Genomic DNA, 55,008 nt, shown 5'->3' on the forward strand with positions numbered 1-55,008 from the left:
GACGGGGTCCTGATCACCCGGGGCACCGGCGCCAAGACCCCCGTCACCCCGCAGGACGTCGCGGGCGCCCTCGGCAAGGCCCTCATCGGCAAGACCGCCGCCGAACGGACCGTCACGATCGACACCAACGCCAACTGACGGCCCGCACCACCCCCGCGAAGCCCCTCCCCGAGCCCCGGGAAGGGGCTTCGCCGCATCCCCGGCACCCCCGCCACCAGGGCTGTCACGTCCCCCGCATGACATCCGTCATACGGGAGTCACGACCCGCGACACTGCCGCCCGCACCCCCGTACGGGCGAACCTCGATGCATGACGACGACGACAGCGGCACACCCCGCCGCCCCGGGCCCCGCGGGCGGATCCGGCGACACCGGCACCGTGGTGTCCTTCCGGAACGTGACCAAGAGCTACGGCAAGGTCCGGGCCGTCGACGGCCTCTCCCTCGCACTCCACCCGGGCGAGACCGTCGCGCTCCTCGGCCCCAACGGCGCCGGCAAGTCCTCCACCCTCGACCTCCTCCTCGGCCTGCGCCCCGCCGACTCCGGCACCGTCAGCCTCTTCGGCACCACCCCCCGCGAGGCCATCGCCGCCGGCCGGGTCGGCGCCATGCTCCAGAGCGGGGGCCTGATGGAGGACGTGACCGTACGCGAACTCGTCACCCTCGGCTGCGCCCTGCACCCGCGCCCGTACCCGGTCGACGAGGTGCTCAGCCGGGCCGGCGTCGAGGAGATCGCCGGCCGGCTCGTCAACAAGCTCTCCGGCGGCCAGGAACAGCGCGTGCGCTTCGCCCTCGCCACCGCCGGCCGGAACGACCTGATCGTCCTCGACGAGCCCACCACCGGCATGGACGTCACCTCCCGCCAGGCCTTCTGGGCCACCATGCGGGAACAGGCCGCCCAGGGCCGCACGGTCCTGTTCGCCACCCACTACCTGGAGGAGGCGGACGCGATCGCCGACCGCGTCCTCGTCCTCAACAAGGGACGGCTGCTCGCCGACGGCACCGCCGCCGAGATCAAGGCCAAGGCCGGCGCCCGCAAGGTCGCCTTCGACCTCGACGGCCCCGTCGACGAGCAGGCCCTGCGCGCACTGCCCGGCCTGACCGCCTTCGACCTCACCGGCCGCTCCGTGCGCCTCCAGTCGCGCGACGCCGACGCCACCGTGCAGGCCGTGTACGCGCTCGGGCTCTACCCCCGCAACCTGGAGGTCGCCGGCCTCGGCCTGGAACAGGCCTTCATCGCCCTCACCGAGGCCGAGGAGGCCACCCGATGACGAGCACCGTCAACACCGGCACCCTGCGGCTGGTCAAGCTGGAGATCTCCCGCGCCCTGCGCAACAAGAAGTACCTGTTCTTCACCGTCATGTACCCGGCCGCGCTCTTCCTGATGCTCGGCGGCACCCTGGACGGCACCACCAAGGTCATGGGCACCGAACTGACCATGCCCGCCTTCTACATGGTCGCCATGGCCTCCTTCGGCGCCCTGACCGCCGTGCTGATGGGCAACAGCGAGCGCATCGCCAAGGAGCGCGAGAAGGGCTGGGTGCGCCAGCTGCGGCTGACCGCCCTGCCCGGACACGGCTACGTCCTCGCCAAGACCGCCAGCGCCGGAGTGCTGTCCCTGCCCTCCATCCTGGTCGTCTTCGCCGTCGCCGCCGGAGCCAAGGGCGTGCGCTTCGACGCCTGGCAGTGGTTCGCCCTCACCGGCGCGATCTGGGCCGGCAGCCTCGTCTTCGCCGCCCTCGGCGTGGCCATCGGCTACCTCGCCAGCGGGGACAACGTCCGCCCCATCACCATGCTGTTCTACTTCGGCCTCTCCATCCTCGGCGGCCTGTGGATGCCCACCGCGAACTTCCCCCAGTGGCTCCGCGACATCTGCGAGTGGCTGCCGACCCGCGCGTACGCCGGCCTCGGCCAGGCCATCGAGCTCGGCGGCGCCCCGCACGCCAAGGACGTGGCGATCCTCGCCGTGTACTTCGTACTGTTCACCGGTGCGGCCGCCTGGCTGTACCGCAAGGACTCACTGAAGGCCTGAGGCAGTGGCGCTGACGCAGGGAACCGACGGTCCGCACCGGATCGGCCAGCCACCGGAGACCACCACCCACAAGGTGGTGAAGAGCCTGTGGATCGGCATCTGGCTCTTCTACCTCAGCGCCCCCGTCACCGACCTGGTCAACGGCGGACACAGCACCGGGGCCCGGCTGCTCGGCGGCCTGGGCCTGCTGGCCTTCACCTGCTGGTACCTGGTGCTGGTCTTCCGCACCGTCAGGATGATGCCCGTGCCCAGGGTGCTGGTCTCCCTGGCGGTGCTCGCCGCACAGGCCACCGTGCTGTCGCTGACCCTGGGCCGCGAATGGCTGGTGCTCTTCGTGTACGTCTCCATCTCCTCCGGCGCCGCCCTCCCCGGCGAGGTGTCCCGCTGGACCGTCCCGGGCGCGACCGCGCTGCTGACGGCGGTGGCCCTCGCGGTCCCGGGCGGCACCGAGTACCTGGCCGGGCTGCTGATCCCGGCGCTGATGGGCGGGTTCGCGATGGTCGGCGTCCGGGCGATGATCCGCACCACGATGGAGCTGCGCCAGGCCCGGGCCACGGTGGCCGAGCTCGCCGCCAACGAGGAGCGCCTGCGGATGGCCCGCGACCTGCACGACCTGCTGGGCCACTCGCTGTCGCTGATCACGCTCAAGAGCGAGCTGGCGGGCCGGATGCTGCCCGAGCACCCCGAGCGGGCCGCCCAGCAGGTGGCGGACATCGAGCGGGTCAGCCGGCAGGCGCTGGTCGACGTACGGGAGGCCGTCAGCGGCTACCGGCGGCCGACCCTGCCCGGCGAACTCGCGGGCGCCCGTACGGCGCTGGCCGCGGCGGGCGTGGCGGCCGACCTCCCGGCGGGCCCCGAGGACACCGCGCTCCCGGAGGAGACGGAGTCCGCACTGGCCTGGTCGCTGCGCGAGGCCGTCACGAACGTGGTCCGGCACAGCGGGGCCCGGCGCTGCACGGTCACCCTGGCCACCCGCCAGACCCTCGCCGGCCCGGTCGTCGAACTGACGGTGACCGACGACGGCACCGGCGGCGGCCCCGCCGTCCCCGGCAACGGCCTGACCGGCCTGACGGAACGCCTGGAGGCGGTCGGCGGCACCCTGTCGGCCGGTCCGGCGGGCAAGTCCGGCTTCCGCCTGGTGGCGCGGGTCCCCCTAGGATCCGGGTCATGAGCGAAGCCGGCACCGCCCCCATCCGGATCCTCCTGGCCGAGGACCAGTCGATGGTCCGGGAGGCCCTCGCGGCCCTCCTCGGCCTGGAGCCCGACATCGAGGTCCTGGCCCAGGTCGCCCGCGGCGACGAGGTGGTCGGGGCGGCCCGCTCCCACGACGTGAACGTGGCCCTCCTCGACATCGAGATGCCGGGCATGACGGGCATCGAGGCCGCCGCGCAGCTGCGGGCCGCCCTGCCCGCCGTCAAGATCGTGGTCCTGACCACCTTCGGCCGCCCCGGCTACCTCCGCGGCGCGATGGAGGCGGGCGCCTCGGCCTTCCTGGTCAAGGACGCCCCCGCGGCCCAGCTCGCCGACGCGGTGCGCAGGGTCCTGGCGGGGGAGCGCGTCATCGACCCCACCCTCGCGGCGGCGGCCCTGGCGGAGGGCGCGAACCCCCTGACGGACCGCGAGCGGGAGGTCCTGCGGGCGGCCGAGTTCGGCGCGACCAACGCCGAACTGGCGGCCCGCCTGAACCTCTCCCCGGGCACGGTCCGCAACTACCTGTCGACGGCCATCCAGAAACTGGCGGCGCGCAACCGCACCGAAGCCGTTCGCGTGGCCCGCGAGAAGGGGTGGCTGTAGGCCGGGGCTGATTCAGCCCCGCCGGCGTTTGAGGCGCGGGCGCGGTGGCGCCGTACGGGGTCAGGGGCGGAGCCCCTGGGAACGGTGGAAGGGCGGGTAGGGGACCCCCTCCGCGCAGCGGCACACCACCCGCACCCGACCACCGGCACCGGCCACCCCACCCGGCCCCGCCCCCGGTCCGACGGCCGGAGGCAGGCGCAGAAGGGGGGTCAGTTCAGGAGGGCGCGAGCCGCCACGGCCTCGCCGCGGATGCGCGCCGCCTCGTCCTTGTCCACCGCGTCCATGACCTCCGCGTACCCCTCCAGTTCCGCCGCGCCCTCCCGGAACGCGCCCCGTTCCACCAGCAGCCGGGCCCGTTCGTAGCGCAGCGCCGCCGGGTGGGAGGGCAGGAGCAGGGACAGGTCCAGGGCCCACAGGGCGACCGCCGAGTGCTCCGGGCGGGAGGAGGCCCAGGCGCGGATGTTGTTCAGGATCCGCAGCACGATGTCCAGGGTGCGGGCCGGGGTCTTGGGGGAGGCCGCCAGTTCCGCCGGGCCCGCGCCCAGCGAGGCGCCGCCGGCGAAGGGGTCCACCACCACCGAGTCCTCCGGGTCCCCGAAGCCCACCACGAAGTGCCCCGGCAGCCCCAGCCCGTACACCGGCGCGCCCGCCCGCCGGGCCACCTCCAGCCACACCACCGAGAGGAGGATCGGCAGGCCCCGCCGCCGCATCAGCACCTCGTGCAGGAGGGAGGACGACAGCCGGTCGTAGTCGTTCGGGGTGCCGTGGAAGCCCAGCCGGCCCCCCAGCAGCTCCGTCACCGCCGAGGCCCACGCACGCGGGTCCCGCAGCCCGTACGGCAGCATCCCCGCGAGCCGGTCCAGCTCGATCTCGGCCCGGTCCATGGCCCGTTCGTCCAGCTCCGGATCCGCCTCCGCGGCCAGCAGCAGGCACAGCCGGGCCAGATCGGGCCGCTCCGCGCGGGCCTCCGCCGCGAACTGCTCCCGCGTGCTCACCGCGCCGCCCGGAAGTGGTGGTAGGCGTGGTGCGCGGCGAAGCCCATGCCGTCGTACAGGGCCCGCGCCGCCGGGTTGTCCGTCTCCACCTGGAGCCAGGCCGCCGACGCGCCCTCCTCCAGCGCCCGCCGGGCCAGCGCCGTCATCACCGCCGTCGCCAGCCCCCGCCGCCGGTCCTCCGGGGCGACGGTCACGGCCGCGAAGCCGGCCCACCGGCCGTCCACCACGCAGCGCCCGATCGCCCGGCCGCCGTCCAGGGAGGCGAACCACACCGACGGGCCCTCCACCAGCATCCGCCGGGCGAGCTCCGGGTCCCGGACCTTCCCGTAGCGGGCGAGCCACGGCTCGTCCGGCTCGCGGGTCAGGCGTACCGCCGCCACGTCCGCGTCCCGGTCGCCCACCGGGGCCAGCGCCCCGACGCGCACCTCCGCCGACACCTCGTTGACCCAGCCGCGCCGCTCCAGCTCCGCGCAGAGCAGCTCCTGCGTCCCGGCGGCGCCCGTGGCGGCCTGCACGTACGCCGGGAGGTCCCGCTCCGCGTACCAGGAGGTCACCCGCGCGAGTGCTTCGTCCAGGGGTATGCCCGGATCGCCGAGCGGGAGCACGGAGTTGGCGCGCCGGGTGAACCCGGCGGAGGCGCGCAGCGTCCACCCGCCGAGCGGCTCGCTCTCCAGCGGCTGCCAGGCCCGCGACGTGACCCGCGCCAGCTCCTCGAAGGAGGCCGCCGGACCCCTGCGGCGGGCCGGTGCGGGGGGCACGACCTTGCCCGCGACCAGCGACGATTCCGGGATGTGGACGGACACGCCGTCCTTGCGTGTGATCGTCAGCACACCCCGGGTCCAGGATGTGAGAACCCCGACCGCGTCCGCGAACACCGGAGCGCCGCTCCCGCCGTCCTCCACCCGTCGTACAGAGACTCGTTTACCCACGTCAGCCGGGGTAATACGGATCTCCAGCAGCCCACCGGCAGTGATTTCCACAGCTCTGTCCGCCCCTCCTGTTCGGATCGTGCCCGGGAACGGAGATACTAGGTGCGGGCATCGACGACGCCGCGCTCCCGCGCGAATGGACAGCCCTACCGAGGAGGAACGAGAGCGTGACCTACGTCATCGCGGAGCCTTGTGTCGACGTCAAGGACAAGGCCTGCATCGAAGAGTGCCCCGTCGACTGCATCTACGAGGGCCAGCGGTCCTTGTACATCCACCCGGACGAGTGCGTCGACTGCGGCGCCTGTGAGCCGGTCTGCCCCGTCGAGGCCATCTTCTACGAGGACGACACCCCGGAGGAGTGGAAGGACTACTACAAGGCGAACGTCGAGTTCTTCGACGAGCTCGGTTCGCCCGGTGGTGCCTCCAAGCTCGGCCTGATCGAGCGCGACCACCCCTTCGTCGCGGCGCTGCCCGCCGACATCAACCCCGGCGAGCACTGACCGTTCACGGCAGATGCGTCCCTCGGTCCCGTACGGCACTGCTGCCGCGCGGGACCGAGCCGTTTCCCGGTACGACCCAGCCCCCGCACCTGACAGAGAGCAGAGAGCACCGTGGCCGCAGTATCCGACCGTCTTCCCGCCTTTCCCTGGGACAAGCTGGAGCCGTACAAGGCCACGGCGGCGGCCCACGCTGACGGCATCGTCGACCTGTCCGTCGGCACCCCCGTCGACCCGGTGCCGGACCTGATCCAGCGCGCCCTGGTCGCCGCCGCCGACTCCCCGGGCTACCCCACCGTGTGGGGGACGCCCGCGCTGCGCGACGCGATCACCGGCTGGGTGCGGGGCCGTCTCGGCGCGAGCGCCGCCGGACACCGCAACGTGCTGCCGGTGGTCGGCTCCAAGGAGCTGGTGGCCTGGCTGCCGACCCAGCTGGGCCTCGGCGCCGGCGACAAGGTCGCCTACCCGCGGCTCGCGTACCCGACGTACGAGGTCGGCGCCCGGCTGTGCGGCGCGGAGGCCGTCGTCTACGACGACCCGATGGAGCTGGACCCGGCGGGCGTGAAGCTGCTGTGGCTCAACTCCCCGTCGAACCCCACCGGGAAGGTCATCCCGAAGGAGGACCTCGTCCGGATCGTCGCCTGGGCGCGCGAGCACGGCATCCTGGTCTTCAGCGACGAGTGCTACCTGGAGCTGGGCTGGGAGGCCGAGCCCGTCTCCGTGCTCCACGACGACGTGTGCGGCGGCTCGTACGAGGGACTCGTGGCCGTCCACTCGCTCTCCAAGCGCTCCAACCTGGCCGGATACCGGGCCGCGTTCATCGCCGGTGACGCGGCCGTCCTCGGCGAGCTGCTGGAGATCCGCAAGCACGGCGGCATGATGACCCCCGCCCCGGTGCAGGCGGCCACGGTGGCGGCCCTCGGCGACGACGCCCACGTCGAGGAGCAGCGCGGCCGCTACGCCGCCCGCCGCGAGGCGCTGCGCACGGCCCTGGAGGCGCACGGCTTCCGCATCGAGCACAGCGAGGCCAGCCTCTACCTGTGGGCGACCCGCGACGAGCCGTGCTGGGACACCGTCGCGCACCTCGCCGAGCTCGGCATCCTGGTCGCGCCGGGCGACTTCTACGGGGTGGCGGGCGCGAACTTCGTCCGGGTGGCCTTCACGGCCACCGACGAGCGCGTCGCCGCCGCGGTCAAGCGCCTCGGCTGACGCACGGCCCGCCTGGAACGGCCCGAGGGGGCCGGGAGCATCGGCTCCCGGCCCCCTCGGGCGTTCAGGCGTGCGGGCGGGATCAGCCCAGCAGGCCGCCCGGCAGGCCGCCGCCGGGAAGGCCGCCGCCCGGCAGGCCCCCGCCCAGGGCCTGCCCGGCGACCGGCAGGCCGCCCAGGGTCTGGCCCGCGCCGCCGGCGCCGCCGACGACCTCCGAGGCGGGACCGGCGACGGGGGCGGCGGCCGGGAGGGCCTCGGTGGCGGTGTGCGCGGCGTCGGTGGCCGCAGCCGTGTCCGGGGCGGTGAGCGTGTTCAGCATCGGCAGGGACTCCAGGCCCACGGCGTCGGCCGCGCTGGCGGCGCCTGCCGCACCGACCACGGGAGCGGTACCGGCTGCGAGGAGAAGCGCGGCGCGGGCGATCCGACGGGTCAGGGGGAGGGACATGATGCTCCTAAGCGGTAGCGGCTGAGTACGCCGTGTACAACCGCTCCCGGGGTGGGGGGAGTTGCGGACCCGCCGGGTAAAGGATCAGTAACGCATCGTTTAATCGGCTTCCGTGACAAGCTCATCGGACCCGCACTGACCTGCGGTTCTGTCCGCCTTCCGGGTGTACGGCCCGAACGCGTGGACACCCCTCCCGGGTGACGGGGCGTACGCGTGACCGTGCCACCGCGGCATCACGGCCGCCCCGCCCGCGCGCCGGGGGCGTACGCGGTCCGGGCCGCCGCCGGGCCCGCGCCGAGGGGGCCCGCAGCGGGCGGGCCCGCACCGACCGGCGGGCGACGGGGTTCAGCGGGCGTGGCCGCGGGACACGAAGATCCGGACCTCGCCCGGAGCCGCGTCGTGCGGATCCCCGGCACCCGCCTTGCGGCCGCTGCCGCCGCTCTTGCCCTGCCACGCGCCGCCGTCCCGGCCGGCCGCCCAGGAGGAGCCGTCGTACGACACCCGGGCGATCCCCAGCTCCTTCGACCGGGCCACCGCCCAGTGGGCCATCGCCCGCCCGCGCCGCGCCTCGGCCGGGCCGCCGCCCTCCTTCAGCCGCAGCCCGACCTCCGGCTCCGGCACGGACCCGCCCGCCGCCGGCCGTCCCGCCGGAGCACCCGCCCGGCCCGCGCCCAGCGCCTCCCGGGCCGGCGCCCCGAAGGCCCGCGCCAGCTCCGCCCGCACCTTCTCCGGATCGCCCGCCGAGGGCGCCGGGCCGGAGCAGGCCAGGGAGGCCGGCGTGCCGTTCTCGCCGAAGGCGGCCGTCAGGACCGTCGCGTCCGGCTCGTGCTTCGCGTACGCCTGCGGGAAACCGCTGAGCTGCACCTTCTGCGCGGCCACCGTCAGCGGCAGCCGGGTGTAGCCCTTGATCTCCGCCAGCCGGTCGTAGAAGATCCCCGCCGAGTACACCGGGTCCATGATCTGCTCCGGCGTCCCCCAGCCCTGCGAGGGCCGCTGCTGGAACAGGCCCAGCGAATCGCGGTCCCCGTGGTCGAGGTTGCGCAGCGCCGACTCCTGCATCGCCGTCGCCAGCGCGATGGTCACCGCCCGGTCCGGCAGCCCCTTGGAGATCCCGACGGCGGCTATCGTCGCCGCGTTCGCCGCCTGCTCCGGCGTCATCTCGTACGTCTGGACGGTCCCCGCGCCCGCGGAACCCGTCCCGGTCGCCGAAGCCGTGCAGAAGGAGGCGCCGTTGTTGGATTCCCGCTGGACGACGAAGTACCCGATCACCCCGAGCAGGACGACCAGGCCCACGGCCTTGCGGAACGGCCGGCGGCGGCGGGGGCGGGAGCGATCGGTCTCGGACACGCGGCCCACCGTACTTGAGGCCGATAAACCGTCCACCGGGCGGACGCTCCCGCTTCCCGCCCATCCCGGGGCGTTAGGGTCAGTTCCATGTCCGAATCCGAGCTGGACCTCACCCTGGACGCTGCCGAGCTGACCGCCCGGCTCGTCGACATCCCTTCCGTGAGCGGCGACGAGAAGGTCCTCGCCGACCTCGTGGAAGACGCGCTGCGCGCCCTCCCGCACCTCACCGTCGACCGCCTCGGCAACAACGTCGTGGCCCGGACGGACCTCGGCCGCGCCGAGCGCGTCGTACTCGCCGGGCACCTCGACACCGTGCCGATCGCCGACAACGTCCCGTCCCGCCTGGACGAGAACGACGTCCTGTGGGGCTGCGGCACGACGGACATGAAGTCCGGGGTCGCCGTACAGCTGAGGATCGCGGCGACCGTCCCCGAGCCCAACCGCGACCTCACCTTCGTCTTCTACGACCAGGAGGAGGTGGCCGCCGACCTCAACGGCCTCGGCAAGGTCGCCGACGCCCACCCCGACTGGCTGGCGGGCGACTTCGCCGTCCTGCTGGAACCCTCCAACGCCGAGGTCGAGGGTGGCTGCCAGGGCACCCTGCGGGTGCTGCTGCGCACCGAGGGCGAGCGGGCCCACTCCGCGCGCAGCTGGATGGGCTCCAACGCCATCCACGCCGCCGGCCCGATCCTGGCGAAGCTGGCCGCGTACGAGCCCCGCAAGCCGGTCATCGACGGCCTGGAGTACCACGAGGGCCTCAACGCGGTCCGCATCGAGGGCGGCGTCGCCAACAACGTGATCCCGGACGCCTGCACGGTCACCGTGAACTTCCGCTACGCCCCCGACCGCAGCGAGGCCGACGCGCTGGCCCACGTCCGGGAGGTCTTCGCGGACTGCGACATCGCCGAGTTCGTGATCGACGACTCCTCCGGCGGCGCCCTGCCGGGCCTGTCCCACCCGGCCGCCGCGGCCTTCATGGAGGCGGTCGGCGGGCGGCCCATGCCCAAGTTCGGCTGGACGGACGTCTCCCGCTTCAGCGCGCTCGGCGTACCGGCCGTCAACTACGGTCCGGGCGACGCGCTGCTGGCCCACAAGGTCGACGAGCGGGTCGAGACGAAGGCCATCCTGCACTGCGAGGAACGACTCCGCGCCTGGCTGACCTCCTGAATTCCCCCTCCCGTCACTTTTGTGCGCCTAACCTGATCCAACGATCAGCAGGAGGGAGCACATCATGGGCAACCCTGAAGGTTCGGCCCGCCGTCGGCCCGAGGAGCAGCAGCTCGGGCCGGTGCTGCGCAGGCGGGGCCAGGTGCAGGCCGGCAGTACGACGGACCAGCGGCTGCTGGACTCGGCCGGGCCCTCCGAGTGGGTGCACACCGACCCGTGGCGGGTCCTGCGCATCCAGTCGGAGTTCATCGAGGGCTTCGGCACCCTGGCGGAGCTGCCGCCCGCGATCAGCGTGTTCGGCTCGGCCCGTACTCCGGTGGACTCGCCGGAGTACGAGGCGGGCGTACGGATCGGCAGCGCACTCGTCGAGGCCGGGTTCGCGGTGATCACCGGCGGCGGTCCGGGCGCGATGGAGGCGGCCAACAAGGGCGCCCGCGAGGCGAACGGCATCTCCGTCGGCCTGGGCATCGAGCTCCCCTTCGAACAGGGGCTCAACCAGCACGTCGACCTCGGGCTGAACTTCCGGTACTTCTTCGTCCGCAAGACGATGTTCGTGAAGTACAGCCAGGGCTTCGTGGTGCTGCCGGGCGGGCTCGGCACCCTGGACGAGATGTTCGAGGCGCTGACCCTGGTCCAGACGCAGAAGATCACCAGGTTCCCCATCGTGCTCTTCGGCACGGAGTACTGGGGCGGCCTGATCGACTGGCTGCGCGACACGGTCATCGCCCAGGGCAAGGCCTCGGAGAAGGACCTCTACCTGTTCCACGTCACGGACGACGTGGACGAGGCGATCGCGCTGGTGACGAAGGAAGTCGGCAAGTAGCGGCTCCGGCCGCGCCGCTCCGGCGGCGCGGCCGGCCCGCCGGGCCTCAGGCCAGGCCGCGGCGGGCGACGGCCGGCGGCCGGTGCCCCTGGATCGAGCGGACCATGTCGAGGACCTGCTTCGTCTCCGCGACCTCGTGGACGCGGTAGACCTGCGCGCCGAGCCAGGCCGAGACGGCCGTGGTGGCCAGGGTGCCCAGCAGGCGCTCCTTGACCGGCTTGTCGAGGGTCTCGCCGACGAAGTCCTTGTTGGACAGGGAGACCAGCACCGGCCAACCGGTTTCGGTCATCTCCGCGAGCCGGCGGGTGGCCTCCAGTGAATGCCGGGTGTTCTTCCCGAAGTCGTGGCCCGGATCGATCATGATCGACTCCCGGGGCACCCCGAGGGCCGCGGCCCGCTCCGCGAGGCCGACGGTGACGCGCAGGATGTCCTCCACCACGTCCTCGTACGAGGTCCGGTGCGGCCGCGTGCGCGGCTCGACCCCGCCCGCATGGGTGCAGACGATGCCCGCACCGTAGCGCGCGGCGACCTCCGCCAGCTTCGGGTCCACCCCGCCCCACGCGTCGTTCAGCACGTCCGCCCCGGCCTCGCAGACCGCCTCGCCGACCTCGTGCCGCCAGGTGTCCACGCTGATCACCACGTCCGGGTGGCGGCGGCGCACCTCGGCGACGAAGCCGACCGTGCGCCGGGCCTCCTCCACCGCGTCCACGTGCTCGCCGGGGCCCGCCTTGACCCCGCCGATGTCGATGATCGCCGCGCCCTCGGCCACGGCCTGCTCCACCCGGTCGAGGGCCGGCTCGTCGCGGAAGGTGGCGCCCTGGTCGTAGAAGGAGTCCGGGGTGCGGTTCACGATGGCCATGATCACCGGCTCGTGGGTGTCGAACTCGCGCCTGCCCAGTCGCAGCATCCTGCTCTTTCCTCCTTCGGCGACCCTCGCGCCTCGTCTGCGACCTTAACCTGAGGGCAGGAGTCTCTCAGGGGAGTTGATCGTGTTCTGGTTCTTGCTGATCGCGCTGGTCGTGGTCGTGGCCGCGGTCACCCTCGCGGTGGTCGGCGGCGGCGCCGAGGCGGTACTGCCCGAGGCCGAGCCGGACCGGGTGGCCGACGCGCTGCCGGAGAGCCGGCCGGTGGTCGGGGCGGACATCGACGCGCTGCGGCTGCCGGTCGCCCCGCGCGGCTACCGGATGTCCGAGGTGGACGACGTACTGGACCGGCTCGCGGCCGAGCTGGCCGAGCGGGACGCGCGGATCGCTGAGCTGACGGCCGCGCGCGCCCAGGCCCCGGCGGACCGGGCCGTCGACCTCACGAAGGACGAGCGGTGAGCGGCACGGGGCTGGTGGCGGGCCCGGACGGCGGGCTGCGCTGTCCCTGGGGGCTGTCCACGGAGGACTACGTCGCCTACCACGACACCGAATGGGGCAAGCCCGTCCACGGCGACGACGCCCTCTACGAGCGGCTGTGCCTGGAGGCCTTCCAGTCCGGGCTGTCGTGGATCACGATCCTGCGCCGCCGCGAGGGCTTCCGGAAGGCCTTCGCGGACTTCGAGATCGCGGCGGTCGCGGAGTTCGGCCCGGCCGACGCCGAGCGGCTCATGGGCGACGAGGGGATCATCCGCAACCGGGCCAAGATCGAGGCCACCCTCGCCAACGCGAAGGTGCTGGCCGGCTGGGAGGCGGGGGAGCTGGACGGGCTGATCTGGTCCCACGCCCCCGAGAAGCCGGGCCGGGCCCCGAGGAGCACCGCCGACGTGCCGGCGGTGACCCCGGAGTCCACGGCCCTGGCCAAGGCCCTGAAGAAGGCGGGCATCCGCTTCGTCGGGCCGACCACGGCCTACGCCCTGATGCAGGCGTGCGGCCTGGTCAACGACCACCTCGCGGGCTGCGTCTCCCGCGAGGGGTGAGGCGTCAGCGGCCCAGGTACTCCGGCGGCTGCTTCGCGAGGAAGGCCTGCACGGCGATGGAGTGGTCCTCGGAGGCCCCCGCGCGGGTCTGGAGCACGTCCTCGCGCTCCAGCGCCTCGGCGAGGGAGTGCGAGGCCCCGTACGCCAGGGACTCCTTGACGGCCGCGTAGGCCACCGTCGGGCCGGAGGCGAGGGTGCGGGCCACCTTCTCGGCCTCCGCGCGCAGCGACTCCGCGGGCACCAGGCGGTTGACGATGCCCAGCTCGTACGCCTCCTGCGCCTTGATCGAGCGGGGGAACAGCAGCAGGTCGGAGGCGCGCGAGGCGCCGATCAGGCGGGGCAGGGTCCAGGACACCCCGGAGTCGGCGGTCAGCGCGACGCCGGCGAAGGAGGTGTTGAAGGACGCGGTCTCGGCGACGACGCGGAAGTCCGCCGCGAGCGCGAACCCGAAGCCGGCGCCGGCGGCGACGCCGTTGACGGCGGCCACGACGGGCTTGGGCATCTCCGTCAGGGCCCGCACGATCGGGTTGTAGTGCTCGGAGACCGTGCTCATCGTGAGCGTCGAGCCGTTCTCGCGGTCCGCGGCGAGGTTGCCGATGTGCTCCTTGAGGTCCTGGCCCACGCAGAAGGCCCGGTCCCCGGCAGCGGTGAGCAGGACCGCCCGTACGGCGGAGTCGGCGGCCGCCGCCAGGACCGCGTCGCGCAGGGCGACCTTGGCCTCCGTGTTCATGGCGTTCATCGCGTCGGGCCGGTTGATCGTGACGGTCGCGAGTCCGTCGGTCACTTCGTAGAGCACGCTGTCGGCCATGGCGGGGGTCCCCCTTCGTCGCGGGCTTGGCTACCGGCCGGTACCGGCCGGTGCAAGGGCCAGCATGGCGGACGGGACGGGGGGCGGGCATGTGATGTGCGTCAAACAAAGCGGAGCCCCACCCCCGGGGGCGGCGGCGAAGTATCGCAGCTCGATCCCCGAAATGAGTGGTTTTGGCCGAGCGCGTTGCGCAAGCGTTCCCTTCCGATGTTGGTCATCGGGTCCTGACATGCGGGATAATGGCCGGGAAGCAATGTGTTCGATGCCGGGTACTAGGCGCCTGAACGGGGCCGTCGGCTGACGATGAGCTGGTTTCAGGAAGGGGAACGAGCATGGCGGCCATGAAGCCGCGGACGGGCGACGGCCCGCTCGAGGTCACCAAGGAGGGGCGAGGCATCGTCATGCGCGTACCGCTCGAAGGCGGCGGTCGGCTCGTTGTCGAGCTGACGCCGGACGAGGCGGACGCCCTGGGTGACGCCCTGAAGAAGGTCGTCGGCTGAGCCTCGGCCACTTGATCTTGCCCCGCCCCCGCCGCCCTGCGGCGGGGGCGGGGTTTTTTCCTGTCGGCACCGCCGGCGTTCGAGGCGCGGGGTCAGGGGCGCAGCCCCCGGGAACGGTGGAAGGGCGGGGCGGGGAGCGGCTCCGCGCGGCGGCGCCCGATCCCGCCCGGCCGGGGCGGCGGCGCCGTCAGCGCCGAACGGCGCAGAGCAACCCGTCCCCCACCGGGAGCAGCGCGGCTTCCAGCGCCGGACTCTCCCGCACGCTGCGCAACAGCTCCCGCACCCGGATCACCTCCACCGGCTGCGCGGCGGAGTCGACCGTGCGCCCGTCGGCGAAGACCCCCTCGAAGCACACCAGCCCCCCGGGCCTCAGCAGCCGCAACGATTCCGCGAGGTAGTCGAGGGACTCGGCCGGGTCGCCGTCGCAGAAGACCAGGTCGTACCCGCCGTCGGCGAGCCGCGGCAGCACGTCCAGCGCCCGCCCCGGGATGAACCGCGCGCGGTTGCCCGCGAAGCCGGCCGCGCGGAAGGCCTGGCGGGCGAAGGCCTGCCGGTCGGGTTCGGGGTCCACCGTGGTCAGGACCCCGTCCGGCCGCATCCCGTGCAGCAGGTGGATCCCCGAGACGCCGGTCCCGGTGCCGATCTCGGCCACGGCCTTGGCGTCCGCGGTCGCGGCGAGCAGGCGCAGCGCGGCCCCGGTGCCGGGGGACACGGACCGCAGGCCCGCTTCCCTGGACCGGTCTCGGGCCCATCGCAGGGCTTCGTCCTCGGCGACAAACGCGTCGGCGAACGCCCAGCTCGTCTGCCGGTTGCCGCTAATGACCCTCTCCTGTCCCCATAGTTGGCGCAACGGTGACTGTATCCGCTGACGTCGGGAACCCGCAGATGGGACCGGCCGTTGGGAGGGTGAGAGGCGGGATAGAGGGGACGGCTGCGGGCAGATCGGCGGTCCGGCCCCCGGGGCCCGTGCAAAGTTACTGCAAAAATGCTTATCCAGAGCTGACGGGAGGGGTGGCTATGGTAGGGGCTCCACTGGACACCACCAGAGCCGACAGGGGAGGTGCGGCTGCGCCCGTGGATCGTGGAGGCGTCCTCAGACGTCTCTTCTGGTCGGCGGGTGAGCCGAAATCCGTGACCTACACTGCTGACCGCTTCCACTCCGCCCACACCGCGACCACCGCGACCTTTGCCGCCGATGCGGGCTCCCAGGCGTGGACCCCTCCCTCATGGGAGGAGATCGTCAGCACGCACAGCGCGCGGGTCTACCGCCTCGCCTACCGCCTGACGGGCAACCAGCACGACGCCGAGGACCTGACCCAGGAGGTCTTCGTCCGCGTCTTCCGCTCGCTGTCCACCTACACCCCGGGCACCTTCGAGGGCTGGCTGCACCGCATCACCACGAACCTGTTCCTGGACATGGTGCGCCGCAAGCAGCGGATCCGCTTCGACGCGCTGGGCGACGACGCCGCCGAGCGGCTGCCGAGCCGCGAGCCGTCCCCCCAGCAGGTCCTGCACGACACCCACTTCGACGCCGACGTGCAGCAGGCGCTGGACACCCTCGCACCCGAGTTCCGCGCCGCCGTGGTGCTCTGCGACATCGAGGGCCTGTCCTACGAGGAGATCGCCGCCACCCTCGGCGTGAAGCTCGGCACCGTCCGCAGCCGCATCCACCGGGGCCGCTCGCACCTGCGCAAGGCGCTCAAGCACCGCTCTCCCGAGGCCCGCGCCGAGCAGCGCGCGCTGGCGGGCGTGGCGGTGGGCGCGCCGGGCGCCGGGGGAGAGGGCGGAGCCGAGTGAGCGGAGCGAGTCCCTCCCCCGCCGAACAGCACCTGGGCGACCGGCTCGCCGCCCTGGTGGACGGGGAGCTGGAGCACGACGCGCGCGAGCGGGTGCTGGCGCACCTGGCGACCTGCGCCAAGTGCAAGGCCGAGGCCGATGCGCAGCGGCGGCTGAAGACCCTGTTCGTGGAGAGCGCACCGCCACCGCTGTCGGCCGGGCTGCTGGCCCGGCTCCAGGGGCTGCCGGGAGCGGGCCCGGAGGGGCCTTCCGGGCCCGCCCGGCCGGGCGGCGGACCGGGGGCACCGCTCGCGCCCCCGGCTCCGGGCGTCGACCCGTTCTCCGCCTTCGGGTACTCCGCCCCGGCCGCCCCGCGCGAGGGCTTCCGCATCCACGAGGTGGGACGTCCCAGACGCCGCTTCGCCTTCGTGGCGGCGGGCGCCGTGTCGCTGGCCGCGATCGCGCTCGGCGGCTCGCTGCCGCTGGACGGGATCGAGCCGAACGCCCGCGGCGAGGCGCCGGCGACCAGGCCCGGACCCGCGGTGCCGCTGACCGACGCCTTCGTGCGCGACCGGGTCCCGACCCCCGGCGTGACGACCGGCCCGATCCCGGTGGGACAGCTGCCGACGGCGTCCGCCTCGGTCCCGGCGACGGCCCAGCCGGTGTCCCTGTCCCGCTGACCCGGGCCCCGGAGGGCCCGGCCACCTGGTTGAATCTGCGGCACACGCGCCGCCCCGCGGTGCGCCAGGCCCGCGGGGGAGCGCCCATGTCCGACAGTCAGCAGAACGGTCCGGCTCCGACGTGGTGGAGCCGGCCCGCCGCCGTGCCGGAGCCGGGCCCGGAGGCGGCCCCCGGCCGGCCCCCGGCCGAGCCCGCTCCCGGCCCGGCCGCAGAAGCCGCTCCGGGGCCCCGCTACGACCCCTGGGCGGCCGGACCCCTCCAGGTCGTCGACCAGGGCGCGGCGGGGCGCGGCGGGCCCGCGCTGTGGCAGCTGGCGGTCGTCGGCGCCGTCATCGCCCTCCTCGCGGGCTGCGTCGGCGGCTACCTCGGCATCCTGGCCGAGCGGCGCACCGGCACCCGTCTGGAGCTCCCGCAGGCGGCCGCCGACAACAAGGGCCGGGCCCCCGACAGCGTGGCGGGCATCGCGGCCACCGCCCTGCCCGGGGTGGTCACCCTGCACGTCAGCGGGGGCGGCGGCAGCGGCACCGGAACCGGCTTCGTGCTGGACGAGCAGGGCCACATCCTGACCAACAACCACGTCGTCGCCGACGCCCGCGACATAACGGTCACCTTCAGCACCGGCGACAGCGTCACCGCCCAGCTGGTGGGCCGCGACACCGGCTACGACCTGGCCGTGGTGAAGGTCAGCGGGGTCCGGGGGCTGCGTCCGCTGGCGCTCGGGAACTCGGAGAACGTCCGCGTCGGCGATCCGGTGGTGGCCATCGGCGCCCCCTTCGACCTCTCCAACACCGTCACCTCGGGCATCATCAGCGCCACCGGCCGCCCCATCACCGCGGGCGGCGGCAAGCGCGACGGCAGCGACATCAGCTACGTCGACGCCCTCCAGACCGACGCCCCCATCAACCCCGGCAACTCCGGCGGCCCCCTCCTCGACTCCCGCGCCCACGTGATCGGCATCAACAGCGCCATCCGGGGCGCCGACAAGGGCGAGGACGGCGACGACCCCACCCGCCAGAGCGGCAGCATCGGCCTCGGCTTCGCCATCCCCGTCAACCAGGGCAAGCGGGTCGCCGAGGAGCTCATCCGCACCGGCCGCGCCACCCACCCGGTCATCGGCGTCACCCTGGACATGGAGTACAAGGGCGACGGAGCCCGGGTCGACGCCAAGGGCGAGGACGGCAAGCCCTCCGTGGTGGCCGACGGGCCCGGCGCCCGCGCCGGCATCCGGCCCGGCGACGTGATCACCAAGGTGGACGGCGTACGCGTCCACGGCGGCGACGAGCTGATCATCAAGATCAGGGCCCACCGCCCCGGCGACCGCCTCGGCCTGACCCTGCTGCGCGACGGCCGGGAACGCACCCTGGACGTGGTCCTCGGCTCGGCGAGCGGCTCCTGAGACGCCGCCCGGGCCGCCCGGACAGCGGGTCCGCGACACGAACACGGGATGACGCCCGGGTGAATCCGTGAACGGTCGCGCACCGGCGTAGGGGAGCGCAAGGAACGCCGGGTACCGTTGACCGGGCCGGATGTGGAGAGAGCCGAGGAGCGGCAACGTGTTCAACGACATAAGCGCACTCGAGCTTGCCGCCATCGCGGTGCTCGCCATCCTCATCTTCGGCCCCGACAAGCTGCCGAAGGTGATCCAGGACGTCTCCGGCTTCATCCGCAAGATCCGCGCGTTCTCCGACAGCGCCAAGCAGGACATCCGCTCCGAACTGGGCCCCGAGTTCAAGGACTTCGAGTTCGAGGACCTGAACCCCAAGACCTTCATCCGCAAGCAGATGACCGAGAACGAGGACCTCAAGGAGCTGCGCAGCAGCTTCGACCTCCGCAAGGAGCTGAACGAGGTCACCGACGCGGTCAACGGCCGGGAGGCGGACCCGGCCCAGGCCTCCCCGGCGCCCTCCGCCACGCCCGCGCCCGGCAACGGACCGGACCTGCTGAAGAAGCCCTCGGCACCGGCCCAGGAGCCCCGCACCCCCTTCGACGCCGACGCCACCTGATCCGCAGCCTGCCCGTCGATCCGGGGTCGGATGGCTATCCTCCATCTGTCCGGACCCGGGCCGCCCGCGGAGGGGGGTCACCCCAGCGCAGCGAGGGGGAGGGCCGTTCCGGACCCCACGGAACGAGAGGCCGCCCATGGAGACGACGAGCAGCAGCCGGGTAGGAGCGCAGCCTGCCGAGGCCCCCGAGGACGCACCGCCCGCGCAGACCGAGCCCCCGGAACATACCGGCGGCCAGGCCGCCCAGGGCCAGCCCCCGGAGGCCGCCGCGCCGGTCCCCGCGGCCCGCCGGGGGGCGGCGGGCTACCTGAGCGCCGAATTCCCCTGGTACGGCCTGGACGGGGCCTTCACCGGCCCCCGCTGGCTCATGCAGGTCGGCACGGGCGCCGACGGCAGCGTGGAGCACGGCTCCACCGGCCACGGCGACGAGCCGTCCGCCCGGGGCGAGATCGCCACCGGGGAGAAGGACCGCTTCGCGGTGGTGATCACCGTGGCCGGCAACCCGCCGCGCCGCAGCGGCGACGGCACCGGCGTCCTGGAGGCCACCTCGGTCTCCTCCGCGGCCTGGCTGGCCGGCTCGGGGCTGCTGTCCTACAGCTGGCCCCCGCTGATGGACCACACCCGGCGGGGCGACTGGCTCGACCAGCAGACCGAGGCCGCCTGGGAGCTCGCCGACGACCTGGCGGGGCCGGACTGGTCGACGCTGTCCCTGCCGGTGGACGGGGAGCCGACGCCGTTCCACTACCGCGAGTCGGAGTTCGGCTGGGTGCTGGCCGGCTCCACCGGGAGCGGGGTGCACCTGGGCGCGTACGGGCGCGGGATGAGCGCGTACGGGCTGGGCTTCTCGGCGATCGACCTCGCGGCGTACGAGTAGGAACGGGAAAGGGCACCGCCTGGCGGCGGTGCCCTTCACGCTGTGCGGACCCTGCGGGCCGCCGTTCCGGTGTGCCCACCCGTTCCGCCCCAGCGGAACGAATGCCCACACCTCCCTTCTAGAACTTGTTCCGCGGCGTGATGCCCAGGCTCATGCCCGAGAGGCCGCGCGCGCGGCCGCCGAGCTTGCCGGCGATGGCGCGCAGGGCCGCGCCCGCGGGGGAGTCCGGGTCGGACAGCACGACCGGCTTGCCGTCGTCGCCGCCCTCGCGCAGCCGGACGTCGATCGGGATCGTGCCGAGCACCGGCACCGTCGCGCCGACCGTCTTGGTCAGGCCGTCGGCGACCTTCTGGCCGCCGCCCGAGCCGAACACGTCCACCATCTCGTCGCAGTGCGGGCACGGCAGGCCCGACATGTTCTCGACGACGCCCACGATCTTCTGGTGCGTCTGCACCGCGATCGAGCCGGCCCGCTCCGCGACCTCGGCCGCGGCCTGCTGCGGGGTGGTCACGACCAGGATCTCCGCGTTCGGCACCAGCTGCGCCACGGAGATCGCGATGTCGCCGGTGCCCGGCGGCAGGTCCAGCAGCAGCACGTCCAGGTCGCCCCAGAACACGTCCGCCAGGAACTGCTGGAGCGCGCGGTGCAGCATCGGGCCGCGCCACACCACCGGGGCGTTGCCCGGGGTGAACATGCCGATGGAGATGACCTTCACGCCGTTCGCGGACGGCGGCATGATCATGTTCTCGACCTGGGTGGGCTTGCCGTCCACACCGAGCATCCGGGGCACGCTGTGCCCGTAGATGTCCGCGTCGACCACGCCGACCTTCAGGCCGTCGGCCGCCATCGCCGCGGCCAGGTTGACCGTGACGGAGGACTTGCCGACGCCGCCCTTGCCGGAGGCGACCGCGTAGACGCGGGTCAGCGAGCCCGGCTTGGCGAAGGGCACCTCGCGCTCGGCGGTGCCGCCGCGCAGGGTGGCCGCCAGGTCCTTGCGCTGCTCGTCGCTCATCACGTCCAGGGAGACGGCGACGGAGGTGACGCCCGCGACCTTCTCGACGGCCTCGGTGACGTTCTTGGTGATGGTCTCGCGCATGGGGCAGCCCGACACCGTGAGGTAGACCGTGACGGCGACGGCGCCGCCCTCGCCGATCTCCACCGATTTGACCATGCCGAGTTCGGTGATCGGCCGGTGGATCTCGGGGTCGTTGACCGTCGCCAGCGCGTCCAGGATCGCGTCCTGCTCCGGCACGGCGGCGGAGGGTGTCTCGGTAGCCATGTCCCCGATGGTACGGCTCGGTAGCAGCCGTCAGGTAAGCCGATCAGCGGTCGCCTTCGTCACTTTCGCCGGGGAACAGCCGCCGCTCGTCCATCTCCTTGATCAGGTCCTGGAACTCCGAGCGGATCCAGTCGCGGGTGGCGACCTCGCCCAGGCCCATCCGCAGGGCCGCGATCTCCCGGGTCAGGTACTCCGTGTCCGCGATGGAGCGCTCGTTCTGCTTGCGGTCCTGCTCGTGCGTGACCCGGTCCCGGTCGTCCTGCCGGTTCTGCGCGAGCAGGATCAGCGGGGCCGCGTACGAGGCCTGCAGCGACAGCATCAGCGTCAGGAAGATGAACGGGTACTGGTCGAAGCGCAGCGGGTCCGGGGCGAAGACGTTCCACAGCACCCACACCACGATGACCAGGGTCATCCAGACGATGAACCGGCCCGTGCCCAGGAACCGCGCCACCCGCTCCGACAGCCGGCCGAAGGCCTCCGGGTCGTACTCGGGCAGCAGCTTGCGGCGGTCCGGGCGCGGCTGGTCCAGTCGTACGCGCGACCGCGTCAGCGCGCTCGCCCCCGAGGGAGCCGTGCTCCTCGCCCGTTCGGCGGAACGTTCCGTCCGCTCGTTGCGGAGCCGCTCGGCGGCCTCCTCCAGCCGCTCCGTGAGCCCCTCCCGGGCCTGCTCGCGCCGCTCCCGGCGCCGCTCGCGCGCCGCATCGCCGCGCCCGCGCTCAGTGCCCACGCAGCGCCTCCTCGGAGTGGAAGTCCGTCTCCCGCCAGTCGTCGGGCAGCAGGTGGTCCAGTACGTCGTCGACGGTGACCGCGCCCAGCAGCGAGCCGCTCTCGTCGACCACGGGCGCCGCGACCATGTTGTACGCGGCCAGGTAGCTGGTCACCGCCGGCAGCGAGGCGTCCGGGCGCAACGGCGGCAGGTCCGCGTCCACCAGCGAGCTGACCAGGGTGAACGGGGGGTCCCGCAGCAGCCGCTGGAAGTGCACCGTCCCCAGGTACTTGCCCGTCGGCGTCTCGTCCGGCGGCCGGCACACGTACACCTGCGCGGCCAGCGCCGGCGACAGGTCCGACTTGCGCACGCGGGCCAGCGCGTCCGCGACGGTGGCGTCCGGGCGCAGCACGATCGGCTCGGTGGTCATCAGACCGCCCGCGGTGTTCTCCTCGTACGACAGCAGGCGCCGCACGTCCGCCGCGTCGTCCGGCTGCATCAGCGTCAGCAGCCGCTCCTTCTCCTCCTCCGGCAGCTCGGAGAGCAGGTCGGCCGCGTCGTCCGGGTCCATCGCCTCCAGGACGTCGGCGGCGCGCTCCTCCTTCAGCTTCCCGAGGATCTCCACCTGGTCGTCCTCGGGCAGCTCCTCCAGGACGTCCGCGAGCCGGTCGTCGTCGAGGGCGTTGGCCACCTCGGCGCGCCGCTTCGGCGTCAGGTGGTGCAGGACGTTCGCCAGGTCCGCCGGGCGCATCTGCTCGAAGGTCGCGACCAGGCTCTCGGCGCCCTGGCCCTCCTCCTCCAGGGAGAAACCGGTGACCGCCGACCACTCCACGGTCAGCGTCTCCCCGCGGCGGCGCAGCGCACCGCCCTTGCCCTTGCGCACGAAGATCCGGTCGATCTCCCAGTCCCGGCGGGCCGGCAGCTGCTGGATGGCCACGTCCAGGACGGTGACCTCCTCGCCGCCGTCCACCAGGCGCACCCGCCGGTCCAGCAGTTCGCCGAGGACCAGCCGCTCGGTGGGGCGCTGCTCGAAGCGCCGCATGTTGACGACGCCGGTGGTGATGACCTGGCCGGACTCCACGCCCGTCACCCGGGTCATCGGAAGGAAGATGCGGCGCCGGCTGACGACCTCGACCACCAGGCCCAGCAGCCGCGGCGGGCGGCCGCCCACCCGCAGCATCGCCACGAGGTCGCGGACGCGGCCGACCTGGTCGCCATTGGGGTCGAAGACGGGCACACCCGACAGATGCGACACGAAGATCCGCGGGGCGCCTGCAGCCATCCGTGCGCCTCCTAGAGCGTCCATCAACAGTCGTGCCGTGCCTCAGGCTAGCCCGTGGCGGCGGAAGGCGTCCTGGTGGGGCCGTCCGGCCGGGGTGTGTCCGGGGGTCCGCCGGGGCCGCGTCCCCGGACGGGTACGCTGCCTGCTGCCGCAGACCCCGACGGAAGGCACCCGCCCGTGACCGCCCACACCCCCGCCGTACGGCTGCGCCGGGCCGCCTTCATCGGTGCCCTCTGCGCGGGCCTCGCCGTCGCCGGGACGGGATGCGCGGAGAAGAAGGACCCCGACAAGGGCACGAACGGCGTCGGCAAGCTCACCGCCGACAAGATCGAGGGCCAGGCGAAGGCCGCCGCGACCGCCGCGAACTCCGTCCACCTGGCGGGCACGCTCGTCACCGGCGGCAAGACCTTCACCCTCGACATGAAGCTGAAGTCGGACGGCGGCTCCGGCGAGGTCAAGTCCGCCGAGGACACCTTCCAGCTGCTGCGGGTCGGCGAACAGCTGTACCTGAAGGCCAGCGCCGCCTTCTGGGGGAAGTCCGACTCGGCGGGCAAGCTCGGCGACAAGTACGTGAAGGTCCCCGAGGGCGACCCCTCCTACAAGCAGTTCCGCGGGTTCACGGACATGCACGTCCTGCTCGACGGCCTGCTCGGCCTCCAGGGCACGCTCACCAAGGGCGCCTACACCACCGTCGGGCACACCAAGGCGGTCCCCGTCTCGGCGGACGCCGGCAAGGGCGGCAAGCTGTCGGTGTCCCTGGAGGGCACCCCGTACCCGCTGCTGATGGAACGCGCGGGCGGCGCCGGCCGGGTGGAACTGTCCGAGTGGGGCAAGCCCTTCCCGCTGGAGGCACCCGCCCAGGACCAGACCGTGGACTACGGCAGCCAGCTCCCGACCACCAAGGACGGCAAGGGCGGCCCCGCCCCCACCGGCACCCCGGTGCCGTCGAAGTCCTCCGGCCAGGGCTCGGACCCCGGCACGGGCACCGGCACCCCCTAGCCCCGGGCCTTCTCCTAGTCCCGGGCCTTCTTCTTCCGCTTCAGCAGCAGCTTCGGCAGGCCCGCCGGGACCGGCCTGCGGGTCACGGCCGGGGAGCCCACCGGCCGCGCCGCCAGCGAACCGGTCGGCAGCCCGTCGGCCACCGCCACCGGCTCCAGGCGCAGCAGCCGGCACTCGCGCGCCCAGCGCTCCGTCATCTGCTCCGAGTCGGGCGCGTTCAGCCGCTTGCCCTTCAGCTCGGCGACGGCGGCCTCCCAGGACTCGCTGCCGGGCACGAGCTCCCGTACGGCCGCGGTCCACGCCACGAGCCGGCCGCCCTTGTCCTTGCTGCGCACGGTCACCTCAGCCGAGGCGCCGTCGGTGAGCCCGGGGAAGGGCTGCTCGCCGGGGCCGTCGCCGAGGACGTGCGCGGCGCCGTCCACCCAGGCGTGCCACAGGGCCCGGTCCGCACCGGTGCCGCGGACCCAGATCAGGCCGGACTTCTTGGAGGCCTCCTCGACGAGGGCCAGGTCGAGCGCGCTGAGAGTCATGCGCACAGCGTAGGCGGTGCGCTCCCGGCGGCTACAGCCAGCCGCTACAGCCAGCCGTTGCGCCGCAGCGTGCGGTGGATGGCGAAACAGCTGCCGACGATCGCGGCCATCACCAGGGGGTAGCCGTACTTCCAGTGCAGCTCCGGCATGTGGTCGAAGTTCATCCCGTACACGCCGCAGATCATCGTCGGCACGGCGATGATCGCCGCCCAGGAGGTGATCTTGCGCATGTCCTCGTTCTGCGCGACGGAGGCCTGCGCCAGGTTCGCCTGGAGGATGGAGTTCAGCAGCTCGTCGAAACCGATCACCTGCTCGTGCACCCGGGCCAGGTGGTCGGCCACGTCCCGGAAGTACTTCTGGATGTCCGGGTCCACCAGCCGCATCGGCCGCTCGCTCAGCAGCTCCATCGGCCGCAGCAGCGGCGACACCGCCCGCTTGAACTCCAGCACCTCGCGCTTCAGCTGGTAGATCCGGCCCGCGTCACCTCCCCGGGCCACCCCCTTCGCCGGGGCGGCGAACACCGCGCTCTCCACCTCGTCGATGTCGTCCTGCACGGCCGCCGCCACCGCGATGTACCCGTCGACCACGTGGTCGGCGATCGAGTGCAGCACCGCCGAGGGGCCCCGCGACAGCAGCTCCGGGTCGTCCTGGAGGCGGTGCCGCAGACTCCGCAGGGACCCCTGGCCGCCGTGCCGGACGGTGATGACGAAGTCGGGGCCCGTGAAGCACATCACCTCGCCCGTCTCCACCACCTCGCTGGTCGCCGTGAGTTCGGCGTGCTCCACGTAGTGGATCGTCTTGAAGACCGTGAAGAGGGTCTCGTCGTACCGCTCCAGCTTCGGCCGCTGGTGCGCGTGCACCGCGTCCTCCACGGCGAGCGGGTGCAGCCCGAAGGTGGCGGCGATCCCCGCGAACTCGTCGTGGGTGGGCTCGTGCAGCCCGATCCAGGCGAACCCGCCGTCCTCGCGGACCCGGCGCAGGGCCTCACGGGGCGTCAGGCAGTCCCCCTGCGCGCGCCGCCCGTCGCGGTACACGGCGCAGTCGACCACCGCACTGTTGGCGGAGGGGTCGCGGGTGGCGTCGTAGCCGGGCTGTACGGGGGTGGACCTGCGCAGTGCCGGACGGACGGCGGCACGGAGGTAGGGCAGCATCGACATGGCAGGCTCCTTCTCGCGCACGGCTGCGGACCGTACGGGTGGGAGACCCTCTGCGGACGGGGGCGGGCAGCCCGGGGCCGGCCGAGGGAAAACAGGACGGGAGGACAAAGTTCTGCCGTCGCTCTTCTGCTGATCAGAAGATCAAAGGTGGCCGGAGCCGCCCTTGACGGACGCCGAAGAGCGATTGGTACTGCACGATCGACTTCGATCCATCGCAGCCCCACCTCCTCCGGCCGGTCCCCCGTGAGGGACGTCCTGTCGCCGGAGCCCTGAAACAACTCTTCTGAGTGCGGCCCCGACCAGCTGTCAACACTATCAGCCGACGGATGGTCAAGACCCGCCCTTTACCCGGCGGATACGAGTTCTATGCTCGCTCCATGGCAGAAATTCTGGCCCTCGTCGAAGCCCGGCTGCGCAGCACGCTCGGCGAACCCGACGCCCGCGCCTCCGTCACCTTCCTCGGCACCGACCGCATCGAAGTCCTCCGCTTCGCCGACGGCGACCTCGTCCGGTACGCCACCCTCGGCATGTCCGCCCACCCGATGACCGACCCCACCGCCGTCGTCGCCGACCCGGTGCGCGGCCCGCGCGCCGAACTCGTACTGACCGTACGGGCGGGCCTCGCACCCACCGACAAGCTGCTCCGGCCGCTCGCCGTCCTGGCGGCCTCCCCGATGGTCGAGGGGCTGATCGTCGCCCCCGGCGCCTCCCTCGACGTCGGCGAACCGCTCTGGGACGGGGCCCCGTTCAGCTCCGTCCTCGTCGCCGAGCCCGGCGGACTGGTCGAGGACCTGGAGCTCGACGAGCCCATGGACCCCGTCCGCTTCCTCCCGCTGCTCCCCATGACGGCGAACGAGGCCGCCTGGAAGCGGGTGCACGGCGCGGCCGCGCTCCAGGAGCGCTGGCTCGCGCGCGGCACCGATCTGCGGGACCCTCTCCGTACGGCCGTCGCACTGGACTGAGCCCGGACGGGTGATCGTGTCTTGACGGCGCGCCGGGCGGGGAGGAGCGTGCTTCCTATGAGGGGCGAACCGAGTTGCCCGAAGTGCGGTGGCCGGGTCCGCGCGCCCGGCCTCTTCTCCGACTCCTGGCAGTGCGCGGTGCACGGCGCCGTCCACCCGCTACAGCCTGTGATCCCGCCCAGCGTCGAAGGGCTGGAGGTCGTCGTCAACCGGGCGAACGTCCCCGTGTGGATGCCGTGGCCGCTGCCGGTCGGCTGGCTGTTCACCGGCGTCGCGAGCGCCGGTGACGACCGCAGCGGCGGCCGCGCCACCGCCGTGGCCTGCACCGGCCCGGGGCCGCTCGGCGGACTGGGGGAGCTGCTGCTGATCGCGGAGGAGCTCGGCGTCGGCCTCGGCTCCCGCTTCGCCGGCATCGACGCCCCCGACCCGGGCCCCTACATCAACGTCTCCTCCCCGCCGCACGCCAAGGTCGTCGCCGCGGGCCGCCCCACCCCGCTGTGGCACGTCTCGGGAGCCCCGGACGACCGCGCCGTCTTCGCGGGCGAGGCCCGCGGCCTGTGGCTGTGGGCCATCGTCTGGCCGGAACAGACGGGCCTCCTCATGTACGACGAACTCGTCCTCACCGACCTCCGCGACGCGGGCGCGGAGGTAGAGCTGCTGCCTTGCGGGGCGCTGAGCCCGCGGATCCTGGGGTAGGGGTAGGGGTAGGGGCGGGGGTACGCAGCCTGCGGCGCGGGCCCGCCATCTCCCCCTCGACCCCCGGCCGCCGATCGGCGCCTGCCCACCCGCCTCCCTGGGTGCGGGTGGGTCGGCTGGGGGCGGTAGCCCCCTGGACCGGATCAGGGAGGGTTGGGGGCTTCCCGTCAGTCCCATCGTCCTTCCGGTTCGTGCCGGCCTGTCAAGGGCGCTCCCTTCGGTCGCGTCGCTACGCGATCGCCTTCGGCGACCCTTGACAGACCGACCCGCCCCGGAAAGCCGAAAGACTGCCGGGAAACCCCCAAAGAAACGGCACGGTCCATGATCAAGGGACGGGTCTCTCAGCGATGAGGCGAGGGGCCGGGCCCCGGCCCGCCGGGCATCCGAGCCCCAGATCCATGATTCCGGGCCAGGGGCGCGACTACCCGCACGAGAGCTTGATCGGAGCGGCCTGCGCACCACCCAAGCGCGACAGATCGCTACGCGCTCCTCATTTCTCAGCGTCCGGCGACCGCCTTGGGCTGATACCTGCATCAAATGTTGATCAGAGCGCTGTTGGGAGCGGTCTGGCGCGGAAGATCGCTACGCGCTTCTCTGGTCTCGGCGACTGACGGCCGTCCGGGGCTGGTCCACCACTGGGTCAGGCGGGGAGGTCGGCCTTCTCGGTCGTGCCGCCCCCGCGGCATGCGAGGCAGGGTTCGCTGTAGACGATGCGGTGCTCCCCGTCGACGAGGATCGTCCGCTGGAGCCCGCGGCAGCCCCCGCAGCCGCGGCCCGTGGTCACGTCTCTCCGACCTGGGACCCTGCCCTGCCGTCGCAGGGCCTGGAGGTGGTTGATCAATGGCCCGTAGTCAGGGCTCTCCCACGCGGTCATAGCCCGTCAGCGTAGCGCGGAGTGCCTAGTTCGGGTGGTCCGCACGGCAGTTCGCCTCGCAGTTCCCGTCGGCGCACTGGTTGTCGTGCTGGCAGTTCGCGCTGACCGGGATGCCCTTCAGGGGGCTGGTCCACAGCTCCATGTCCGGTTCGAACCCGGCCTCGCGGATGCGGGCGAGAGTGTGGTCGAGGGCGCCCGGGGCGTACCGGCTCGGGTCGGGCAGCTCAGGCAGGTGGTGGACGAACCGGCCGAGGCGGGCGCATAGACGGGCATACGCCGTGGTGTGGAGGATGAGGGCGTGCCAGCCCTCGTCCACGGTCCTCGACGGGCGCATGTTGCCGGGGAAGACCGCCGCGGCCGCGACGAACTTCAGCCCTTCCTCGGTGATCCGCGCGGCGTTGGCCTGCGACATGTCGGGGTTGGTGCTGGCGACGGTCGCTACGACGCCGGCGAACTCCTCGGGGGTGACGAGCGTGCGGGCGTCCCTGGTGGTGGTAGTCATCCGGTGGTTCCTCCATCTCGGTGTTCGGCGGTGCAGGAACCGCCCCGCCGTAGTCCTGGTGATGCACGGTCGGCCGGGGGTCCCAGGCGCTGGGCTCACCCAGCGGGCAGGAAGGCGGCCGAAGGAGGCCTAGCAGTGCCAGTCCCCAGCCGGGAGCGTCACCGGTCCACCGTGGGCTCGATGTTGGTGACGGCGGTGGTGAACTCGCGGCCGGAGGCGTTGCGGATGTAGGCGAGCTCCATCCAGCGTTCGATGCCGGTGTCGGAGACGTTCTCGTTGACCACCGCCATCAGCACGCCCTCGGTACCCGAGGCGATGTCGCGCACCCGACGGCGAAGCAGCCTGTGCGGGACGTACTCGTAGCACTCACTCATCCACGTCCTCCTCGATGGAATCGACGAAGCGCTCCCACCCGGCGCGCGCTCGGGCGAGAAGCTCCGGACTGGGTGCGGAAACGCGCCTCGGCTCCGGCCAGGAGGCGAAAAGACGCTTGCCGCCCGGCGGCTCCGAGCCGACGGCGTTCTTCTCTGCTGCGTTCAAGACGGCCCCATGTCGCTACGCTGAGTGGTCTGCTTGTCACTGTGCTTACGAGCGTAGGTACGTCGCCCTGCCGGTCGAAGTGACCGTCGGTACGGGTATTCGGTGAGGAATCCGAGGGCGGGGAGGTGCTGTGGTCGGCAAGGGGCGCTCCACCCTGACCAGCAGTCCGGGAAGTCGACGGCCCAGCCGTCTCGGAACGGTTTCCGGGTATGTCTTCCGGGTCATCCGGGAGCAGCTCGGTCACACGCAGGAGAGCCTCGCGGAGGCCTTTCACCTCTCGACGGACGCCATCGCGGGATGGGAGTCCGGCAGACGTCCGCTCACGGCTCTCTCTGTCGGTCAGATGCTCGGGCACCGTCATCGGCTCATGCACATGGGAACTCCGGCAGCGCTACTCGCCGCTCTGGAAAGGGCGATGGAGGCAGACGTCCTGCTGCTGAGCGCCCTCGCAGGGGATGAGCCGGCCGACATCAGCCCTCTCGGCTCGTGGGTCATGCAACGCGACCTGGTGGAAGTCCTGGCCTGGCCCTTGAACGGAGAAGCGCCGGAGTCCATGCGTGCACTGCCGCCTTCGACTCGCTCCCGGCGAGGCCCTGTGCCAAGCGGGCCCGAGTTGGGTGCGGCAGAACGCACCCAGTTCTTCCAGTATCTGCGCACGACAGCCGAAGAGGCCCGTGCCGCCGATCAGTTCCTGCTGCGCCGCCAAGCCCTGTACCTAGCCGGCTACGACCAGGCGGCGGACACCGTCGACTGGCTGATGCAGCAGCAGAAGACGGAGCGGCCCGACGACTGGCTCACCGGTTGGCTCAATGCCCGCTCCGTGGCCACCGTCGCGGCGCGTCAAGGTGATCGAGAGCGCCTGGGGCACTTCGTCTCCACCACGCTCGAAGGCGATGACCTGGGCGAAACCGCAAACCTGAATTACTGGGCGTACTGGATCGGGGAGGCAGCGCACCCCCAGCTCTCCGACGATTTCATCGTGGAGAGCGATCCCACCTCCTGGCAAGGACACAAGCTCTTCAAGCACTTGGTGAAAGGGCTCAGGCCACAACACGGCTACTTCGACCTGAACGTGCACACCCTCTGGGCACTCCTGGCGGCCCGTCCCAGCCTCCTGAAGACAGCCACTTCCACTGCCCGAGACCTGCGGGCCCGGATGCCCGTGCTGTTGGATGGCACCGAGCCCTCGACCGGAGCGCGTCGGGAGCTCGAAGGCATTCGGTACGCGATCCGCCTCGCCGAGGCGTGAGAAGGAGACAGACGTGGCTGACGACCTGTCCGCGGTGGCCCACTTCCTCTATGAAGCCGGAACGCTCAAGAACGCCCGCCGCACGGGCTGGTGGATGGCGGGCGTCAACAGCCCCGAGAGCGTGGCCGAACACTCCTGGCGCACATCCCTGATCGCCTCCGTCATCGCCAAACTGGAGGGCGCCGACCCGGCCCGCGCAGCCTTCCTCGCCGTGTGGCACGACACCCAGGAAACCCGCAGCGGCGACGTGAACCACCTGGGCAAGAAGTACTCCCCTTCCGCCGACCCCGCCGCGATCACGGCCGACCAGACGGCCGGCATGCCCGATCTCCTCGCCGCAACCATCCAGGACCTCGTAGCGGAGTACGAGGCCAAGGAAACACCCGAATCGATCTGCGCCCGGGACGCCGACAAGCTGGAATGCATGCTCCAGGGCATCGAGTACAAGGCCCAGGGCCACACGAACGCACAACGCTGGATCGACAACAGCCGCGGCCGTCTGACCACTGAAACCGCCCAGCGCCTCGCCGACGAACTCCTCGCCCAAGACACCCTGGACTGGCTCCGCGCAGCCATGGGCGAGCAGTCCTGATTGCGCTGACGGTCTGACCAGCCCCAGACGGCTTCCGGCCGCCGAGACCAGAGGAGCGCGTAGCGATCTGACGCGCCTGGCGGCTTCCCGCAGCGCTCTGATCAGCATTTGTTGCAGGTATCAGCCCAAGATGGTCCGCTGGACGCCGAGAAATGAGGAGCGCGTAGCGATCTGCTGCGCCTGGGGGCTCCGCAGGCCGCTCTGATCAACCTCTCGTGCAGGTAGGCGCGCCCCTGGCCCGGAATCGCGACATCTGAGGGCCCGACTGCCTGGCGGGCCGGCGCCCGGCCCCTCGCCTGGTCCATGAGAGACCCGTCCCTGTTCCTCTGGACCGTGCCGTTTCTTTGGGGGTTTCCCGGCAGTCTTTCGGCTTTCCGGGGCGGGTCGGTCTGTCAAGGGTGGAGCGAAGCGACATCGCGTAGCGACGCGACGAAGGAGCGCCCTTGACAGGCCGGCCCGACGCGGAAGGACGATGGGACTGACGGGAAGCCCCCAACCAGCTCTGAGACCGCCCGGGGGTGTACCGCCCACCCGGCCCCCGACCCGCACCCAGGGAGGCGGGTGGGCAGGCGCCGATCGGCCGACGGGGGTCGAGGGGGAGATGGCGGGCCCGCGCCGCAGACTGCGTACCCCCGCCCGGCGGGATCATTCGGGCGTCGGCGGGCGGTACCCTGGAGTGTCCCCCGTCCGCGTGAACCCTGGAGTCCGGCTGTGCGCATCGACCTGCACGCGCACTCCACGGCTTCGGACGGCACCGACACCCCCGCCGAGCTGGTGCGCAATGCCGCCGCGGCCGGGCTGGACGTGGTCGCGCTGACCGACCACGACACCGTCGGGGGATACGCCGAGGCGATCGCCGCGCTGCCCGCCGGGCTGACGCTGGTCACCGGTGCCGAGCTGTCGTGCCGGCTCGACGGGGTCGGCATGCACATGCTGGCGTACCTGTTCGACCCGGAGGAGCCCGAGCTCGCCCGTGAGCGGGAGCTCGTACGGGACGACCGGACCCCCCGCGCGCAGGCGATGGTGGGCAAGCTCCAGGACCTCGGTGTCGGCGTCACCTGGGAGCAGGTGGCCCGGATCGCGGGGAACGGCTCGGTCGGCCGCCCGCACATCGCGACCGCGATGGTCGAGCTGGGCGTCGTCCCCACGGTGTCCGACGCGTTCACCGCGGACTGGCTCGCCGACGGCGGCCGCGCGTACGCGGAGAAGCACGAGCTCGACCCCTTCGACGCCATCCGCCTGGTGAAGGCGGCCGGCGGGGTCACCGTGTTCGCGCACCCCGCCGCGGTCAAGCGGGGCGAGTGCGTGCCCGAGTCCGCGATAGCCGCGCTCGCGGCCGCCGGGCTCGACGGCATCGAGGTGGACCACATGGACCACGACACCGCCACCCGCGCCCGGCTGCGCGGCCTGGCCGGGGAGCTCGGTCTGCTGACGACCGGCTCCAGCGACTACCACGGCAGCCGCAAGACCTGTCGTCTCGGGGAGTACACGACCGACCCCGAGATCTACGGCGAGATCACGCGCCGCGCGGCGGGGGCCTTCCCCGTGCCCGGCGCCGGTGGAGACGCCCGCGCGTAAGCGCCGCGCCCACACGTCCCCCTCCCGCTTTTTGGTAACACCCCTCACTGCAAGGCATCACTGTGTTTGATTTCGCCGTCTTCGGATCCCTTTTTCTCACGCTTTTTGTGATTATGGACCCCCCGGGGATCACGCCGATCTTCCTCGCCCTGACCTCCGGCCGTCCCGCGAAGGTCCAGCGCCGCATGGCCTGGCAGGCCGTCTGCGTGGCCTTCGGAGTCATCGCCGTCTTCGGTCTCTGCGGCCAGCAGATCCTGGACTACCTGCACGTCTCCGTCCCGGCGCTGATGATCGCCGGTGGTCTGCTGCTCCTGCTGATCGCGCTCGACCTGCTCACGGGCAAGACCGACGAGCCCAAGCAGACCAAGGACGTCAACGTCGCGCTCGTCCCGCTGGGCATGCCGCTGCTGGCCGGTCCCGGTGCGATCGTGTCCGTCATCCTGGCCGTGCAGAAGGCCGACGGGTTCGGCGGCCAGCTCTCCGTGTGGACCGCGATCGCCGCCATGCACGTGGTGCTGTGGCTGACGATGCGCTACTCGCTGGTGATCATCCGCGTCATCAAGGACGGCGGCGTCGTCCTGGTCACCCGCCTCGCCGGCATGATGCTCTCGGCCATCGCGGTCCAGCAGATCATCAACGGCGTGCTCCAGGTCGTCCGCGGCGCCTGAGTGCACGCGCCCGCCCCGGACGCACGAACGCCCCCGCACCGGTCCGGTGCGGGGGCGTTCGCGAAATCGTCAGGAGGACGCACTCTCGGCCGGTCGGATCAGGATGCGCTGGCCGATGGCGGCCGCCTGCTGCACGATCCGGTTGACGGAGGCCGCGTCCACGACGGTGCTGTCCACGGCGGTTCCGTCGACGTCGTCCAGGCGCAGAATCTCGAAGCGCACGGCTTCTCCCTTCGTCGGTGTTCTCCTTGCACAGGGTTCAACGGGGGGTCTGCCTGAAACATTCCCTACGCTAAGGAAATTTTTTCCTTAGCTAACTACCGGCCGCTCAAGGATCGCCAGAAATCCCCTAGTGCACGGGCTGTGACCTGCGGGTTCTCCGCGTTGGGGGAGTGCTCGGCGCCCTCCACCACCACACGGGAAGCGGCCAGTCGGACGGCCATCTCGTCCATCAGCGGCACCGGCCAGGCGTAGTCGACCACCCCGGACAGCACCAGCTTCGGCAGCGGCAGCGCCGCCAGCTCCGCCACCCGGTCGGGCTCGGAGATCAGCACCCGCCCGGTGGTGATCAGCTGCTCGGGCACGGTCCGCAGCCAGCGCTCGTGCAGGAACGCCGCGAGCTCGGGGGAGTCCGGCTCCACGTCCTGCGGATCCTGGGCCCGCATCGCCGCCCAGACGGTCTCCATGCAGGTATCAGGCGCAGTGTCGCGCAGCTCCTCCAGCGCCATGACCAGCAGCTTCGTACGGGCCTGCTGCTCCTCCGCGATGGCGGCGGGCCCGCTGCTCATCAGGGTGAGGGAGGCGAAGGGGGAGGCGTCGCGCAGGACCGCGGCGCGCGCGACGAGCCCGCCGAGGGAGTGCCCGACCAGGTGCAGCGGGCCCGTGGCGGCCAGCGCCGCGGCCTGCGCCAGCACGTCGAGGGCCAGCTCCTGGAGCTCGTACGCGGACTCCTCGACCGGCCCCGGGGTCTCGTACTGGCCGCGCCCGTCGACCGCGACCACCCGGTAGCCGGCGGCCGCGAGCGGCTCCAGCAGGGCGATGAAGTCCTCCTTGCTGCCCGTGTACCCGGGGACCAGCAGAGCCGTTCCGCGTACGGGCTCACCCGCCCCGTGCACGGCGAACTCGCCGCGGGCGGTGGTCAGGCGGTACGCGCGGGCGGCGGGCGGCAGGGTGAGGCGCGGCGGCTTGCTCATGGCCCGAGGTTACCGGCCCGTAGCACCGCCGGGGGATACGGGAACGGCCCCGGCCCCCTCGAAAGGGGACCGGGGCCGTTCACCGGGCGGGTGCCTGGCCGGGTCAGCGGAACCGGCGGGTGGTCCGGACCGGCTCCGACGGCGGGGCCATCTGGAAGTCCGGCTCCGGCGCTGCCGCGGCGGCCGACTTGCGGGACCGGGTGCGCCGGGGCGCGGGCGCCTCGGTGACCGCACCGGTGACCACGTCGGGGATCGGGGTGGCCACGGCCTTGCGGGTCGGGACCCGGCGCGGCTTGACCGGGGCGGCCTCGGCGACCGGGGCCTCGGCGACCGGAGCCTCCACCACGGCGGCGGCCTTGCGGGTCCGCGTCCGCTTCGGCTTGGCCGGGGCCTCCTCGACCACGACCGGAGCCTCGGCGACCGGGGCCTCCGCGACCGGGGCCTCGACGGCCTCGACCACCGCTGCGGCGGCCTTGCGGGTCCGGGTGCGCTTCGGCTTGGCCGGGGCGGCCTCCTCGACCACGGCCGGAGCCACGGCCACGGCCTCGACCGGAGCGGCGACGGCCACGGGGGCCGCGGCCACGGGGGCCTCGACCACGGCGGCCTCCGCCACCGCGGCGACGGCCGAAGCGGTCACGCGGGTCCGGCGGCGGCGCGGGCGGCGCGCCTCGTCGGCGGCGGGAGCCTCGGCGGCCGGGGCCTCGGCCACGGCCGGGGACTCGACGCCCGCCCCGTCGCCCAGGTCGGCACCGCCACGGGTACGGCGGCGCTGGCGCGGCGTACGGGTGCGCTCGGGGCGCTCCTCCGTCACCACGGCGGCGGCAGCCGCGCCGCGGCCGCCACGGCCACCGCGCCCGCCGGTCTCGCCCAGGTCCTCCAGCTCCTCGGCCTTCAGGCCGGCCCGCGTGCGCTCGGCGCGCGGCAGGATGCCCTTGGTGCCGGCCGGGATGTTCAGCTGCTCGTACAGGTGCGGGGACGTGGAGTACGTCTCCTCGGGCTCGTGGAAGTCGAGCTCCAGCGCCTTGTTGATCAGCTGCCAGCGCGGGATGTCGTCCCAGTCGACCAGGGTGACGGCGGTGCCCTTGTTGCCCGCGCGGCCGGTGCGGCCCACGCGGTGCAGGAAGGTCTTCTCGTCCTCGGGCGTCTGGTAGTTGATGACGTGGGTCACGCCCTCGACGTCGATGCCGCGCGCGGCGACGTCGGTGCAGACCAGCACGTCGACCTTGCCATTGCGGAACGCGCGCAGCGCCTGCTCGCGGGCGCCCTGGCCCAGGTCGCCGTGGACGGCGCCGGAGGCGAAGCCGCGCCGCTCCAGCTGCTCGGCGATGTCGGCGGCCGTGCGCTTGGTGCGGCAGAAGATCATGGCGAGCCCGCGGCCCTCGGCCTGCAGGATGCGGGAGACGAGCTCCGGCTTGTCCATGTTGTGCGCGCGGAAGACGTGCTGCGTGATGTTGGCGACGGTGGCGCCCTCGCCGTCCTCGGAGACGGCGCGGATGTGCGTCGGCTGCGACATGTAGCGGCGGGCCAGGCCGATGACCGCGCCCGGCATGGTCGCCGAGAACAGCATCGTCTGGCGCTTCGCGGGAAGCAGGTTCATGATCTTCTCGACGTCGGGCAGGAAGCCCAGGTCGAGCATTTCGTCGGCCTCGTCCAGGACGAGGGCCTTGACGCGGGACAGGTCGAGCTTCTTCTGCCCGGCCAGGTCCAGCAGGCGGCCCGGGGTGCCGACGATCACGTCGACGCCCTTCTTGAGGGCCTCGACCTGCGGCTCGTACGCGCGGCCGCCGTATATGGCGAGGACGCGGACGTTGCGGACCTTGCCCGCGGTCAGCAGGTCGTTGGTGACCTGGGTGCACAGCTCGCGGGTCGGAACCACCACGAGGGCCTGCGGGGCGTCGGTCAGCTGGTCGGGCCTGGCCCGGCCGGCCTCGACGTCCGCGGGGACGACGACCCGCTCCAGCAGCGGGAGGCCGAAACCGAGCGTCTTGCCGGTTCCGGTCTTCGCCTGGCCGATGACGTCCGTGCCGGAGAGGGCGACGGGGAGGGTCATCTCCTGGATCGGGAAGGGGGACACGATGCCGACGGCTTCCAGGGCCTCGGCGGTCTCGGGAAAGATCCCGAGTTCTCGGAACGTAGTCAGGGTGCTGCCTCTTCTGTGAGACGCGGCGCGAGGCGGCGAGGGGGGTCCTACCGTGCCGGGCTTGCTGTACTGCTGTGTACATACAAAGCTGCGCGGGACCACTGGCCTTCGCTCAAGCGCTTCTGCCGCTGAGGGGGCCCCTCGTGCGGATCGGTGCGCATGGACGCACCACCACACAGAGGGCGGTCGGGTGGAGCCGATCGGGCCACCGACCGGGCATCCTCATTCGGATGGCCCGCCGAGTATTCGGCAGGCGCATTACCACTGTACCCCGGAATCGCGCAGGTGTGTCGGGTGAATTCACCGGGTAGGCGTGTTTACCGGGGCGGACGGTGCGCAGGTGTGGTGACTTGTGCGGCCTTTCGGCGGGCTATTGTGCGGAGCATGTCGACCGTAGAAAACGCATCTCCCGCCGACGACGCCCAGGAGCAGCCGCAGGGCATCGCCGCCCAGGACTGGGCGACGGCCTCCGCCTCCCCCCAGTACCGCGCCGCCGTCGTGGACCTGCTCGGCGCGCTGGCGTACGGGGAGCTCGCGGCCTTCGAGCGCCTGGCGGAGGACGCGAAGCTCGCGCCCGGCCTGGCCGACAAGGCAGAGCTGGCGAAGATGGCCTCCGCCGAATTCCACCACTTCGAGCGGCTCCGGGACCGCCTCGCGGCGATCGACGCCGAGCCGACGGCCGCGATGGAGCCCTTCGCCAAGGGCGTGGACGACTTCCACCGCCAGACCGCCCCCTCCGACTGGCTGGAGGGCCTGGTCAAGGCCTACGTCGGCGACTCGATCGCCAGCGACTTCTACCGCGAGGTCGCCACCCACCTCGACACCGACACCCGCGCCCTGGTCGTCGGCGTCCTCGACGACACCGGCCACGGCGGCTTCGCCGTCGAGAAGGTCCGCGCCGCGATCGAGGCCGACCCGCGCTGCGGCGGCCGGCTCGCGCTGTGGGCCCGCCGGCTCATGGGCGAGGCCCTCTCGCAGGCGCAGCGCGTGGTCGCCGAGCGCGACGCGCTGTCCACCATGCTGGTCGGCGGCGTCGACGGGATGGCGGCCGGCTTCGACCTGGCGGCGGTCGGCGAGATGTTCACCCGGATCACCAAGGCGCACACCAAGCGCATGGCCGCCCTGGGCCTCGCGGCCTGAGCCCGGCCGGGCGGTTACCGGGCCGGGATGGGTCGGGGGTGGCGCCCCGGCCCGGAGGCCCGTGGCGGCCGCGCCCCCGCGGGCACCGCTCAAGCGCCGCGCGAGTCCCGCTCAGCCCCCCGACGAGAGCGAAAACGGAGCGCGCCGGGGGGACCTCCCGGAGCCGGTGGCGGGGCGCAGCAGCAGGGACAGCACGACGGCCGAGACGCCGACGCCGCCCAGCAGCGTCGCGAACAGGGTGTTGTGCCCCGGGCCCAGCGACATGTGCGTCAGGTACGCCCCGAACAGGGCGCCGACCACCCCGCTGACCAGCACCGTTTTGGTGGAGGGCAGGCGCGTCGCGAGGAGTCGCGAGGCGAGACCGGCCAGGGCGAGGCCGAGCAGACCGGAGCCGAGCGCCTCCATCAGCAGCATCTGGTCTCTCCCATGTGTCGGGGCGAACCGGGTCACTGCGGTCCTACCCGAAGCGGAAGAAAGGGAAACGGCCCGGCGGAACCATCCGCCGGGCCGTTTCCTTCGTTCCCAGGTGCCTCGAAGAGCGTCAGAGCGCCCCGAAACCGACCTTGCGCACGCTCGGCTCGCCCAGGTCGACGTACGACAGGCGGTCGGACGGCACGAGGACCTTGCGGCCCTTGACGTCGGTCAGGCTCAGCAGCGGCGCCGTACCGGACAGCGCGGCGGCCACGAGGGCCTCCAGCTCCTCGGCGCTCAGGTCGCTCTCCAGCACGATCTCCCGGGGTGCGTGCTGCACGCCGATCTTGACCTCCACGGCTTTGTCCCTCCGACGGTCCGGTTCGCGCGATCAGCCGCGCCGTACGCGGTCCACATTAGCCCGGAGAGGGGACACGATCGGCTCGCGGCGGACACGCTGGCAGCGAACAGGGCCGGTCAGGCCTCCGTGCCGTGCAGCGGGAAGCCGGCGATGCCGCGCCACGCCAGCGAGGTCAGCAGCCCCACCGCCGTGTCACGGGCCACCGGGCTCTCGCTGGAGAGCCAGTACCGGGCCACGACCTGCGAGACCCCGCCCAGGCCCACCGCCAGCAGCATCGACTCGTCCTTCGACAGGCCGGTGTCCTCGGCGATCACGTCCGAGATGGCCTCGGCGCACTGGAGCGAGACCCGGTCCACGCGCTCGCGCACCGCCGGCTCGTTCGTCAGGTCCGACTCGAAGACCAGCCGGAACGCACCGCCCTCGTCCTCGACGTACGCGAAGTAGGCGTCCATCGTCGCCGCCACGCGCAGCTTGTTGTCGCTCGTGGACTCCAGCGCCCCGCGCACCGCCGAGAGCAGGTTCTCGCAGTGCTGGTCCAGCAGCGCCAGGTACAGGTCGAGCTTGCCGGGGAAGTGCTGGTACAGCACCGGCTTGCTGACCCCGGCGCGCTCGGCGATGTCGTCCATCGCCGCCGCGTGGTAGCCCTGGGCGACGAAAACCTCCTGGGCCGCGCCCAGCAGCTGGTTGCGCCGGGCACGGCGCGGCAGCCGCGTACCCCGCGGACGCGCTGCCTCGGTCTGCTCGATGGCTGTCACGCCGCCTCCCACTTTCTCTAAGAACACAGTGCGCTCTGCGCCGCGCCGCCATCGTACTTTTCGGTAACCGGATCTGGTGGGTTCAAGCCGAGTTTTCTCGCGGTACGGACCGCTTGGACACACGCCGGACACGCTGGTCAGCGCCCGTCGGAGCGGGGGCGGCGGCGGTCAGCGGTAGTCCTCCTCGTCCAGCGGGACCACCCGGGCCTGCTCCGCGGCGTCCGCCTCCGGAGCCTCGCCCGTGTCCAGGCCGACGACCGGGTCGTCCTCCTGCGGCTGGATCTCGATGTACTGCTCGGCGGCGTCCGCCTCCGGAGCCTCGGCGCCGAGGGCGTCCCGGAACCGCTCCCGGAAGGTGTCCGGCTCCGCGGGGTCCACAGTCATTCCGCTCGCCTCGCCTTCGCTCGTGCTCACTTACGAGCCTAGGAGGATCGGGAGTGCGCCGCCAGACGTCCTGTGACCGCGAACACAAGCGAACGCAAGGGGCCGGGCGTGATCGTCTCGTAACATTGGCCCATGTCTTCGACCGAGCCGCCGGGCGTGCGGTCCACCGCCGGAGCGGCCTCCCAGACGGGTGCCGCCCGGGTGGCCGAGGGGGAGCAGCTGCGCACCGTCGCACTGCCGGGCCTGGAAATGAACGTACGTTTCCGGCCACCGCTGCGGGAGGGGCTGCCGCCGGCGCTGTTCGTGCACGGACTCGGCGGTTCCTCCCAGAACTGGTCGGCCCTCATGGAGCTGCTCGCCGGCACCGTCGACGGCGAGGCCGTGGACCTGCCCGGATTCGGCTGGTCCCCGCCGGCCGCCGACCGGGACTACTCGGTGACCGCGCTCGCCCGCGCCGTCATCCGCCACCTCGACGCCGCCGGCCGCGGCCCGGTGCACCTCTTCGGCAACTCCCTCGGCGGTGCCGTCTCCACCCGCGTCGCGGCCGTCCGGCCCGACCTGGTGCGGACCCTGACGCTCGTCTCGCCCGCGCTGCCCGAGCTGCGCGTGCAGAAGTCGGCCGTGCCCACCGCCCTGCTGGCGCTGCCCGGCGTGGCCGCGCTGTTCGGCCGGCTCACGGTCGGGCTGACGGCCGAACAACGCACCCGGGGGGTGACGGACCTCTGTTACGGGGACCCCTCCCGGGTGACGCAGGAGGGCTTCCGCGCCGCCGTCGAGGAGATGGAGCGGCGCATGGCGCTGCCCTGGTTCTGGGACGCGATGAGCCGTTCCTCGCGGGGCATCGTCGACGCGTACACCCTCGGCGGGCAACACGGACTGTGGAGCCAGGCGCAGCGCGTGCTCGCGCCGACCCTCCTCGTCTACGGTGGGCGCGACCAACTGGTCTCGTACCGTATGGCGCGCAAGGCCGCCGCGCACTTCCGCGGTTCGCGGCTGCTGAGCCTGCCCGAGGCCGGGCACGTGGCGATGATGGAGTACCCCGAGGTGGTGGCGGCGGCCTTCCAGGAGCTGCTGCGCGACACCGCCGGGCGGGAAACCGACCGAAGTACCGAAGACGGCAAGGGCTGAGGACGTGGGACGACATAGTCGCAAGGGCTCGGCCCCGGTCCGTCCGCAGCCGGAGCCCGAGGCGCCGCAGGCGCCGTACGAGCCGCAGGGGTACGCGGCCGACCCCTACGGGGACGGGCTGTACGCCCCCGACCCGTACGAGCCGACGCCCGCACCGCACGGGGGGCCGTGGCCCGGCGACGGGCACGGGGCCGCCGAGCCGACCGTCGTCCACCAGGGGTACGCGCCCCCGAGCGCGGCCCGCCCCGCCGGCCACCCCGGGCACCGGGAGGACGGCGGCGCCTGGGGCACCGCCCCGGCCCCCGCGCCCGCCGACGTGTACGGCGACTGGCGCGGCGTCCCGCGCATCGGCACCCCCCGGGCCGCGTCCGTCGCCGCAGCCGCCCCGGCCGCCCCGTCGGCGCCGCGCACCGCCACCCCGGCCGTCGGCACCCCCGTGGCCGGTGCCGCGCCGGAGCCCGCCCCGCACGACCCCTTCACCTCGACCGGTTCGCACCGCCGGGTGCCCGGACCCCGCAAGGCCGAGCCGGACGCCGCCGCGCCCGCGAGCGGCCGCGGCACGAAGATCCGTACGTACACCGGCATGGCCGCGGCGGCCGTCACCACCGTGCTCGCCGTCGTCGTGGCCGGACAGGTCGCCGCCGACTCCGACTCCGACACCGCCGCCCGCGCCGCCGGGGACGACGCCCCGCAGCGCACCCAGACCGACAGCTCCCCGGCCTCCCGCTCCGACGGCCGCGCGACCCCCTCCGTCCCGCCGGCCGCGGCCGCGCAGCCGGCGACGTACGAGCAGCAGATGGCGCAGCAGCTGCCCATCGACGCGAAGCTCGCCGGTCCGGGGGCCTTCGACACCGTGCCCGGCGTGGCCAAGGCCCCGGGCAAGGGGAAGAAGGTGCGCTACCGGGTCGACGTGGAGCAGGGACTCGGCATGGACGCGCAGCTGTTCGCCGACGCCGTGCAGCGCACCCTCAACGACCCCCGCAGCTGGTCCCACGGGGACGCGATGACCTTCGAGCGGGTGCCGGGCGGCGAGGCCGAGTTCGTGATCACCCTGGCCAGCCCCGGGACCACCGGCGTCTGGTGCGCCAAGTCCGGGCTCGACACCACGATCGACAACGTCTCCTGCGACTCCGCGTCCACGGAGCGCGTGATGATCAACGCCTTCCGGTGGGGTCAGGGCTCGCAGACCTACGGCGCGGACCAGATGCTCGCCTACCGGCAGATGCTCATCAACCACGAGGTGGGACACCGGCTCGGCCACGGGCACGTCAGCTGCCAGACCCCCGGAGCCCTCGCGCCGATCATGCAGCAGCAGACGAAGTCCCTCGACATCGACAACATCCACTGCAAGCCCAACCCCTGGGTCTACCCCGGGAGTTGACCGAACAGCGTGGTCGGGCGGCTCGTTCCTTCGTTGACAAGCCGTCCGATCATCGGTAATTGTTCTCCGCATGTCGCACCGCCACACCTCCGCCGCGAGCGCCGCCATAGAGCTGGCGCTCCTCGGTGTGGCCGCGCACAGCGTGGCCGACATCTTCTGTCGCTGACGCCTGTCCTGAGCGCGCGACCACCCTTTCTTTCCTTGGCTTCGCCGCGCCCGGGCACTTCCCCTGCCCGCGGGCGCGGCTTCCTGCTTCCCCTTCCCGGTCTCCGGCACCCTGTGCGCCGCTGATGCCGGACGCCGTCTCCCGCGTGGCCCCCGACGTATCTCCTTCCACGCCGAGAGGTCCCGTTTCCCCATGCTTTCCGCCGGTTCATCCCGCCAGTCCCGCATATCGCGCCGCATCGCCGCGGTCACCGTCAGCCTCGTCCTGGCCGGGGGCGCCGCGGCGTGCGGGCCCGAGGACGCGGCGGACAAGACCGGCGGCGAGGGCGGCAAGCCCGGCGCCGCGGGCGCCCCGCAGAAGGGCGGCACCCTCACCGTCCTCAACGCCGAACCGCAGAACGACTTCGACCCGGCCCGGCTCTACACCTCCGGCGGCGGAAACGTCCCCTCGCTGGTCTTCCGCACGCTGACCACCCGCAACCGCGAGGACGGCCCGGCCGGCGCCAAGGTCGTCCCCGACCTGGCCACCGACCTCGGCAAGCCCAACGCCGACGCCACCGAATGGACGTACACGCTCAAGGACGGGCTGAAGTACGAGGACGGCAGCCCGATCACCACCGCCGACATCAAGTACGGCATCGAGCGCTCCTTCGCCGCCGAACTCTCCGGCGGCGCCCCCTACCTGAGGGACTGGCTGGTCGGCGGCGAGACCTACGAGGGCCCCTACAAGGACGGCGGCAAGGGCCTCGACTCCATCGTGGTCCCCGACGCGAAAACCATCGTCTTCAAACTCCGCAAGCCCGAGGGCGAGTTCCCCTTCCTCGCCACCCAGACGCAGTTCGCCCCCGTCCCCAAGGCCAAGGACACCGGCGCCAAGTACGAGGAGCACCCCGTCTCCTCCGGCCCGTACAAGGTCGTCAAGAACACCGGCGACGGCGAGTCCCTGCTCCTGGAGCGCAACGAGCACTGGGACCCGAAGACCGACGAGGAACGCAAGGCCTACCCGGACCGGATCGACGTCCGCTCCGGCCTCGACGCCGCCGTCATCAACCAGCGGCTCTCCACCAGCTCCGGCCCCGACGCCGCCGCCATCACCACCGACACCAACCTCGGCCCCGCCGAACTCGCCCAGATCGGCGACAACAAGGAACTGGCCTCCCGCGTCGGCACCGGCCACTTCGGCTACGTCAACTACCTGGCCTTCAACCCGAAGGCCGCCCCCTTCGACAACCCGAAGGTCCGCCAGGCGATCTCGTACGCGATCAACCGCACCAGCGTGGTCAACGCCGCCGGCGGCTCCGCCCTCGCCGAGCCGGCCACCACCTTCCTCCCCGAGCGCGAGGCCTTCGGGTACGCGCCGTACGACCACTTCCCGGCGGGCAAGACCGGCAACCCGGCCAAGGCCAAGGAACTGCTGAAGGAGGCGGGCTTCCCCGACGGGCTCACCGTCACCCTCACCCACTCCAACGCCCAGAACCGCCAGACCGGCCCCGAGATCGCCACCGCCGTCCAGCAGGCCCTCGCCGCCGCCGGCATCACCGTCAAGCTGGAGGGCCTGGAGAACAACGCGTTCAACGAGCGCCGCTGGGACGCCAAGAACACCCCCGGCTTCTTCCTCTCCCGCTGGGGCGCCGACTGGCCCTCCGGCGGCCCCTTCCTCGCCCCGATCTTCGACGGCCGGCAGATCGTCACCAACGGCTCCAACTACAACCACGCGCAGCTGAACGACCCGGCCGTGAACACCGAGATCGACGAGATCGCCAAGCTCACCGACCTCGCGGCGGCCGGTAAGCGCTGGGGCGCACTCGACAAGAAGATCGGCGAGCAGGCCCTCGACATCCCGCTCTTCCACCCGGTCTACAAGCGGCTCGTCGGCAAGGACGTCAAGAACGTCGTCATCAGCGACTGGACCGGCGTCCTCGACATCTCGCAGGTCGCGGTCAAGTGACCCGGCTCCTCGACGGGCCGGTACCGCCGGTCGGGGCCCCCGCCCCGGCCGGCGGCGCCGGCCGCCAGGTCTGGCGGCGGCTGCGCGCGCGGCCGTCCGCCGCCGCGGCCGCCACGGTCCTGGCCCTCCTCGTCCTCCTCGCCCTCGCCGCCCCCCTCATCACCCAGCTCACCGGACAGGACCCGAACACCTACCACGACGACCTCGTCGACTCGGCCCGCGGCGGCGTCCCCCTCGGCTCCTTCGGCGGCATCTCCGCCGACCACTGGCTCGGCGTCGAACCGGGCACCGGCCGCGACCTGTTCACCCGGCTCCTCCACGGCGCGCGCATCTCCCTGCTCGTCGCCCTCGGCGCCGTCGCCGTGCAGATCGCCGTCGGGGTCGGCGTGGGCATCGCCGCCGCGCTCGGCAACCGCTTCCTCGGACAGCTCATCGGCCGCTTCACCGACGTGATGATCGCCCTGCCCATGCTGGTGATCGCCATCGCCCTCACCGCCGTCGTCCCGTCCGGCTTCCCCCGCCCGCTGCTGCTGGTCCTCGTCATCGGCCTCTTCGACTGGGGCGGCACCGCCCGCATGGTGCGCTCCCAGACCCTCGCCCTGAACGGCCTGGACTTCGTCGCAGCCGCCCGGCTCTCCGGCTGGGGACCCCTGCGCGTCGCCCGCCGCGAACTGCTGCCCTCCCTCGCCGCGCCCGTCATCACCCTCGCCGCGATCAAGGTCCCCGGCGCCATGGTGGCCGAGGCCTCGCTCTCCTTCCTCGGCGTCGGGGTGAAACCGCCCACCCCCTCCTGGGGGCAGATGCTCTCCAGCGCGCAGACCTGGTTCCGCGCCGACCCCGCCTACGTCCTGCTCCCCGCCGGGCTGCTCTTCGTCACCGTGCTCGCCTTCACCGTCCTCGGCGACGCGGTCCGCTCGGCCCTCGACCCGCGCGAGGCGTCGCGCCTGCGGGTCGGCACTGGAAAGGAGCGCACCGCGTGATCCGCTTCGTCCTCAAGCGCGCGGTCGGCGCCCTGTTCGTGCTGCTCGCCCTGTCCGTCCTCGTCTACGCCCTCTTCTACGTCGTCCCCGGCGACCCCGCCCGCCTCGCCTGCGGGGAGCGCTGCAACCCGCAGCAGATCGCCCAGGTCCGCGAACAGCTCGGCCTGGGCGACCCCGTCGTCACCCAGTACCTGCACTTCCTCCAGGGACTGGTGGCCGGCCGGGACTACTCCGCCGGCGCCGGGATCGTCCAGCACTGCGACGCGCCCTGCCTCGGGTTCTCGTACCAGAACGACCGGCAGGTCACCCTGCTGCTCCTGGAACGGCTGCCCGCCACCTTCTCGCTCGCCCTCGGCGCCCTCGCCATCTGGCTCGTCGTCGGCGTCGGCACCGGCCTGCTGTCCGCGCTGCGGCGCGGCGGGGCCACCGAGCGGGCGCTGACCGTGCTCACCCTCGCCGGCACCGGCACGCCCGTCTTCATCCTCGGGCTGCTGCTGCTCATGACCGTCTGCGCCCACCTGCGCTGGCTGCCCTTCCCGACGTACGTCCCCTTCGGCGAGGACCCCGAGCAGTGGGCCTGGAACCTGCTGCTGCCCTGGGTGACGCTCGGCCTGTTCGAAAGCGCCAAGTACGCCCGCCTCACCCGCAGTTCCACCCTGGAGACCCTCGCCGAGGACCACATCCGCACCTTCCGCGCCTACGGAGTCCCGGAACGGGCCGTCGTCACCCGGCACGCGGTCCGCGGCGCCCTCGGACCCGTGATCGCCCTCAGCGCCGTGGACTTCGGCACCCTGATCGGAGGCGCCGTGCTCACCGAATCCCTCTTCGGGATCCCCGGCCTCGGCAAGACCCTCATCGACGGCGTGCGGGTCGTGGACCTGCCCGTCGTGGTCGGCGTCGTCCTCGCCATCGGCGCCGCCGTCGTCATCGCGGGCGCCGTCGCCGACCTGCTCCACGCCCTCGCCGACCGAAGGGTGGCCCTCGCATGACCGGCCCGCTGGTGGACGTCACCGACCTCGTGGTCGAATTCCCGTCCGGCGGTCCCGGCCGGTACGCACGGGCCGTGGACGGGGTCTCCTTCACCCTGGAACCCGGCCGCGCCCTGGGCATCGTCGGGGAGTCCGGCAGCGGCAAGTCCACCGTCGCCGCCGCCCTGCTCGGCCTGCACCACGGCACCGGCGCGCGCCTGACCGGCACCGTCCGCGTCGACGGCACCGACCTGGCGCACGCCGACCCGGCCCGGCTGCGCGCCCTGCGCGGCGGGACCGCCGCCATGGTCTTCCAGGACCCCCTCAGCTCCCTCGACCCCTACCAGGCGATCGGCGACCAGATCGCCGAGGTGTACCGGGTCCACACCACCGCCTCCCGCCGGGCCGCCCGGGCCCGGGCGGTCGAGGTCCTGGACCGCGTCGGCATCCCCGACGCGGTGCGCCGCTCCCGCGCCCGGCCCCACGAATTCAGCGGCGGCATGCGCCAGCGCGCCCTCATCGCCATGGCGCTGGCCTGCGCACCGCGGCTGCTGATCGCCGACGAGCCGACCACCGCCCTCGACGTCACCGTCCAGGCCCAGATCCTGGACCTGCTGCACGGACTCCGCCAGGAGCACGGCCTCGGACTGCTGCTGGTCACCCACGACGTGGGCGTCGCGGCCGAGAGCGTGGACGAACTGCTGGTCATGCGGAACGGCGCCGCCGTGGAACGGGGACCCGTCCGCTCGGTCCTCTCCGACCCGCAGGCCCCCTACACCCGGGACCTGCTGGCGGCCGTACCGCGGCTGGACGCCCCGCGCACCCCCCGGCTGCGGGTGGTCGCCGGCTCCGGCCCCGCCGGTGCGGCCGAGCCGGCGGCCCCCGTGGTCGAAGCCGTCGGCCTGCGCCGGGACTTCGGCCGAGGCAGGCGCAGGGTCAGCGCGGTGGCCGGGGTCTCCCTCACCGTCCGGGCCGGCGAGACCCTCGGCATCGTCGGCGAGAGCGGCAGCGGCAAGAGCACCCTCGGGCGGATGCTCGTCGGACTGCTGGAGCCCACCTCGGGGCAGGTACGGCACGACGGGACCGAGGCCAGGGGCATCGCGGACGGCGTCCAGATGGTCTTCCAGGACCCCGTCTCCTCCCTCAACCCGCGCCGCTCCGTCGGCGAGTCCATCGCCGATCCGCTGCGCGCCGCCGGAGAGCGCGACGAGGCCGTGATCCGCGCCCGGGTCGAGGGGCTGCTGACCCGCGTCGGCCTGGAGCCCGGCCACTACGACCGCTACCCGCACGAGTTCAGCGGCGGCCAGCGCCAGCGCGTCGGCATCGCCCGCGCCCTGGCGCCCCGGCCCCGGCTGATCGTCTGCGACGAGCCGGTGTCCGCCCTCGACGTCACCACCCAGGCACAGGTCACCGCCCTGCTCGCGGAACTCCAGCGGGAACTGGGCATCGCGCTCGTCTTCATCGCGCACGACCTCGCGGTGGTCCGGCAGGTCAGCGACCGGGTCGCCGTCATGCGCGGCGGGGTGGTCGTGGAGGAGGGACCGGTGGAGGAGGTGTACGGCCGGCCCGCCCACGCGTACACGCGACAGCTCCTCGACGCCGTCCCGGCACTCGACCCGGCCCTCGCCGCCGAACGCCGCTCGGCACGCCTGACCGAACGCCAGGAGGCCTACGCGTAACACCCTTCTTAGCGTGCTCGAACGCGAACCGTACGGGAAAGTTACGACTCTTCACCCCTTCCGGTGGCGCGACGGACAACCGTCCGTCGCGCCACCGGCGCATCCGCTTGAGTTCTCCCGCGGCGGGTCGCCGGACCGACGGCGGCCGCCAGGAACGGGAGATCGGGGGTGCCACTCGTGCGGATCGGACTGGTCACGGAAGGTGGTTATCCGTATGCGGCGGGCGAGGCGAGGCTCTGGTGCGACCGGCTCGTGCGCGGGCTGCCCCGGCACGAGTTCGAGCTCTACGCACTGAGCCGCAGCGCCGGACAGGAGGAGAGCGGCCGGGTCACGCTCCCGCGGCACGTCACCCGGGTGCGCACCGCCCCGCTGTGGGCCCCCGCGGACGACGGCCGCACGCACTCCCGCCGCGAGCGCCGGCGCTTCGCCGCATGCTTCGCGGAGCTGGTCCGGGGGATCTGCGCGGGGGAGCCCGACGCCTTCGCCGCCGGACTGTACGGGCTCGCCGAACTCGCCCGCGACCAGGGCGGGATGTACGCCGCCCTGCGCTCCGAGACGGCCGTGCGGGCGGTCGAGTCCGGCTGCCGGGCCCCCGGCGCGGGCCGCGCCGTCCAGGACGCGCGGGTCCCGGACCTGCTGGAGTTCGTGGACGAACTGGAGCGCGCGCTGCGGCCCCTGTCCCTCGACTGGTACGAGGACGAGGGCCTCGGCCGGGCCGACGTCTGCCACGCCGCCGCCGGCGGGGTCGCCGCCGTTCCCGGACTGCTGGCCAAACGCTTCTTCGGGGTCCCGCTGCTGGTCACCGAGTACGGCGTCCAGCTCCGCGCCCACTACCTGGAACAGCGCGAGGACACCCGGCCCGCCGTCCGCGCCCTGCTGGCCGCCTTCCACGTCCGCCTCGCCGGGGAGATCTACGCCCGCGCCGACCTCCTCACCCCCGGCAACGCGCACGCCCGCCGCTGGCAGGAACGCTGCGGGGCGCCCCGGGAACGCCTGCGGACGGTCTACCCGGGCATGGAGGCGGACCGATTCGCCGTCGTCGGCGAGGACCCCGACCGCGGGGACCCCGACACCCTGGTGTGGGCCGGGCGGATCGAGCCGTCCAAGGACCTGATCGGGCTGCTGCACGCCTTCGCGGAGGTCCGCCGGGCCGCCCCGCACACCCGGCTGCGGATCTTCGCCTCGGCGGCGGCCCCCGGATACCTCGCGGACTGCCGCTCGCTGGCCGCGCAGCTCTTCCCCGACGAGGCCGCCGACGCGCGGACCGTGGGGGAGAGCCCCGTCACCTTCGAGGAGATCGGCGGGCCCGAGGCGGCCTCGCCGGCCGAGGCGTACGGGGCCGGGCGGATCGTGCTGCTGTCCTCGGTGGTCGAGGGCTTCCCCATCACCCTGGCGGAGGCCATGTTCTGCGGCCGGGCCACCGTCTCCACGGACGTGGGGGCCGTACGGGAGGTCATCGGCGGCACCGGGCTCGTCGTCCCGCCGCGCAACCCCCGGGCACTGGCCGAGTCCTGCCTCGCGCTGCTGGCGGACCCCGAACGGGCCCAGCGGCTGGGCGCCGCCGCCCGGGCGAGGGCCCTCGAACTGTTCACCGTCGAGCAGAACGTGGCGGCCTTCGAGGAGAGCTACCTGCGGCTCCTGGCCGCCAGTTCCTCACGGGGGGCGGGGGACGTCCCCTTCGAGCGGCCCGCCGAGGCCATGGTCCCCGGACCGTGGGTCGCCCATGCGGCCGGTCCGGGGCTGATTCCGGAGGTGCGGGCATGACGACGTCGGACATCGCAGGTGCGGCGCCGCTGCCGGGGGCTCTGCCCCCGGACCCCCGCGCCTCAATCGCCGGCGGGGCTGAATTCTCCGGACCCGGACCCGGGACCTTAAGTGCCGGCGGGGCTGGGCCCTCCGGGGCCGCGGGGACTCGGCGGAAGGGGGGCGGGGATCCCGTCAAGGCGTTGTTGCACCGGCACCGGGAGCTCTGTGAGCGGGCCGTCGACCCGCTGGAGATCGCCGCCGGGCTGGAGGCGCACGGGATCACCGACCGGACCGCCGCGCGGTTCCGGCACCGGGACGTCTTCGGCCTCGCCGAGGAGCTGTACGCCCGGACCCCGCGCGGCGAGGTCCCCGACGACGTGGCCGTGCGGCCCCCGGCCAGGACCCGGGCGGTGCGCGGCTTCGGGTACGCCCTGCTGCCCGGCGCCCTCGCCCTCGGGGCAGCCGCCGCCGGGGTGCCGGCGGCGGGAGCCCTCGCGGCGCTCCTCACCGCCGCCGCGCTGGTCTGGCCCGGGCGGAGCGCCGGCGGGCGCTTCCCCTATACCGCCCACCTGCTGGCGGCCGCCGCCGTCGGCTGGGCCGTCCACCGGCACGGTCCGGCCCTCGGCGCCGCCCTCGCGCTGGCCGTCGCCCCCGGACACCTCGCCGGGGTCCTCTACGCCGCCCGGGCCCGCCGCCGGCTCGCCGGGTGCCGGGCCCTGGAGGACTTCGCCGCCGGGGCACGGCCGCTGCTCGCCGGGATCCTCCTGCTGTTCACCGCGGCCGCCACGGGGGCGGCCGCGGTCACCGCAGCCGCCCCCGGGACGGCGGTGCCGCTCGCGGTGCTGCTGTTCCTGGCCCGGCTGCTGCTGCGGCACGGCGCGCACCGCACGCCCGTCGCCGCCGCCCTGGCCCTCGCCCTCGTCCCGGACCCGGCGGCGGTCCTCGCCGCCGTGGCGGGACTCCTCGTACACGCCTTCCTCGCGCTGTCCCGTGCCTCCGCACACGCGCGTCACCGGCCCCACCGACACCAAGGAGAAACAGCATGACCGGCCAGCCAATCGACCAAGGGGTTGCGCGATGAGGGTGCTGCTGATCGGAGCCAACGGATACCTCGGGCGCTACGTCGCCGACCGGCTGCTCGCCGATCCCGCCGTGCAGCTCACCGCGCTCGGCCGCGGCGACGACGCCGACGTCCGCTTCGACCTCGCCACCGGGAGCCCCGGCGCGCTCACCCGGTTCCTGGACGCCGTCCACCCGGGCGTGGTCATCAACTGCGCGGGCGCCACCCGCGGCGGCGCCCGGGAGCTGACCCGGCACAACACCGTCGCCGTCGCCACCATCTGCGAGTCCCTGCGCCGCAGCGGCTGCGGGGCCCGGCTCGTACAGCTCGGCTGCGCCGCCGAGTACGGGCCCAGCCAGCCCGGTTCCTCCACCGCCGAGGACGCCGTGCCGAGACCCGGCGGACCGTACGGCGTCAGCAAACTCGCCGCCACCGAGCTGGTCCTCGGCTCCGGCCTGGACGCCGTCGTGCTCCGCGTCTTCTCGCCCGTCGGACCGGGCACCCCGGCCGGTTCCCCGCTGGGCCGGCTCGCCGAGGCCATGCGGCGGGCCATGCAGTCCGGGGACGGCGAGCTCAAGCTCAGCGGTCTCGGGGTGCAGCGCGACTTCGTCGACGTGCGGGACGTCGCGCGGGCCGTGCACGCGGCCTCCCTGTCCGCGGCCCAGGGGGTCGTGAACATCGGCACCGGCCGCGCGGTCCGGCTGCGCGACGCGGCCGCCGTCCTCGCCCGGGTCGCCGGCTACGGCGGCGCCCTCCACGAGCTGGACGTCCCGCACGGCGCCGACCGGCACGGGCACGGCGGCCGGCCGCAGAGCCTCTCCGCCATCGGCTCCCCGCGCTCCGAGGCCACCCCCGAACAGCTGGCGGCGGCCCCCCAGTCGTACCCCTACCCCGACGGCTGCGGCGCCTGGCAGCAGGCCGACGTGCGCACCGCCCGCGACCGGCTCGGCTGGCGGCCCCGGATCAATCTGGAGGAGTCCCTCGCGGACATCTGGATGGAGGCGGCGTGCCGTATCTGACCACTCCGCCGGGGGCCACGGCGGCGGCCGCGACCGAGGCCGGCAGGCTCGGCCTGGGCATCCCCGGCTACGCGCACCCGCTGGTCGCCCCGGTGGAGTGGGCCGAGCTGACCCGCCCCGGGACCCCGCTGCACTGGGCGGTGCTCAACGTCGCGGACGGCCCCGGCGGCCGCCCCGACCCGCACTGCACCGAGGCGGCCGCGAAGCTGCGGGACGCGGGCGGGACGGTCCTCGGGCATCTCGCGATGCGGGACGGCTCCCGGTCGTTCGGGGAGCTGGTCTCCGACGCGCACCGCTTCCGCGACTGGTACGGCGTCGGCGGCTTCTACCTGGCCGGCGCCCCCGCCGGCCGGGCGGACCTGCCGGCCGTGCGCCGGGTGACGGACGCCCTGCGCGGGCTCGGCGAGGGGCTCCGGATCGTGCTGGGACACGGCACGCACCCCTTCGAGGGCTACGTGGAGGCCGCCGACCAGCTGGTCACCTTCTCCGGGGCCTGGGCCGACTACCGCTGGTCGCAGGTGGCGGAGTGGACGGCGGAGCATCCGCCGGAGCGGTTCTGCCACCTGGTCCACGGAGTGCCCCGGACCCATCTGGAGGAGGCGGTGCGCGTCGCCCGCTGGCAGGGTGCCGGAACCATCTGGTTCACGGACCGCCGGGGCGCCCCGGACCGGGACCCCTGGGCGTCAATGCCCGCGTACTGGGACGAATTCGTCTCACGTATCGGACCGGGTGTCTCGGAATGAAGAAGGGCGTGGCAGTGTTACGGGAAGAACCAACGTTCAGACTTACCCATCTACGGAGTCCCCGTGTCGCTGCCACCCCTGGTAGAGCCAGCTGCTGAGCTCACCGTTGACGAGGTCCGTCGGTACTCCCGCCACCTGATCATCCCGGATGTCGGGATGGACGGCCAGAAGCGCCTGAAGAACGCCAAGGTGCTGGCCGTGGGCGCGGGCGGCCTCGGCTCGCCCGCCCTCATGTACCTGGCCGCGGCCGGCGTCGGCACCCTGGGCATCGTGGAGTTCGACGAGGTCGACGAGTCGAACCTGCAGCGCCAGATCATCCACAGCCAGTCGGACATCGGCCGTTCCAAGGCCGAGTCCGCCCGCGACAGCGTGCTGGGCATCAACCCGTACGTGAACGTGGTGCTGCACGAAGAGCGGCTCGAAGCCGAGAACGTGATGGAGATCTTCAGCCAGTACGACCTCATCGTCGACGGCACGGACAACTTCGCCACGCGCTACCTGGTCAACGACGCCTGCGTGCTGCTGAACAAGCCGTACGTGTGGGGCTCCATCTACCGCTTCGACGGCCAGGCCTCCGTCTTCTGGTCCGAGCACGGTCCCTGCTACCGCTGCCTGTACCCGGAGCCCCCGCCGCCGGGCATGGTCCCGAGCTGCGCCGAGGGCGGCGTGCTGGGCGTGCTCTGCGCGTCCATCGGCTCGATCCAGGTCACCGAGGCCATCAAGGTCCTCACCGGCGTCGGCGAGCCCCTCGTCGGCCGCCTGATGATCTACGACGCCCTGGAGATGCAGTACCGCCAGGTCAAGGTCCGCAAGGACCCCGACTGCGCGGTCTGCGGCCCCAACGCCACCGTCACCGAGCTCATCGACTACGAGGCCTTCTGCGGCGTCGTGTCGGAGGAGGCCCAGGAGGCCGCCGCCGGCTCCACGATCACTCCGAAGCAGCTCAAGGAGTGGATCGACGAGGGCGAGCCGATCGAGATCATCGACGTCCGCGAGAAGAACGAGTACGAGATCGTCTCGATCCCCGGCGCGAAGCTGATCCCCAAGGGCGAGTTCCTGATGGGCACCGCCCTCCAGGACCTGCCGCAGGACAAGCGCATCGTCCTGCACTGCAAGACGGGTGTCCGCAGTGCGGAAGTCCTCGCGGTCCTGAAGTCCGCGGGCTTCTCCGACGCGGTGCACGTCGGCGGCGGCGTCATCGGCTGGGTCCACCAGATCGAGCCCGAGAAGCCGGTCTACTAGAAGTGCCCTGAGCAGTGCCCCGAAGGGGCCGTGCCCGCCCGGCGGGTACGGCCCCTTCCGCGTGTCCGGCCCGGTTCAGGCCGCCGTGCAGACGGTGCCCCCGTCCGGCACCTTCCCGTCCAGCAGGTAGCCGTTCACCGCGGCCTGCACGCACGCGTCGCCGCTGTTGTACGCGCCGTGGCCCTCGCCCTTGTACGTCAGCTCCACGCCCACGCCCTTGCCCAGCCGCTCGGCCATGTTGCGCGCGCCCTCGTACGGGGTCGCCGGGTCGCCGGTGTTGCCGATCACCAGGATCGGGGCGGATCCGGGCGCGGAGACGTCCGGGGTCTGCCAGGCGCCGGGCACCGGCCAGTCGGTGCAGCTCAGCATCGCCCAGCCGAGGAACTCCCCGAACACGGGCGAGGCCTTGCGGAACTCCGGCAGCCGGGCCTTGGTCTCCTCCAGCGTGTAGCGCTCCTTGGAGTCGGCGCAGTTGATGGCCGTGTTGGCCGCGCCGATGTTGCTGTAGCGGCCGTTCTGGTCACGGCCGTTGAGGGCGTCGGACAGGGCCATCAGCAGCTGCCCCTGCCCGCCCTCGGCCTCGTCCAGCCCCTGTTCCAGCAGCGGCCACAGCTCCTTGGAGTAGAGCGCCTGGGCGATGCCGTTGGTCGCCTGGGACTCCGTCAGCCGGCGGTCGCCGATGCCCGCGATGGGCTTGGCGGCCAGCGCCTTCTGCAGCTTGATGACGTTGTCCTCGATCTCCTTGGCGGTGCTGCCCTGGAGCCGGCACTGGTCGCCGCGGTCCACGCAGTCCTGCGCGAAGTTGCCGAGCGCCAGCTGGAAGCCCTTCGCCTGGCCCAGCGCGCCCTGTTCGGAGTCCTTGGTGGGGTCCACCACGGCGTCGAACACCGCCCGGCCCACGTTCTTCGGGAACAGGTGGGCGTAGACCCCGCCGAGTTCGGTGCCGTACGAGATCCCGAAGTAGTTCAGCTTCTCGTCGCCGAGGGCCTGGCGGATCCGGTCCAGGTCGCGGGCCGCGTTCTCGGTGCCCACGTACGGGAGCACCTTGCCGGAGTTGGCCTTGCAGGCCTTCTGGTAGGTGCGGATGCCGTCGACGAAGGCCTTCTCCTGCTCCGGCGTCGCGGGGGAGGAGTCCTGCGCGTAGTACGCGTCGAGCTGCTTGTCGTCCTCGCA

61 protein-coding genes (2 of these 61 only partly in view) are annotated in these 55,008 nt (G+C 73.0%); 37 read left to right on the plus strand and 24 right to left on the minus strand.

Going from position 1 to position 55,008, the window contains the following annotated elements; translation table 11 throughout:
• The 5 genes from ACIPW5_RS14865 to ACIPW5_RS14885 form a co-directional block, all read left to right on the plus strand.
• Positions 1–138: the 3' end of a hypothetical protein gene (locus tag ACIPW5_RS14865; RefSeq protein WP_401244672.1), read on the plus strand. The gene continues 1,716 nt to the left of window position 1, outside the view; 138 of the gene's 1,854 nt are visible here — the last part of the coding sequence; its start codon lies off the left edge, out of view; the stop codon is at positions 136–138.
• Positions 139–309: 171 nt separating this feature from the next.
• The gene (locus ACIPW5_RS14870) at positions 310–1,269 is read left to right on the plus strand and encodes an ABC transporter ATP-binding protein (protein WP_401244674.1); all 960 of its coding nucleotides are present in this window, start codon (positions 310–312) and stop codon (positions 1,267–1,269) included.
• Positions 1,266–2,030, plus strand: coding sequence for an ABC transporter permease (locus tag ACIPW5_RS14875; protein ID WP_401244676.1), 765 nt, complete (start codon positions 1,266–1,268; stop codon positions 2,028–2,030). Before ACIPW5_RS14870 ends, ACIPW5_RS14875 begins: the two co-directional genes overlap by 4 nt.
• A gap of 4 nt (positions 2,031–2,034) precedes the next feature.
• Complete coding sequence (locus tag ACIPW5_RS14880) at positions 2,035–3,201, plus strand: sensor histidine kinase (RefSeq protein ID WP_401244678.1); 1,167 nt, start codon at positions 2,035–2,037, stop codon at positions 3,199–3,201.
• Positions 3,198–3,824: a response regulator transcription factor gene (locus ACIPW5_RS14885; protein WP_401244679.1), complete on the plus strand. Its 627-nt coding sequence runs from the start codon at positions 3,198–3,200 to the stop codon at positions 3,822–3,824. Before ACIPW5_RS14880 ends, ACIPW5_RS14885 begins: the two co-directional genes overlap by 4 nt.
• 209 nt (positions 3,825–4,033) lie before the next feature.
• On the opposite strand, the gene ACIPW5_RS14890 is transcribed toward ACIPW5_RS14885, so the two are convergent.
• Entirely contained in the window at positions 4,034–4,819 is a 786-nt protein-coding gene (locus tag ACIPW5_RS14890) for a tetratricopeptide repeat protein (protein WP_401244681.1), read from the minus strand.
• A complete protein-coding gene (locus ACIPW5_RS14895; RefSeq protein WP_401244682.1) occupies positions 4,816–5,799 on the minus strand; it encodes a GNAT family N-acetyltransferase in 984 nt (327 codons plus the stop codon). Before ACIPW5_RS14895 ends, ACIPW5_RS14890 begins: the two co-directional genes overlap by 4 nt.
• A 116-nt stretch (positions 5,800–5,915) precedes the next feature.
• Between ACIPW5_RS14895 and fdxA the strand changes: the two genes are divergently transcribed.
• The gene (gene fdxA / locus ACIPW5_RS14900; protein WP_393716662.1) at positions 5,916–6,248 is read left to right on the plus strand and encodes a ferredoxin; all 333 of its coding nucleotides are present in this window, start codon (positions 5,916–5,918) and stop codon (positions 6,246–6,248) included.
• 111 nt (positions 6,249–6,359) lie between these two features.
• Positions 6,360–7,454 (plus strand): succinyldiaminopimelate transaminase, encoded by a 1,095-nt coding sequence (gene dapC / locus ACIPW5_RS14905; RefSeq protein WP_401244684.1) that lies wholly within the window; start codon positions 6,360–6,362, stop codon positions 7,452–7,454.
• Between the two features lie 82 nt (positions 7,455–7,536).
• Here the strand turns inward: dapC and ACIPW5_RS14910 are convergent, their stop codons facing one another.
• Together ACIPW5_RS14910 and ACIPW5_RS14915 are read right to left on the minus strand one after the other, a co-directional pair.
• A complete protein-coding gene (locus ACIPW5_RS14910) occupies positions 7,537–7,899 on the minus strand; it encodes an ATP-binding protein (RefSeq protein ID WP_401244685.1) in 363 nt (120 codons plus the stop codon).
• 345 nt (positions 7,900–8,244) lie between these two features.
• The gene (locus tag ACIPW5_RS14915) at positions 8,245–9,255 is read right to left on the minus strand and encodes a hypothetical protein (protein ID WP_401244871.1); all 1,011 of its coding nucleotides are present in this window, start codon (positions 9,253–9,255) and stop codon (positions 8,245–8,247) included.
• A 78-nt stretch (positions 9,256–9,333) separates the two neighbouring features.
• On the opposite strand from ACIPW5_RS14915, the gene dapE reads away from it, so the two are divergent.
• Positions 9,334–10,413: a succinyl-diaminopimelate desuccinylase gene (dapE, locus tag ACIPW5_RS14920; RefSeq protein WP_401244687.1), complete on the plus strand. Its 1,080-nt coding sequence runs from the start codon at positions 9,334–9,336 to the stop codon at positions 10,411–10,413.
• 64 nt (positions 10,414–10,477) lie between these two features.
• Positions 10,478–11,236 carry a TIGR00730 family Rossman fold protein gene (locus ACIPW5_RS14925; protein ID WP_401244689.1) on the plus strand — a complete coding sequence of 253 codons (759 nt, stop codon included), beginning with the start codon at positions 10,478–10,480 and terminating at the stop codon, positions 11,234–11,236.
• A 46-nt stretch (positions 11,237–11,282) separates the two neighbouring features.
• On the opposite strand, the gene folP is transcribed toward ACIPW5_RS14925, so the two are convergent.
• Positions 11,283–12,143 carry a dihydropteroate synthase gene (gene folP / locus ACIPW5_RS14930; protein WP_401244691.1) on the minus strand — a complete coding sequence of 287 codons (861 nt, stop codon included), beginning with the start codon at positions 12,141–12,143 and terminating at the stop codon, positions 11,283–11,285.
• A gap of 82 nt (positions 12,144–12,225) precedes the next feature.
• On the opposite strand from folP, the gene ACIPW5_RS14935 reads away from it, so the two are divergent.
• A complete protein-coding gene (locus ACIPW5_RS14935) occupies positions 12,226–12,558 on the plus strand; it encodes a DivIVA domain-containing protein (protein WP_401244693.1) in 333 nt (110 codons plus the stop codon).
• A complete protein-coding gene (locus ACIPW5_RS14940; RefSeq protein ID WP_401244695.1) occupies positions 12,555–13,136 on the plus strand; it encodes a DNA-3-methyladenine glycosylase I in 582 nt (193 codons plus the stop codon). Before ACIPW5_RS14935 ends, ACIPW5_RS14940 begins: the two co-directional genes overlap by 4 nt.
• A 4-nt stretch (positions 13,137–13,140) precedes the next feature.
• Here the strand turns inward: ACIPW5_RS14940 and ACIPW5_RS14945 are convergent, their stop codons facing one another.
• Positions 13,141–13,944 carry an enoyl-CoA hydratase/isomerase family protein gene (locus ACIPW5_RS14945; RefSeq protein WP_401244697.1) on the minus strand — a complete coding sequence of 268 codons (804 nt, stop codon included), beginning with the start codon at positions 13,942–13,944 and terminating at the stop codon, positions 13,141–13,143.
• A gap of 332 nt (positions 13,945–14,276) precedes the next feature.
• Between ACIPW5_RS14945 and ACIPW5_RS14950 the strand changes: the two genes are divergently transcribed.
• Positions 14,277–14,444 carry a DUF3117 domain-containing protein gene (locus ACIPW5_RS14950; RefSeq protein ID WP_003966491.1) on the plus strand — a complete coding sequence of 56 codons (168 nt, stop codon included), beginning with the start codon at positions 14,277–14,279 and terminating at the stop codon, positions 14,442–14,444.
• Positions 14,445–14,631: 187 nt separating this feature from the next.
• On the opposite strand, the gene ACIPW5_RS14955 is transcribed toward ACIPW5_RS14950, so the two are convergent.
• Positions 14,632–15,294 (minus strand): O-methyltransferase, encoded by a 663-nt coding sequence (locus ACIPW5_RS14955; RefSeq protein WP_401244698.1) that lies wholly within the window; start codon positions 15,292–15,294, stop codon positions 14,632–14,634.
• A gap of 167 nt (positions 15,295–15,461) precedes the next feature.
• On the opposite strand from ACIPW5_RS14955, the gene sigE reads away from it, so the two are divergent.
• From sigE to ACIPW5_RS14980, 5 genes are all read left to right on the plus strand, one after another.
• Entirely contained in the window at positions 15,462–16,241 is a 780-nt protein-coding gene (gene sigE, locus ACIPW5_RS14960) for an RNA polymerase sigma factor SigE (protein ID WP_401244700.1), read from the plus strand.
• Positions 16,238–16,900 carry a zf-HC2 domain-containing protein gene (locus ACIPW5_RS14965; protein WP_401244702.1) on the plus strand — a complete coding sequence of 221 codons (663 nt, stop codon included), beginning with the start codon at positions 16,238–16,240 and terminating at the stop codon, positions 16,898–16,900. Before sigE ends, ACIPW5_RS14965 begins: the two co-directional genes overlap by 4 nt.
• A gap of 86 nt (positions 16,901–16,986) precedes the next feature.
• Positions 16,987–18,297 carry a S1C family serine protease gene (locus ACIPW5_RS14970; protein WP_401244704.1) on the plus strand — a complete coding sequence of 437 codons (1,311 nt, stop codon included), beginning with the start codon at positions 16,987–16,989 and terminating at the stop codon, positions 18,295–18,297.
• A gap of 157 nt (positions 18,298–18,454) precedes the next feature.
• Positions 18,455–18,904, plus strand: coding sequence for a sec-independent translocase (locus ACIPW5_RS14975; protein ID WP_401244706.1), 450 nt, complete (start codon positions 18,455–18,457; stop codon positions 18,902–18,904).
• Positions 18,905–19,040: 136 nt separating this feature from the next.
• The gene (locus ACIPW5_RS14980) at positions 19,041–19,778 is read left to right on the plus strand and encodes a hypothetical protein (RefSeq protein ID WP_401244708.1); all 738 of its coding nucleotides are present in this window, start codon (positions 19,041–19,043) and stop codon (positions 19,776–19,778) included.
• Positions 19,779–19,896: 118 nt separating this feature from the next.
• On the opposite strand, the gene ACIPW5_RS14985 is transcribed toward ACIPW5_RS14980, so the two are convergent.
• The 3 genes from ACIPW5_RS14985 to ACIPW5_RS14995 form a co-directional block, all read right to left on the minus strand.
• Positions 19,897–21,012 (minus strand): Mrp/NBP35 family ATP-binding protein, encoded by a 1,116-nt coding sequence (locus ACIPW5_RS14985; RefSeq protein WP_401244873.1) that lies wholly within the window; start codon positions 21,010–21,012, stop codon positions 19,897–19,899.
• Between the two features lie 88 nt (positions 21,013–21,100).
• Positions 21,101–21,607, minus strand: coding sequence for a DUF1003 domain-containing protein (locus ACIPW5_RS14990; protein ID WP_401244875.1), 507 nt, complete (start codon positions 21,605–21,607; stop codon positions 21,101–21,103).
• 166 nt (positions 21,608–21,773) lie between these two features.
• Positions 21,774–23,045 (minus strand): magnesium transporter MgtE N-terminal domain-containing protein, encoded by a 1,272-nt coding sequence (locus ACIPW5_RS14995; RefSeq protein WP_125602977.1) that lies wholly within the window; start codon positions 23,043–23,045, stop codon positions 21,774–21,776.
• Positions 23,046–23,222: 177 nt separating this feature from the next.
• On the opposite strand from ACIPW5_RS14995, the gene ACIPW5_RS15000 reads away from it, so the two are divergent.
• Complete coding sequence (locus ACIPW5_RS15000; RefSeq protein ID WP_401244710.1) at positions 23,223–24,044, plus strand: hypothetical protein; 822 nt, start codon at positions 23,223–23,225, stop codon at positions 24,042–24,044.
• A 14-nt stretch (positions 24,045–24,058) separates the two neighbouring features.
• Here the strand turns inward: ACIPW5_RS15000 and ACIPW5_RS15005 are convergent, their stop codons facing one another.
• Entirely contained in the window at positions 24,059–24,574 is a 516-nt protein-coding gene (locus ACIPW5_RS15005; RefSeq protein ID WP_401244711.1) for a hypothetical protein, read from the minus strand.
• A 44-nt stretch (positions 24,575–24,618) separates the two neighbouring features.
• A complete protein-coding gene (locus ACIPW5_RS15010; protein ID WP_401244712.1) occupies positions 24,619–25,731 on the minus strand; it encodes a magnesium and cobalt transport protein CorA in 1,113 nt (370 codons plus the stop codon).
• Between the two features lie 377 nt (positions 25,732–26,108).
• Between ACIPW5_RS15010 and ACIPW5_RS15015 the strand changes: the two genes are divergently transcribed.
• Both ACIPW5_RS15015 and ACIPW5_RS15020 read left to right on the plus strand, forming a co-directional pair.
• A complete protein-coding gene (locus ACIPW5_RS15015; protein WP_401244713.1) occupies positions 26,109–26,693 on the plus strand; it encodes a suppressor of fused domain protein in 585 nt (194 codons plus the stop codon).
• Positions 26,694–26,750: 57 nt separating this feature from the next.
• On the plus strand, positions 26,751–27,389 hold the full coding sequence (locus ACIPW5_RS15020) for a DUF6758 family protein (protein ID WP_401244714.1): 639 nt from the start codon (positions 26,751–26,753) through the stop codon (positions 27,387–27,389).
• Between the two features lie 640 nt (positions 27,390–28,029).
• Here ACIPW5_RS15020 and ACIPW5_RS15025 read toward each other — a convergent pair.
• The 4 genes from ACIPW5_RS15025 to ACIPW5_RS15040 form a co-directional block, all read right to left on the minus strand.
• A complete protein-coding gene (locus tag ACIPW5_RS15025; RefSeq protein WP_401244715.1) occupies positions 28,030–28,173 on the minus strand; it encodes a hypothetical protein in 144 nt (47 codons plus the stop codon).
• Positions 28,174–28,288: 115 nt separating this feature from the next.
• Positions 28,289–28,765: a glycine-rich domain-containing protein gene (locus ACIPW5_RS15030; protein ID WP_401244716.1), complete on the minus strand. Its 477-nt coding sequence runs from the start codon at positions 28,763–28,765 to the stop codon at positions 28,289–28,291.
• Positions 28,766–28,923: 158 nt separating this feature from the next.
• Positions 28,924–29,139: a hypothetical protein gene (locus ACIPW5_RS15035; protein ID WP_401244717.1), complete on the minus strand. Its 216-nt coding sequence runs from the start codon at positions 29,137–29,139 to the stop codon at positions 28,924–28,926.
• The gene (locus ACIPW5_RS15040; RefSeq protein ID WP_401244718.1) at positions 29,132–29,305 is read right to left on the minus strand and encodes a hypothetical protein; all 174 of its coding nucleotides are present in this window, start codon (positions 29,303–29,305) and stop codon (positions 29,132–29,134) included. Before ACIPW5_RS15040 ends, ACIPW5_RS15035 begins: the two co-directional genes overlap by 8 nt.
• Before the next feature lie 130 nt (positions 29,306–29,435).
• Between ACIPW5_RS15040 and ACIPW5_RS15045 the strand changes: the two genes are divergently transcribed.
• The 4 genes from ACIPW5_RS15045 (at position 29,436) to ACIPW5_RS15060 (ending at position 33,392) form a co-directional block, all read left to right on the plus strand.
• The gene (locus tag ACIPW5_RS15045) at positions 29,436–30,554 is read left to right on the plus strand and encodes a helix-turn-helix domain-containing protein (protein ID WP_401244719.1); all 1,119 of its coding nucleotides are present in this window, start codon (positions 29,436–29,438) and stop codon (positions 30,552–30,554) included.
• A 13-nt stretch (positions 30,555–30,567) separates the two neighbouring features.
• The gene (locus ACIPW5_RS15050; protein ID WP_401244720.1) at positions 30,568–31,146 is read left to right on the plus strand and encodes an HD family hydrolase; all 579 of its coding nucleotides are present in this window, start codon (positions 30,568–30,570) and stop codon (positions 31,144–31,146) included.
• Positions 31,147–31,857: 711 nt separating this feature from the next.
• Positions 31,858–32,724 (plus strand): PHP domain-containing protein, encoded by an 867-nt coding sequence (locus ACIPW5_RS15055; protein WP_401244721.1) that lies wholly within the window; start codon positions 31,858–31,860, stop codon positions 32,722–32,724.
• A gap of 62 nt (positions 32,725–32,786) precedes the next feature.
• Positions 32,787–33,392 carry a MarC family protein gene (locus ACIPW5_RS15060; protein ID WP_125818120.1) on the plus strand — a complete coding sequence of 202 codons (606 nt, stop codon included), beginning with the start codon at positions 32,787–32,789 and terminating at the stop codon, positions 33,390–33,392.
• Between the two features lie 69 nt (positions 33,393–33,461).
• Here ACIPW5_RS15060 and ACIPW5_RS15065 read toward each other — a convergent pair whose 3' ends face one another.
• The 3 genes from ACIPW5_RS15065 to ACIPW5_RS15075 form a co-directional block, all read right to left on the minus strand.
• Positions 33,462–33,614 (minus strand): hypothetical protein, encoded by a 153-nt coding sequence (locus ACIPW5_RS15065; protein ID WP_007266367.1) that lies wholly within the window; start codon positions 33,612–33,614, stop codon positions 33,462–33,464.
• 95 nt (positions 33,615–33,709) lie between these two features.
• A complete protein-coding gene (locus ACIPW5_RS15070; protein ID WP_401244722.1) occupies positions 33,710–34,585 on the minus strand; it encodes an alpha/beta fold hydrolase in 876 nt (291 codons plus the stop codon).
• A gap of 103 nt (positions 34,586–34,688) precedes the next feature.
• Positions 34,689–36,659, minus strand: a complete 1,971-nt coding sequence (locus ACIPW5_RS15075) for a DEAD/DEAH box helicase (protein ID WP_401244723.1) — start codon at positions 36,657–36,659, stop codon at positions 34,689–34,691.
• Between the two features lie 450 nt (positions 36,660–37,109).
• Here ACIPW5_RS15075 and ACIPW5_RS15080 point away from each other — a divergent pair, with 450 nt between their 5' ends.
• On the plus strand, positions 37,110–37,865 hold the full coding sequence (locus tag ACIPW5_RS15080; RefSeq protein ID WP_401244724.1) for a ferritin-like fold-containing protein: 756 nt from the start codon (positions 37,110–37,112) through the stop codon (positions 37,863–37,865).
• A gap of 111 nt (positions 37,866–37,976) precedes the next feature.
• Here ACIPW5_RS15080 and ACIPW5_RS15085 read toward each other — a convergent pair whose 3' ends face one another.
• From ACIPW5_RS15085 to ACIPW5_RS15100, 4 genes are all read right to left on the minus strand, one after another.
• Positions 37,977–38,279 (minus strand): hypothetical protein, encoded by a 303-nt coding sequence (locus ACIPW5_RS15085; RefSeq protein WP_401244725.1) that lies wholly within the window; start codon positions 38,277–38,279, stop codon positions 37,977–37,979.
• Between the two features lie 127 nt (positions 38,280–38,406).
• Positions 38,407–38,634: a DUF3107 domain-containing protein gene (locus tag ACIPW5_RS15090; RefSeq protein ID WP_125822418.1), complete on the minus strand. Its 228-nt coding sequence runs from the start codon at positions 38,632–38,634 to the stop codon at positions 38,407–38,409.
• Positions 38,635–38,753: 119 nt separating this feature from the next.
• A complete protein-coding gene (locus ACIPW5_RS15095) occupies positions 38,754–39,392 on the minus strand; it encodes a TetR family transcriptional regulator (RefSeq protein ID WP_401244726.1) in 639 nt (212 codons plus the stop codon).
• Between the two features lie 168 nt (positions 39,393–39,560).
• A complete protein-coding gene (locus ACIPW5_RS15100) occupies positions 39,561–39,776 on the minus strand; it encodes a hypothetical protein (RefSeq protein WP_401244727.1) in 216 nt (71 codons plus the stop codon).
• Positions 39,777–39,908: 132 nt separating this feature from the next.
• On the opposite strand from ACIPW5_RS15100, the gene ACIPW5_RS15105 reads away from it, so the two are divergent.
• The 12 genes from ACIPW5_RS15105 to moeZ all read left to right on the plus strand — a co-directional run bounded on the left by ACIPW5_RS15105 (position 39,909) and on the right by moeZ (position 53,835).
• Positions 39,909–40,904 (plus strand): alpha/beta fold hydrolase, encoded by a 996-nt coding sequence (locus ACIPW5_RS15105; RefSeq protein WP_401244728.1) that lies wholly within the window; start codon positions 39,909–39,911, stop codon positions 40,902–40,904.
• A 4-nt stretch (positions 40,905–40,908) separates the two neighbouring features.
• Positions 40,909–42,285, plus strand: coding sequence for a DUF3152 domain-containing protein (locus ACIPW5_RS15110; RefSeq protein ID WP_401244729.1), 1,377 nt, complete (start codon positions 40,909–40,911; stop codon positions 42,283–42,285).
• A gap of 70 nt (positions 42,286–42,355) precedes the next feature.
• Positions 42,356–42,451 (plus strand): Ms4533A family Cys-rich leader peptide, encoded by a 96-nt coding sequence (locus ACIPW5_RS15115; protein ID WP_312847459.1) that lies wholly within the window; start codon positions 42,356–42,358, stop codon positions 42,449–42,451.
• Positions 42,452–42,643: 192 nt separating this feature from the next.
• A complete protein-coding gene (locus tag ACIPW5_RS15120) occupies positions 42,644–44,398 on the plus strand; it encodes an ABC transporter substrate-binding protein (RefSeq protein WP_401244730.1) in 1,755 nt (584 codons plus the stop codon).
• Positions 44,395–45,378: an ABC transporter permease gene (locus ACIPW5_RS15125; RefSeq protein ID WP_401244731.1), complete on the plus strand. Its 984-nt coding sequence runs from the start codon at positions 44,395–44,397 to the stop codon at positions 45,376–45,378. The genes ACIPW5_RS15120 and ACIPW5_RS15125 overlap by 4 nt, the downstream gene beginning before the upstream one ends.
• On the plus strand, positions 45,375–46,367 hold the full coding sequence (locus ACIPW5_RS15130; RefSeq protein ID WP_401244732.1) for an ABC transporter permease: 993 nt from the start codon (positions 45,375–45,377) through the stop codon (positions 46,365–46,367). Before ACIPW5_RS15125 ends, ACIPW5_RS15130 begins: the two co-directional genes overlap by 4 nt.
• Positions 46,364–48,025: a dipeptide ABC transporter ATP-binding protein gene (locus tag ACIPW5_RS15135; RefSeq protein ID WP_401244733.1), complete on the plus strand. Its 1,662-nt coding sequence runs from the start codon at positions 46,364–46,366 to the stop codon at positions 48,023–48,025. The genes ACIPW5_RS15130 and ACIPW5_RS15135 overlap by 4 nt, the downstream gene beginning before the upstream one ends.
• Positions 48,026–48,202: 177 nt before the next feature.
• Entirely contained in the window at positions 48,203–49,789 is a 1,587-nt protein-coding gene (locus tag ACIPW5_RS15140) for a DUF3492 domain-containing protein (RefSeq protein ID WP_401244734.1), read from the plus strand.
• A gap of 182 nt (positions 49,790–49,971) precedes the next feature.
• On the plus strand, positions 49,972–50,817 hold the full coding sequence (locus ACIPW5_RS15145; RefSeq protein ID WP_401244735.1) for a hypothetical protein: 846 nt from the start codon (positions 49,972–49,974) through the stop codon (positions 50,815–50,817).
• A gap of 31 nt (positions 50,818–50,848) precedes the next feature.
• Positions 50,849–51,850, plus strand: a complete 1,002-nt coding sequence (locus tag ACIPW5_RS15150; RefSeq protein ID WP_401244736.1) for an NAD-dependent epimerase/dehydratase — start codon at positions 50,849–50,851, stop codon at positions 51,848–51,850.
• Positions 51,838–52,593, plus strand: a complete 756-nt coding sequence (locus ACIPW5_RS15155; protein ID WP_401244737.1) for a spherulation-specific family 4 protein — start codon at positions 51,838–51,840, stop codon at positions 52,591–52,593. The genes ACIPW5_RS15150 and ACIPW5_RS15155 overlap by 13 nt, the downstream gene beginning before the upstream one ends.
• A gap of 63 nt (positions 52,594–52,656) precedes the next feature.
• Positions 52,657–53,835 (plus strand): adenylyltransferase/sulfurtransferase MoeZ, encoded by a 1,179-nt coding sequence (gene moeZ, locus ACIPW5_RS15160; protein ID WP_401244738.1) that lies wholly within the window; start codon positions 52,657–52,659, stop codon positions 53,833–53,835.
• Between the two features lie 75 nt (positions 53,836–53,910).
• Here moeZ and ACIPW5_RS15165 read toward each other — a convergent pair whose 3' ends face one another.
• Positions 53,911–55,008 carry the 3' portion of an alpha/beta hydrolase gene (locus tag ACIPW5_RS15165; protein ID WP_401244739.1) on the minus strand. The gene runs 456 nt beyond the window's last position, so the window shows 1,098 of its 1,554 coding nt (coding positions 457–1,554); the start codon falls outside the window, past its right edge — the gene reads right to left on this strand; the stop codon is at positions 53,911–53,913.

Source organism: Streptomyces sp. NPDC090077, assembly GCF_044747545.1.
Classification (GTDB): Bacteria; Actinomycetota; Actinomycetes; order Streptomycetales; family Streptomycetaceae; genus Streptomyces.

Bases quoted from the DNA above. Each gene is read 5' to 3' on its own strand.
- ACIPW5_RS15020 (WP_401244714.1), top strand. From the start codon at position 26,751: ATGAGGGGCGAACCGAGTTGCCCGAAGTGCGGTGGCCGGGTCCGCGCG.
- ACIPW5_RS15120 (WP_401244730.1), top strand. From the start codon at position 42,644: ATGCTTTCCGCCGGTTCATCCCGCCAGTCCCGCATATCGCGCCGCATC.
- ACIPW5_RS14910 (WP_401244685.1), bottom strand. From the start codon at position 7,899: ATGTCCCTCCCCCTGACCCGTCGGATCGCCCGCGCCGCGCTTCTCCTC.
- ACIPW5_RS15085 (WP_401244725.1), bottom strand. From the start codon at position 38,279: ATGCTGCTGATGGAGGCGCTCGGCTCCGGTCTGCTCGGCCTCGCCCTG.
- ACIPW5_RS15010 (WP_401244712.1), bottom strand. From the start codon at position 25,731: ATGTCGATGCTGCCCTACCTCCGTGCCGCCGTCCGTCCGGCACTGCGC.
- ACIPW5_RS14870 (WP_401244674.1), top strand. From the start codon at position 310: ATGACGACGACGACAGCGGCACACCCCGCCGCCCCGGGCCCCGCGGGC.
- ACIPW5_RS14925 (WP_401244689.1), top strand. From the start codon at position 10,478: ATGGGCAACCCTGAAGGTTCGGCCCGCCGTCGGCCCGAGGAGCAGCAG.
- ACIPW5_RS14945 (WP_401244697.1), bottom strand. From the start codon at position 13,944: ATGGCCGACAGCGTGCTCTACGAAGTGACCGACGGACTCGCGACCGTC.
- ACIPW5_RS14995 (WP_125602977.1), bottom strand. From the start codon at position 23,045: ATGGCTGCAGGCGCCCCGCGGATCTTCGTGTCGCATCTGTCGGGTGTG.
- ACIPW5_RS15135 (WP_401244733.1), top strand. From the start codon at position 46,364: ATGACCGGCCCGCTGGTGGACGTCACCGACCTCGTGGTCGAATTCCCG.
- folP (WP_401244691.1), bottom strand. From the start codon at position 12,143: ATGCTGCGACTGGGCAGGCGCGAGTTCGACACCCACGAGCCGGTGATC.
- ACIPW5_RS15005 (WP_401244711.1), bottom strand. From the start codon at position 24,574: ATGACTCTCAGCGCGCTCGACCTGGCCCTCGTCGAGGAGGCCTCCAAG.
- ACIPW5_RS14950 (WP_003966491.1), top strand. From the start codon at position 14,277: ATGGCGGCCATGAAGCCGCGGACGGGCGACGGCCCGCTCGAGGTCACC.
- ACIPW5_RS15105 (WP_401244728.1), top strand. From the start codon at position 39,909: ATGTCTTCGACCGAGCCGCCGGGCGTGCGGTCCACCGCCGGAGCGGCC.
- ACIPW5_RS15015 (WP_401244713.1), top strand. From the start codon at position 26,109: ATGGCAGAAATTCTGGCCCTCGTCGAAGCCCGGCTGCGCAGCACGCTC.
- ACIPW5_RS15030 (WP_401244716.1), bottom strand. From the start codon at position 28,765: ATGACTACCACCACCAGGGACGCCCGCACGCTCGTCACCCCCGAGGAG.
- ACIPW5_RS15115 (WP_312847459.1), top strand. From the start codon at position 42,356: ATGTCGCACCGCCACACCTCCGCCGCGAGCGCCGCCATAGAGCTGGCG.
- dapE (WP_401244687.1), top strand. From the start codon at position 9,334: ATGTCCGAATCCGAGCTGGACCTCACCCTGGACGCTGCCGAGCTGACC.
- ACIPW5_RS15080 (WP_401244724.1), top strand. From the start codon at position 37,110: ATGTCGACCGTAGAAAACGCATCTCCCGCCGACGACGCCCAGGAGCAG.
- ACIPW5_RS15100 (WP_401244727.1), bottom strand. From the start codon at position 39,776: ATGACTGTGGACCCCGCGGAGCCGGACACCTTCCGGGAGCGGTTCCGG.
- ACIPW5_RS14980 (WP_401244708.1), top strand. From the start codon at position 19,041: ATGGAGACGACGAGCAGCAGCCGGGTAGGAGCGCAGCCTGCCGAGGCC.
- ACIPW5_RS14970 (WP_401244704.1), top strand. From the start codon at position 16,987: ATGTCCGACAGTCAGCAGAACGGTCCGGCTCCGACGTGGTGGAGCCGG.
- ACIPW5_RS15070 (WP_401244722.1), bottom strand. From the start codon at position 34,585: ATGAGCAAGCCGCCGCGCCTCACCCTGCCGCCCGCCGCCCGCGCGTAC.
- ACIPW5_RS15035 (WP_401244717.1), bottom strand. From the start codon at position 29,139: ATGAGTGAGTGCTACGAGTACGTCCCGCACAGGCTGCTTCGCCGTCGG.
- ACIPW5_RS14875 (WP_401244676.1), top strand. From the start codon at position 1,266: ATGACGAGCACCGTCAACACCGGCACCCTGCGGCTGGTCAAGCTGGAG.
- ACIPW5_RS15150 (WP_401244736.1), top strand. From the start codon at position 50,849: ATGAGGGTGCTGCTGATCGGAGCCAACGGATACCTCGGGCGCTACGTC.
- ACIPW5_RS14885 (WP_401244679.1), top strand. From the start codon at position 3,198: ATGAGCGAAGCCGGCACCGCCCCCATCCGGATCCTCCTGGCCGAGGAC.
- sigE (WP_401244700.1), top strand. From the start codon at position 15,462: ATGGTAGGGGCTCCACTGGACACCACCAGAGCCGACAGGGGAGGTGCG.